Source organism: Candidatus Magnetaquiglobus sp. (assembly GCF_058402785.1).
This window is the reverse complement of the sequence record NZ_JBZVFG010000004.1, coordinates 1-57,671: the sequence shown is the minus strand read 5'-3', so window position 1 is coordinate 57,671 and position 57,671 is coordinate 1. Positions and strand designations below refer to the sequence as shown.

Here is a 57,671-nt window from a genome sequence, read left to right as displayed (position 1 = left end):
CTCTCCAGAGGTTCTGCGTGCCGGGGCAGGGGATCCGACCGTTTTTTCCAGTTGATCACGCCCCATCAACCGCCTGTCGCGACTCCACGAACGATCCCATGTTCAAATTTTTCGTTGTCCTGGCCATTTTCGGCGGCATCGTCTACTACACGATGCGCAAGCGCAACATCCAGATCTCCCTGAGTCCCAGCGGACAGGATGCCCTGTTGGGAACGGCCCGGCGCATCTGGCTGCTGGTGCTGAGGAAGATCGGCCTGGCGTGAGACCCGCCGCATGCCAGCCTGACCTTCGGGCCAACCGGAACTTAGTGCATGACGGAGGGGGAGGGGCGCCAGCCGGCAAGGGGGCTTTTCCGACATGCAGCCGGAGAGGGATTTCCCGACGTGCCGACCGGCACGGGGCATGCGTGGGGAAAGAAGCGGGAAGGGGATGGGTGGAACCGGAACCTCACTCCACGCAATAATAACGCGATGAGATCTCCACCATGGAACGCTCGAGCTTGGCCATGTCGCGCTCCTTGCGTTGGATTTCCGCCTGGAGGTGGGTGATCGACTCGCCGATGAAAGCGCGAATCGCCAGTCCGTGACCCTCCAGCGAGGTTTCGGCGAGACGAAGGGAGAAATCCCGCAGGGCGGCATGATAGCCGTTCAACTCTTCCTTGAGCCGTTCCACATCGGCCTGTTTCCCCTCCAACTGATCCAACAGACCCGCCCCCTTGCGGATGTTGCCCCGATTGAAATAATCGGCGCGTCGATCCATGAAGGTCTGTTGCGCGGCCCGGAACCGGGTGGTCAACTCTCCGGCCCAGCCCGGAGCGGTGCGTTCCAGGATCTCCCAGCGTTCACGCAGTTGACGAAACTCCTTGGCCCCCTTGCGCCACTCCGTGGACCAGGCCAACGCCTCGGCCCGCTCCACCAATCCCACCACCTCGGCAAGGGGAGGATCCTCTCCACCGCCATCGACCAGATCGGGGGCGATCATCAACCGACCACCTGGAAGGCGCGAATCGCTCCTTCACCCGTCTTCACATACCCCATGGGCTGGGTCTTGACCAGGCTTTGCACCAGGGCGAAAGTGGTTTCGGAAAGGACCACATCCCCGGCGGGAGCCACCTCCTGGACGCGCCTGGCCAGATCCACGCTCTCGCCGATCATGAGGATGCTCTTGTCGCGGGAGGAGAGGAGTTCCAAAGCGCCCAGAATCACCCGACCGGAGTGGATGCCGGTCTGGATGCGCAACTCCTTGTTGTCCGTGCGACGCTGGATCTCCGGCAGGGCGGCGTGAATGGCGCGCGCGCACTCGATCGCCTGCATGGCCCCCTTGTCCTGATTGCCGAAGGAGACGATCAGATGATCCTCCTGGATGCGGTCCACCACCGCCTCGCACCGCTCCAGCACATCCCCGAGGGCCGCGAAATGGTTGTTGAGCAGCGCGACCAGGGTCTTGGGATCGAAATTCTTGGACATGGCGCGAAAATCGGCGATTCCCACGGAAAGGATCGTACGGAATTGATCGTTGGCCAGGTTGGTCTGTCCGGTGGAGATCTGATCGGCAAAGTAGTAGCCGAGCTTGCGGTTCTGACGGGCCAGATGTTCCTCGGAGAGCACCCGTTCGATCTCGGCCATGAAACGGTCGGCCTGGAACGGCTTGGTGATGAAAGCCTGGATACCCAGTGACTTGACGCGCACTTCGTCCTGTTTGGCGTCACGGGCGGTGACGAAGATGATCGGCATCTTCTGCCAGGGGGTGGGATCCTGACGCACCTTCATGCAGAGATCCAGACCGTTCATGTGGGGCATGTCGTAGTCGGAGATCATCAGGTGGTAGCGTTTTTCGCGCAGCTTGGCCAAGGCCGCGACGCCGTGTTCCACGGAGTCGGCGGAAAGACCGTGGGAGCGCAGGGCGGTGAGCATCATGCCGCGAATCACCGCCGAGTCATCGACGATCAGGATCCGTTCGGGACGGGCGGCTTCATAGCGCACGCTCTTGATCAGCCGTTTGACGCGGGAGAGCATCTCGTGGACCAGCACCGGCTTGGTGAGGTAGTCGTCCGCGCCGGCGGCAAACCCGCGCGACACCGCCTCCGCGGAGTCCAGCGAGGTCATCAGCACGAAGGGGATATCCTCGGTGCGGGAGGCGCGGATGCTTTTGCAGAGGCTGATGCCGTCCATGACCGGCATTTCGACATCCGAGAGGATCAGGTCGATGCGCCCGTTGCGTTCGTCGATGATCTCGGTGGCTTCGCGACCATCCCAGGCCTCGACCACCTCGTAACCCTCCTCCTTGAGCGGCGGGACCACCGTGCGGTGCATCAGGTCGCTGTCGTCCACATAGAGGATCACCGGCTTGACCACCGAGAGGAGATTGGCGGTCTCCACCACGTCGGCGGAGGAGAAGGGCATGGTGAGGAAACGATCGGCCCGATGTTCGATCGCCTGCTCGCGCACCTTGGGGTTGGAGGAGAGAAAGACGATGCGCGTGGACGAAAGGGTGGGCTCCTTCTTGATCCGGTCGCACACCTCCAGGCCGTTGGCATGGGTGAGTTCGGTACGCAGAAAGATGATGTCCGGCGGATCATCGACCATGGCGGCGAAAAATTCGGCATTGCCCGATTGCAGCATGGTCACCGCGTAGCCATGGCTTTGCAGCGTGCTTTTGAGCATCTGGTTGACCGTGCCCGAGTCGGTCAGGAGGAGCACTTTTTTCGGCGAGATATCCATGGTGCGTGCTTGCCTTAGTGGGTTGCTTAGCGAATGCGCATGCCGGGGGTGGCCCCGGAGTCCGGGGAGAGCAGATAAAGTTCCTTGCCGCCCGGTCCGGCTGCCAGAACCATCCCCTCGGAGGTGCCGAAGCGCATCTTGCGGGGCTGGAGATTGGCGACCAGGACGGTCAATCGTCCGGGCAGGGTATCGGGAGGACAGGCTTCGCGAATGCCGGCGAAGACGGTTTTTTCGCCCAGTTCCCCCACGTCGAGGGTGAGGCGCAGCAGTTTGTCGGCCCCCTCGACCAGCGATGCGGCGAGGATCCGGGCCACGCGCAGATCGATCTTCCCAAAGGTTTCGATATCGATGGTCGCGCTCGCCGGGGTCGGGGAGGGGGGTGAAACCGGGGTCGGCGCGGCAGGCGCGGAGGGCGACGCGGTGGCCTTGGCATCGCCGTTCGGAGCGGCTGGAGCGATCTTTCCGGCCCTGGTCGCCGGCTTGGCGTTGGCCTGGGCGATGCTCTCGACGGGCGGGGCCACGTTCTGGATCAGTTGTTCGACCTTTTTGGGATCGACCCGCGCCATGAGATGGGAGAACTCACCGATGCGATGGGCCTGGAGGGGGTGCAGACGGGCATCCCAGGTAAAGGGCGGCAGACGCAGGAAATCGCGACACCGTTCCGCCAACTTCGGCAGCACCGGTTGCAGGTAGATCATCAGGATCCGGAAGAGTTCCAGGGCCACGGTGCAGGTGGCGTGCAACGCTTCGCTCTTGTCCGGATCCTTGGCCAGGGTCCAGGGTGCCATGGCCTCGACGTGACGGTTGGCCTCGTCGGCCAGTTGCATGATGGCGCGCATCGCCTTGGCGTAGTCGCGTCCGGCGTAGAAGGTGGCGATTTCATCTCCGGCGGCGACGAAACGGTCGCGCAGGCCGCCATCTTCCGGATAGCGCGCGCAAAGCTCGCCGTCGAACCGTTTCTGGATGAAGCCCGCCGAGCGGGAGGCGATGTTCACCACCTTGCCGACCAGATCGCTGTTGACCCGCAGGATGAAGTCGTCGAGGTTCAGGTCCAGGTCATCGACCCGAGCGGTGAGCTTGGCGGCGTAGTAGTAGCGCAGATACTCCGGATCGAGCAACTCCAGATACTGGCGGGCGGTGATGAAGGTGCCGCGCGATTTGGACATCTTTTGACCATTGACGGTCAGGAATCCATGCACGTAGACGGCATTGGGCACCCGGAATCCGGCTCCATGCAGGGTGGCCGGCCAGAAAAGGGTATGGAAATAGAGGATATCCTTGCCAATGAAATGGTAGACCTCCATCTGGTCGTCGCGACGCCAGATGGCGTCGAAATCGTGCCCCTCGCGCTTGCACCACTCCCAGGTGGAGGCCATGTAGCCGATGGGCGCATCCAGCCAGACGTAGAAATACTTGCCCGGCGCATCCGGGATCTCGAAGCCGAAATAAGGTCCGTCGCGGGAGATGTCCCAATCCTGGAGACCGGCTTCGAACCACTCGTCGAGTTTGTTGGCCATTTCCGTTTGCAGGGCGCCGGAGCGGATCCAGGATTTCAGGAACGACTCGAAGGCGGTGAGCCGAAAAAAGAAGTGCTCGGACTCCCGTTCCACCGGGGCATCGCCGCACAGGGCGCAGCGCGGCTCCTTGAGATCCAGCGGGGCGTGACTTCCGGAGCAGACCTCGCAGGCGTCGCCGTATTGGTCCTCGGCGCCGCAGGCCGGGCAGCGACCGCGGATGAAGCGATCCGGAAGGAACATCCCATCCCGTTCGCAATAGGCCTGTCGGACCTGACTGACACGGATGTTGCCTGCCTGACGATTGTTGCGATAGACCTCCTCGGAGAGCAGGCGGTTCTCTTCGCTGTTGGTGGTGTAATAGTTGTCGAATTCGATGTGAAAGCCATCGAAATCGCTTGAATGTTCGGCGTGGATGCGCGCGACCAGGGTTTCCGGGGTGATTCCTTCCTGGCGGGCTCGGATCATCACCGGCGTGCCATGGGTGTCATCCGCGCAGAAGTAGCGACATTCGTGGCCTTGCAGCTTCTGGAAGCGCACCCAGATGTCGGTTTGAATGGTTTCGACGAGATGCCCCAGATGGATCTGTCCATTGGCATACGGCAAGGCGCTGGTGACGAGAATGCGGCGCATGGTGGTCCCGGCTTGAAATTTGAATCCGAACAGCTTGATGCGACGGATATTCTATGCCGGTTCCCGGCGACCGGCAAGACTCGCGATGACCCTTTTGAATCATTTTGATTGCCAAAAAACGGCAAATCCGGCTATGGTTACGTAAACTGGTCGTCTTGGATTCGATAACCAAACAATCATTAATCCATATAACGTTATCCAGACAGATATTTTCATGCAATTCAAGTATTGATAATTTGATTATCGTTATCTATAATGCTTTCTACGATTGGATCGTCATTTAACATAATATTCCTTATGCGACATTTGCCATGAAACGATCCCTGGACGTGGAAAGCTATCTGCGCGGCGTGGCGCACGGCGAACGGTTTCGGGTCATCGATCTGCGCGGCGACTACCAGCACGCCCTCCCCGGCGCGATTCCCACCCGCTTCCATGCGGACATGTTCTATGAGGAGGCAGACTGGGTGCAGGACATGCTCGGCGTGCGCTTCGAGCCAGGCGTGCCGGTGGTGCTGGTGTGCGCCAGCGGCAGCGGCAGCCAGGAGGCGGTCGATCTGTTCATGCGCAAGAACCGGCGCACCCCCTATACGGTGGTTTCCCTGGAAGGCGGTATCCTGGCCTATGAAGCGCGCATCCGGCGCTGGACCGAGGGGTATCGGCGTCAGGAGCAGTTTCTGGCCGAGTTGACCGACATCACCACCCCCGCCAACCGTTTCCAGTTCCTGATCGCCAGCCTGTGGGAACGGCGCAAGCCCAAGGGGTGGCAACGGTTGTGGCATCCGTCGAGCTGGTTCTGAACCACCTTCGGCACACAAAATCCGGCTCAACCGCCCCCTTCGAGCCGGAAAAAGCGCATCTTCTCCACCAGATCCCCGGCATGCCGACTCATTTCGCCTGCCATGTCGTTCATCCGCTCCGACGACTCCGAGACCTGACGAATCATACGATCCAGCTCTCCGACAGCCCGTGACACCTCCTCGGCACTGCGGTTTTGCGCCTCGGAGGCTGTCGCGATCTCTTGCACCAATCCGGCGGTGCGCTGAATCTCCGGCACCAGTCGCGCGATGATCCCACCCGCATCCTCGGCCACCCGCACCGAATCGATCGACAACCGGTTGATCTCCCCTGCCGCCCCCTGGGAGCGCTCGGCCAGCTTGCGCACCTCGGCGGCCACCACCGCGAACCCCTTGCCATGCTCGCCGGCCCGCGCCGCCTCGATGGCCGCGTTCAAGGCCAGCAGATTGGTCTGCCGGGCGATCTCCTCGATGATGCCGATCCGGCTGGCAATCTCTTTCATGGCCGCCACCGCCTGGGCCACCGCCTTGCCGCCCGCCTCGGCATCCCGCGCGGCATGGGTGGCCATCTCGCCGGTGATGCGGGCACTGTCGGTATTGCGGGCGATGTTGCCGGACATCGACGCCATGGTCTGGCCGGTGGCGGCAATGCTCGTTGCCTGGGCCCGCGATCCCTCGGCCAACCGTTCGGACTCGCCGCGCACCACCTCGCTGCTCTCCACCACCGCGCCGGCAATCTGCCGAATCGTCCCCACCGTATCGCGCAGGTTGTCCACCATGCCCCGCATCGCCCCATAAATCCCCAATCCGGTGTTGCAGGCGGTAAACCGAACCGTCAGATCCCCCTGAGCCACCCTCTGGCTGATCAGGGTCACATCCTCCAGATCGGCCATGTCGCAGCCGAGTTGACGCAGGATCTGCCGGGTATACTTCACGCTCATGGTGTTGGCCACGATCAGAATCGCCACCAGTCCCACCACCATGGCATACAGGGTCTGGGTGGCCGCCTTCCGCAGAACATGCGCACGGTTTTGCAGCCGCTCGGCCACCACATCCTCCACCTGCTTGACCAGATCGATCTTCTGGGTGATCTGACCAAACCAGTAAGCCGGCTCGATGCCGAAACCACCCGTGCCGGCTTTCTCGAAGGCGATCTGCCGGATCCGATCCACCTCCTCCACCGCCTTGCCCTGGATCTTCTCCCGGTAGGTGGCCACATCCTCGGGCATGGCGTTGGCGAGAAAGACCTGCAGATGGCTCTCCTGTCCGCCGAGCAGTTGTCCGAACTTTTGCAGAATGCCCGGCGCGAAACCGTCACGGGCAAAGGTGTTGGTGAGTGTGGCCCGCTCCAGCCCCATGCGCTCCTTGGCCAACAGCAGATTCACATAGGCGATGGCGCGGTTGGCCATCTCCACGTCCGCGGCCAGGGTGTTCACCACTCCGACCACCTCGAGCAACGCCTGGATGGTCCCGGTGTAGTAGCCCAGGGCATCGATGGCCGGAATGGCCAACCCATCGACCTTGCCGCGCATCTCCTGGATGCCGCTCAGACGTTTCAGGGACTCGTCGAGCTTTTTGTTCAACCCCTCGCCATGCGCCTGTCGATCGAAATCCTTCAGGAATGCGCGCAAGTCGGCCTCGCGGGGGTCGGTGGAAGCCTGACGTTGCTTGGGGAGTTCGACCTTGAACTTCTCCCCCTTGCTGCCCAGAAAGCCCGAAGACATCCCCCGTTCCTTCTGAAGTTCGTGCACCAGGGAGCCGATGCGCACCGCCAGGGCGCCCAACGACTCCATGGCCGCCATGCGTCCGGCAAAATCATATTTTTCCCAAATGGTATTTCCGCCGACCATGACCAATCCCAGAATCGGCAGCAGCAGGATGATGATGAACTTGGTCCGCATTCGCATCTGCATCGTTTGGATCCCCCTCATGACACATCAACAAAAAACAAGAAAAACAGGCAATCCATGCAAGATTATCAAGAAGTCCGCGCACGATCAAGTTAATTTCACAAGAAAATCATCAATATCTGTTTGTTAATACAATAAAATTTCGTGTTTATCCGTTTCACTCCTCCTCCCCCCGACCTCCTCGATACCACCCAAACAAATCGTCACGACCCGGCCTTCGAACCGCGTCCAGCCCCATCGAAACCATGTGCAAATGGCCCAGGCTGGTATATACTCCAAACATTTGGGTGCATTCCAATCCACGCAGGGAGTGCCTCGAGTCCGACGCCAGTCTGGAGCGAACCATGAACATTGACCGGCCTATCGATCCGGTTCCCGACACACCGTTCACCGACAACCCGGTCCAGCACCCGTTCCCCCTCCCGTCCCTCCCCGCGGATCCGATCGACGCGGTGATGCCGGAGCCGATCCCCGGTCCCGTCGCATGACGACGATTCCGGTCTGACCCTCGGGGGGCCGCATCCCTTGTCCCGACTCTCCTGGATCCGGACGTTGACCGTGTTTGCCGCGACCCTGCTTTTCGCGCTGCACGCGCTGGGCCTTGTCCCCGTGCCGGTGCTGGAACGGTTGGAACAGGCGGGTTACGATCTGCGCGTGCGCATCAACCTGCCCAACAGCCACGACAGTCGCATCGTCATCGTGGATATCGACGAAAAAAGTCTGGCGCGTCTCGGTCGCTGGCCCTGGGGTCGGCATCACTTGGCGCAACTGACCGATACCCTGTTCGATCACTACCGCATTCTCACCCTCGGCTTCGACGTGCTGTTCACGGAGCGCGACGAAAGCTCGGGCCTGACGCAACTCGAGCGCCTGGCCGCCGGTCCGTTGCGCAATCAACCGGCCTTTCTCTTCGAACTCAACCGCCTGCGCCCCTCCCTGGAGCGAGACGAGCGGTTCGCCAAAAGCCTCGCGGGTCGTCCGGTGATCCTGGGGCACTATTTTCGCTCGGATGCGACGAGTTCCTCCAGCCAGGCCGGAACCCTCCCCGACCCGCTCATCACCCTCGAAGAACTGGGAGTGGGAGACCTGCCCCTGGTCAAACCCAGCGGTTACGGCGCCAACCTGGAGATCCTGCGCAAGACCGCCCAGGGGGGCGGTTTCCTGGACAACCCCCTGGTCGATGCCGATGGCGTGCATCGCGCCATACCCCTGATCCAGGAGTTCCAGGGCGGGTTGCATCAATCCCTCGCCCTGGGGGTGGTGCGCGCGATCCTGGGCGATCCCCCGGTCACGCTCGGTCTCCGGGCCACCACATTCGGCAACCGTCGGAACGATCCGCTCCTGGAGTGGATCGGTCTGGGTCCACACCACATCCCGGTCGATGGTCGGGGAGCGATCCTCATCCCCTTTCGCGCCGCACCCAACGGCTTCACCCATCTCTCCGCCCTCGACGTGCTGGAAAAAAGTCTTCCGGTCGAAAGCCTGAACGATGCCATCGTCCTGATCGGCTCCGCGATTCCAGGCATGATGGATCTGCATGCCACCCCGCTCCACCCCTTCCATCCGGGGGTCGAAATCCACGCCACCATCATCGGCGGCATCCTGGACGGAATGATCAAACGTCAACCCGAACCGTTCGCAAGCCTCCTCACGCTTGCCCAGATGCTGTTGATCGCCGGAATCTTTCTGTTTCTCATGCCCCGTCTCGCCCCATGGCGCGCGATTCAGGGCGCCGCGATCATCCTGGTCCTGCTCGCCTGGAGCAACGCCCTGCTCTGGCGGCGTGCCGATCTGGTCCTCCCGCTGGTCACCCCCCTGCTCTTCACGCTCCTGTTGCTGGTCCTGCATTTCGGATTCGCGCGCGGGGCGATTCGTGCCTGGGGGGGGCGTCCGAACCGGTTGCTCGCGGATCACTTGCCAGGCGCGCTGCTCGCCCGACTCGATTGGGCACGGGTCGAGTCCACCCTGCACGGGATGCAACGGGAGATCAGCGTCCTGTTCGTCAACATCCGCGATTTTCCTGCCCTGACCACCCACCTGACCTCACGGGAATTGAAACAGCTCCTCGACCCCTATCTGACCCGCATGACCCGCGCCATCCACGAACACCACGGCACCCTCGACCACTTCAGCGGGGATGTGGTGATGGGATTCTGGGGCGCGCCGGAGGAGAACCCACGCCATGCCCGCGAGGCCCTGCGCTGTGCCCTGGCCATGCAGAACGTCATGGATGAACTCAACGACGAACTCCGGGCCAAAGGGTTGCCGAGCCTGACCATCTCCATCGGCATTCATACCGGCGAGGCCCATGTGGGCGAACTGGCGAGCGGTTTCCGCTCGGTCTACGGCGCGGTCGGCGCCACGGTGGAACAGGCGCGACGTCTGGAACTGCTCGGCAAACGCTACGGCGTGACCGTGGTGGTCGGCGACGCGACCCGACGCGCCGTGCCGGAGGCGGTGTTTCGTGAACTGGATCGGATTCGTTCGCGGTTGGGGTCCACGACGCTGGAGATTCACGAACCGCTCGGGTTCGCCGATGATCTCTCCAGCGAACAGATCGATGCCCTGGAGGCGTACCACGAAGCGTTGCGGCTCTACCGGGCCGGAGACCGGGAGGAGGCACGCGCGCGGTTCCGTCTGCTCATGGAACGGGATCCGGAACGGTCGATTCACGAACTTTATCTGGCCCGGATCCACCATCTGCTCGCCCACCCGCCCCCCGCCGACTGGGATGGGATCTTTCCTCCGCGCTCATGACCGGAAATCTATCGCAAGAATGGAGAAAACAAGGCCCAGGCAACCTTCGAGGTGGTCGAGGCTTTTATCACGGATGCCACCCGGTTTGTCTTCAAAGCTGTGCCGATGAGGCCCGACATGGACGCGAGGCGCGTTCCAGGGTGATCGAACTCAAGGAAGAACTGGATGAGAGCGAACTGCCGATTCTGGTGGATCTGCTGATCTGGGATGACAGGACACGAATCGATGCGCGGTCGGATCGATTCGTGTCCTGTGGTGGTGCGAGGGGGAGACGGGCCAAGTTCGGTTGGGGAGAGCGGCTCGGCAGGCTCGAACGAAGCGGGCGGGGAGTCCGTGTGACATGGGGAGCCCCCGCCCGTGCGCAACCGATGAAAAAGATCAGGCCAGGGCGGCCAGAACCTGTGCGTAGTTGGGCTCTTCGACGATCTCCGGCACCTGCTGGGTGTAGACCACCTTCCCCGCCGCGTCGATGATCACCACGGCACGGGCCAGCAATCCGGCCAGGGGGCCATCCACCATGCGCACGCCATAGGCCTCGCCGAACCCCCGCGCGCGCATCTCGGAAACCGAATGGACTGCGGACAATCCCTCGGCGCCGCAGAACCGTTTGTGGGCAAAGGGGAGATCGAGGGAGACGCACAGCACCACGGTGTTGTCGAGGTTGGATGCCTCGGCGTTGAAGCGCCGCACCGACATGGCGCACACGGCGGTATCGACGCTCGGGAAGATGTTCAGGATCACCCGTTTGCCCGCGAAGGTGGCGAGCGTGACATCGGCGAGATCCGTGCCGGTGAGCGTGAAATCCGGGGCCTGGGCACCCACGGCGGGGAGTTGGCCACAGGTATGGATGGGATTGCCTTTGAAAGCGATTTGAGCCATGCGAATCGAACTCCTTGGTGAAAGGGTCAGGATGGGGGTGCCGCCCCTCCCCGGGGTCTCCCTTTGAGCGGCCTGGTTCCATGCTCTAAGTATAAGTTCCGCTCTCCGGGTGGTCAAGGTTTGGGCAAAACCGGTGAAATTTCCTGGAACTTTTTGTTCAGCGCATGGATCTGATGGGTGTGTACGGCAAAAAAGGCGCACCTTCGCCAGAGAACTGAAATCCTGTTTTCTTCTTTTTCAATCATTAAGGAGATGTTTCGCATGAAGGCCAACGTGGGCGGCTTGGACCGCATTTTACGGATTGTGATCGGCTTGGTTCTGCTGTCCCAGGTCTTTTTCGGCATGCACACCATTTGGGGATTGATCGGCATCATCCCCCTGGCGACCGGACTGTTGCAATTCTGCCCCTTCTATCCTTTGTTCGGCCTGAACACCTGTTCTTGCAAACAGTCGTAAGGCCAGATGCCCGGAGGGTTGTCTCCCCCAACCCTCCGGGTCCATCGACGCCGCCTGCCTCCCTTGTATCGCACCTCCCCGTCGTCTCTCTCCCCTGAGTGTTTCGGCCCGGCCCATGCCTGGCTTTCAGCCTTTTCCGTATGATCCATCCTGAAGGTTGTTCCTCCGGTTGCCTTCGCAATGTTTGCGAATTCGGGTTTGAGCGCTGTTCTTTGCCTGCCTTAGAATTAAGCATGCATCTCGCAATTGCACACCTTATTGATCAAATCATAATCAGATTCTAATGAATCGCGCATGAAGATCCCGCCAAAAATGTCGATTAATATATAAATATCAATAAAATATCAGGAATGGCCCGCATGTTGCCCTGAATAGGATCATCCGGTGCGCGTTTGCACCAATCGACATCACAAGGCTTTCCTGGGAGATTAGACATGAAATGGGTCACCGCAATCATCAAACCTTTCAAGCAGGATGACGTTCGCGAGGCTCTCACCGCCATTGGCATCACCGGCATGACCGTCACCGAGGTGCGGGGATTCGGACGACAGAAAGGACATACCGAACTTTACCGGGGAGCCGAATATCAGGTGGATTTCCTTCCGAAGATCAAAGTCGAAGTCGCCGTTGCGGACGATCGTCTCGATCAGGTGGTGGATGCGATCCGCGAATCGGCCAAGACGGGCAAGATCGGAGACGGCAAAATCTTCGTCATGCCCATAGAACAAGCGGTGCGCATCCGCACCGGCGAAACCGGATCCGACGTCCTTTAAGGACGCACGCGCCATTATTCAGAAGGAGCCATCACGATGAAACGCTTGAGTCTGTACGGCCTCATGGCCACCCTGCCCACCACGCTGCTCCTACCCTCCCTGGCCCTGGCCGAGGAGGCTGCTGCGGCAGTCATCGAAGCGCCCCCGCCGGTGCTCAGCTCGGGCGATACCGCCTGGATGCTCACCTCCACCGCTCTGGTGCTGTTCATGACCCTGCCGGGTCTGGCGCTCTTCTACGGCGGCATGGTGCGTGCCAAGAACACCTTGTCGATTTTCATGCAGTGTTTTGCCATCACCGCCCTGGTCACGGTGCTCTGGAGTCTGTACGGTTATTCGCTGGCCTTCACGGACGGCGGCGACAACAACGCCTGGATCGGCGGCCTGAGCAAAGCCTTCCTGGCCGGCATCAAGGTCGATTCCCTGACCAACACCATCCCGGAATCGGTCTTTCTCACCTTTCAGCTGACCTTTGCCATCATCACCCCGGCGCTGATCGTCGGCGCCTTCGCCGAACGGATGAAGTTCTCGTCGATGCTGATCTTCATGGCTGCCTGGGTGACGCTGGTCTACTTCCCGATCTGTCACTGGGTGTGGGGCGGCGGCTGGATGATGACCAAGGGGATCCTGGACTATGCGGGCGGCACGGTGGTCCATGTCAACGCGGGTATCGCCGGTCTGGTGACGGCACTGGTTCTCGGCAAACGTAAAGGCTTTCCGCATGTGGCCATGCCTCCCCACAGCCTGCCTTTGACCGTGACCGGCGCGGGCATGCTCTGGGTGGGTTGGTTCGGATTCAACGCCGGCAGCGCGGCGGCGGCCAATGGCGCGGCGGGCATGGCGATGGTGGTGACGCAACTGGCCACGGCCATGGCGGCCCTGACCTGGATGCTCATGGAGTGGATGTCGCATGGCAAACCGAGCGCCCTGGGTCTGACCACCGGCGCGGTGGCGGGTCTGGTGGCCATCACCCCGGCGTCGGGTTTCGTGGGTCCCATGGGCGCCCTGGCCCTGGGTGGCATCGCGGGTGTGGTCTGCTTCATCGGCGCCACGACCATCAAGCGGAAGATGGGTTATGACGACTCCCTGGATGCCTTTGGCGTGCATGGCATCGGGGGCATCGTCGGAGCGATCCTGACCGGCGTGTTCGCTTCCGCGGATCTGGGTGGCGTGGGTTATGCCAAGGATGTGGACATGGCCGCTCAGGTGTGGGTGCAGGTTGTGAGCGTGATTGCCACCGGATTGTATTGCGCGGTCATCTCCTACATCCTCTTGAAGATCATCGACGGCCTGATGGGTCTGCGGGTGGATGAGGAGTCGGAGAGCACGGGTCTGGACATCGCCCTGCATGGCGAGCGTGGTTACAACTACTGATCCTTGGAATCAAGACCTTTTGATGAACAAACCTGCCGGGGGCGGACAACGCCCCCGGCCATGCTTTGATGAAAAATGGCAACACCCCTTCATGGTCAAAAAAACATTCATCCAAACCCAATCCTGACCGATACGATCGTCGTGTCACCTTAACTCAACCGAAGCAGAACTCGGAGTCGAAACAATCATGAAAATCTTCGGAAACATCTTGAAATGGGCCGGCCTCATGGGTTGCGCGGTCATCCTCGCCACCCCGACCACCTCGATCGCCGCGGATGCGGCCCCCGCGGCCCCGACCTCTCCCCACACCGTCACGGCCAACGTGGGCGTGGTCAGCAACTACCTGTTCCGGGGTTTGACCCAGACCTGGGACAAACCGGCGGTGCAGGGTGGCCTCGACTACTCCCACGCCTCGGGGCTGTATGCCGGAACCTGGATCTCGAACGTCAGCGACAAGTTCTTCGCGGACGGCTGGGCTGAAATCGACCTGTATGGCGGCTACAACGGCAAGATCAACGACGACTGGACCTGGACCGTGGGTGCGATCGGGTATCTCTATCCGAGCGCCAACTTCAAGGATGCCACCCCGTCTGGCACCTATCCGGACTCCCAGTCCTACAACACCCTGGAGTTGAACGCCGGCCTCGGCTACAAGTGGGTCTCGGCCAAGGTTTCGCTCGCCGTGACCGACTACTTCGGCGCCAACAAAAAGACCTTCTACAGCGACAATTCCAAGGGGACCACCTATTGGGATCTGACCGCCAACGTGCCGCTGCCGGAGTCGATCTTCACCAAGGACGTCACCATGCCTCTGCATGTGGGCTATACCAACTACACCAACAAGTTGGCCGCCGCCAATGCCGCGGGCGCCACCAATCCGGATTACGCCGATTACAAGGTCGGTCTCACCAAAGCCTTCGACGGCGGGATCAGCGTAAGCGCCGCCTACATCTATGCCGACAACACCCGCATGTACGACAAGGTGGCCTCGGTGAAGGGTGGCACCGAACTGCATGATCTGGGTGGAAGCAACTTTGTGGTCAGTCTCCTCAAGACCTTCTGATCCACCCGTCCTTCACACGCCCAACCGGGACACGCGCTTTCGTCGCGTGTCCCGGTTCCCGTCTCCGACATGCCCACCCCACCCAAACTCCTCCTGATCACCGACACACCGCTCCCCTCCGATCTCGACCGGATCATCGCCCGAGCCTTGACCGGCGGCATTTTCGATCTGTTGATCCGCGACAAAGGCACGAGCGACGCGCACCTCGAACCCCTGGCGCGATCCCTTCTGACAACCCTCCATGCCGCCGGCGGTCGACTGCTGCTGCACGAACGACCCGAAATGGCGCTCCGCATCGATGCCGACGGCCTTCATCTCTCCGAACACGGCATGGAAACCGCCCAGGCTCGACGACTTCTCGGTGCGAACAGACTGCTGGGTCGCTCCTGTCATTCCGTGGCCCGCGCCCAAAAACACTTGCTCGCAGGCGGTGATTATGTCACCCTGTCGCCTGTTTTCGTAACTCTGTCCCATCCCGACGCCACCCCGTTGGGTCTGGAACGTTTCGCGACCATGCGGGACGCCATACCCGGCCCGGTGCTCGCCCTTGGAGGAATCGAGGAAAAAAATGCCCATGCCGTCTGGCAGGCCGGAGCATCCGGAATCGCGCTCATCCGCGGTGTGTTCCAGGCCCGGGATCCGGCGGATGCCGTACGAAAACTCCTGATCATGGGTCAATCAGGCGCATCGATCGCCCCTTAGCTTCTCCTGAACACTCGTGGTTGGATCACTATTTTCCCATTATGCGAACTTTTCCTTCCGGCATTGGATGGAATATGCTATATTTTCAAACTGACCGGATTTGTGCCGGCCTCGCGGTTGCCCCGAAACAGAATGAAGGAGAAAGATCGTGTTCCATTTCAGTCTGGACTCCGCCCGCTCCGTCGGGACGCTCTCCCTCTCCGGAGACTTGACCATTCGCAACGCGGCAGAATTCAAGGAGGCCGTGGCCAATGCCATGGATCAGTCCAAACAGCTGGAACTGAACCTCAGCGAGGTGGAACGTTTGGATCTGACCACCTTGCAGATTCTTTGCGCGGCACATCGCACCTTGTTGAAAAAAGGAAGAATCTTGTCGATTAGCGGTTCGATTCCCGCCATCTTCCGCGAAACCGTGCAACTGGCCGGTTTCGCGGAGTGCGCGGGAGAAAAAGAGACCAGTGGCCTTTGGAAGGGAGTAACGAACTGATGGCAAAAACGATCATGACGGTGGATGACTCGTCCAGCGTGCGGCAGATGGTGGGCATGACCCTCAAGGGTGCCGGCTATACCGTGGTGGAGGCCGTGGATGGCGTGGACGGTCTGGCCAAGGCGAAGGCGAGCAATCTGGATATGATCATCACCGATCTGAACATGCCCAACATGGACGGCATCGCGTTGATCACCAATCTGCGTACTCTGCCGGCCTACAAATTCACGCCGATCGTCATGTTGACGACCGAATCCCAGGCGACCCGCAAGCAGGAGGGGAAAACCGCCGGCGCCACGGGTTGGATCGTCAAGCCGTTCAAGCCGGAACAGCTGTTGGAAGTGGTCAAGAAGGTCTTGGGCTGATCCACGCTCCCTGGGGATCCGGTCTGGATCCCCAGGGAGGGCGGATGGTCCGTGGAGGAGTTTTCCCATTTGCAAGTCCAGCAGGGAATCCGGAGCCATGAACGTGGAAATCGACACCAGCGCCTTCACCGAAGAGGCCTACGAACTGCTCTCCGAACTGGAGGATTCGCTTCTGGAATTGGAAGCCTCTCCAGCGGAACAGGAGCTGATCAGCCGGGTCTTTCGGGCCATGCACACCATCAAGGGCTCGGGCGCGATGTTCGGTTTCGATGCCGTGGCCGAATTCACCCACGAGGTGGAAACGGTCTTCGACATGGCGCGCAACGGCACGATCCCGGTCACCAAGCCGTTGATCGACCTCACGCTGGCGGCGCGAGACCAGATCCGCGCCATGCTCGACGCGGCTGCCGGCGGCGAACCGGCGGATCAGGCCAATGCCAACAAGATCATTGCCGGTCTGCGCGCCCTGACCCCGGACAAAAAATCCGCCGGCGCAGCGCCCGCCTCGTCTGGTGGCGCACCCGGCAAGGGCCCGGCCCCCGCGCCTGCGGCCAACGAATCCAACATCTTCCGTGTCCGTTTCGTGCCCAACACCGACATCTTCGGCACCGGCACCAATCCGCTGTTGCTTTTGAACGAATTGCGCGATCTGGGCGATTGCCGGGTGGTGGCGATCACCGACAAGATCCCGGAGTTCGAGGATCTGGATCCGGAGACCTGCTACACGGGTTGGGAAATTTTCCTCACCGCACAGATCGCCGAGAATGCCATTCGGGATGTCTTCATCTTCGTCGAGGATGAGTGCGAGCTGAACATCCGTCTGATCGACCGTGACCAGGCGATGCGCGACCAGCAGGAGGGCAAAAAGCTCGGCCAGATCCTTCTGGAGCGCGGCGACATCAACCCCAAGGAGTTGGAAACCGCCCTGCTGCCCCTGGGGGATCGACTGGTTCAGGCCGGCGTCATCTCCCACGACAAGGTCAAGGCCGCCCTGACCGAGCAACAGGTGGTCCAGGAGAAGCAGGACAAGAAAAAAACCGCCGAAGCCGCCACCAGCGTGCGTGTTCCCTCCGACAAACTCGACAACCTGGTCGATCTGGTCGGCGAGTTGGTGACCATGCAGGCGCGTCTCACCCAAACGGCCAACAACATCGGCGATCACACCTTGCAACTGATCGCCGAGGAGGTGGAGCGACTCACCGCGGAGCTGCGTGACAACACCATGAGCATCCGCATGCTGACCATCGACACCACGTTCAACAAATTCAAGCGGTTGGTGCGTGATCTCTCCACCGAACTGGGCAAAGAGATCGAACTGATCACCTCGGGTGGCGAAACCGAACTCGACAAGACGGTGATCGATCAGTTGAACGATCCTCTGGTCCACATCATCCGCAACAGCATCGACCATGGCGTCGAGGCCCCGGATGTGCGTCGGGCGCGCGGCAAGAATCCGGTCGGCAAGATCACCCTGGCCGCGATCCACTCCGGTGCCAGCGTGCTGATCCGGGTCGAGGATGACGGTGCCGGACTCGATGCGACCAAGCTGCGCGCCAAGGGGATCGAAAAGGGGCTCATCTCGGCGGACGACGAATTGACCGAGAAGGAGGCGTTCCTGCTGATTTTTGCCGCTGGATTCTCCACGGCGGCCAAAATCACCAACGTTTCGGGTCGCGGCGTGGGCATGGACGTGGTGCGTCGTTCCATCGAGGGGCTGCGCGGTTCGATCGATGTGGCCAGCGTGCTCGGCAAGGGCACCACCATCACCCTGAAACTCCCGCTCACCCTGGCCATCATCGAAGGGTTGCTGGTGATGGTGGAAGATGAGTATTTCGTGCTGCCTCTGGCTGCGGTCGAGGAGTGTGTCGAGCTTTCGCGCGAAGACGTGAAGAAAGCCCATGGCCGGCATGTGATCAACGTGCGTGGCGAGATCATCCCCTACATCCGCATTCGCGACCGGTTCGAGATCTCCGGAACCGCGCCCGAAATCGAACAGATCGTCATCGCCGAGGTGGATGAAAAGCGGATCGGTTTCGTGGTGGACAAGGTGGTCGGACAGCATCAAACGGTCATCAAGACCCTTGGCAAGAATTTCCAGCACTCCGAGGAGTTCTCCGGGGCCACGATTCTGGGCAATGGCGGCGTGGCGTTGATTCTGGATCTCAACAAGATGGTCCGTTACGTCGAGGAGGAGGAGATCCGCGAGTTGGATGCCGCGTAAGCGCACCCCACCCGTTCTCTTGATCAATCGAGCGGCTTGAGTTTGCCTGGTTGCCCGCCGATGTTGATCCAAACGTGCGCCGAGGACGGTTTGTGCCCCAAACCACTTCGACGGAACGTTCCCACGTACCTTGCGGGGACGGTGATCGCATCTTTATTTGTCCCTCGCGACTCTCCAAGCGATCGAAACGGTAACCGGCATGATGGGGGGAGAACCCCCTCACCCCCCGTACCTCGGACCTCTCCCTTCGGGAGTTCCCTGGTAACCGGCATGATGGGGGGAGAACCCCCTCACCCCCTGTACCAGAGACCTCCCTTCGGGAGTTCCCTGGTAGACAGCCTCGTGGAATCGGCATGATCAGACTGCAAGACATCCGCTTGCACACCAAGCTCACGGGGTTGTTGCTGCTTTGTGGGCTGATTCCCCTCTCGATCCTCTGGTGGCTGCGCGATCATCAAACCGAACAAAGCCGTCTGACCCAGACCTCGACCCGCCTGGAGGCGGTGCGTCAGATGGCCGCGTCCGAAATCAAGCGTCATCTGGCCGAACGACGCGCCGACCTGGAGATCCTGACTCAACTGGTCGCCGAGGGGGAACAGCAGGCCCGAGGCGCTCTCGAAGCCCTGCGCGATCTCAAGCGGGAGCGGATCGAATCCCATCTGGCCAACCAACTCCACGATCTGACCCAACTGGCCACCAATCCGGATTTCGTCAAACGGGTCGCGGCCATCGACTGGCTGTTCCGGCAGGGGGGGCGCAAGAGCGACGACAAACATTGGCGCGAAACGGTGGAGGGGTTCGTCCCCTGGATGCAAGGGCGTCAGACCAACCAAGGGGTGGAGGATCTCTATTTCATCTCCCCGCTCGGAGATGTGGTCTACACCCTGCAACACCGCGCGGACCTGGGTTCCAGTATTCTGCAAAAACCGTTGAAGGATAGCCCCCTGGCCGTGGCGCATCGTCAGGCCATGGAAGGGGTGGCGGTGCAGGACACCCTTCCCGGCGCGCCCGCGGATCACGCCGCCTCTTTGATTCTCGGGGTGCCGGTGAAAAAGGATGGCGTGGTGATCGGCTCCCTGCTCATGCGTGTGGCGCGCAATTCCCTGGCCCGTCTGGCCCAGGCCGGCGTGGATGGCCAGACGGGTGGACAGCTGCTCCTGATCGACGGCGACGGGGTGCCCTTCGAGGCGACGGGAACCAGCGGCAAGGCCATGCCTGTCGCGGAAACGGTCAAGAAGGCCCTCTCCGATGGTCAGGAGGGTTCCGGTCTTCTCACCGGCGCCGATGGTCCGTCCCGGCTTGGGGCCTGGGCGCCGTTGCGGGTGAAGGGGTTGCGTTGGGGGATCCTCGCGACCAGGGATACCCGCCAGATCTTCAATCCCGAAGCCGGAGGGAAGCGTCTCGGACTGCAAAAATTCAGCGAAACCGCGGGTTACTTCGATCTGTTCCTGATCCATCCCGAGGGAGAGATCTTCTACAGCGTCGCCCGACAAGCCGATTTCGGCACCAACCTGATCACCGGACCCTACGCCGCCACCAATCTGGGCCAGTTGATCCGCCGGGTGGTCAAGAGCCGTCAGGCCGGTCTCTCGGATCTGCTCCCCTACCCGCCCAGCGACAACCAGCCGGCCTTCTTCATGGCCCAACCGGTGCTCGACAAGGAGCGGATCGTGCTGATCGCCGCCTTGCAGTTGGCACCGGACGCCATCACCGCCCTGCTGCATCCCCTGGTGCAATCGACCCCGTATCGCCTGCTCCTGGTTGGCCCGGACCAGAAATTGCGTTCGGACGCCTTCACCGATCCGGCCAATCCCACCGCGGCCACGGCTTTCATCGGTTCTCCCGCCACGGCGCTTGCCTCCGCCGAGGCGATCCAAAGCGGACTGGCGGGAGAGACGGTCACCCTGGAAACCCGTCGTGCCGATGGCAAGCGGGTTCTGGCCGCGATCGCCCCGTTGCCGCTCGACGGCTTCACCTGGACGATGATCGTCGAGGCGGAGTGGGACGATCCATCAACCGGCCAGGGCCATGGATGGATTCTGCTGGCCGGGATCCTGCTGGTGCTGGTTCTGACCCTGCTCGGCTATCGTTTCCTGCGACGCACGCTCTTCATTCCCCTCGAGGAGACCGCGTTTGCCTTGAACCGCATGGCCTCGGGTCATTTCACCCCCCCGGAGACCTTCGCACGTCAGGACGAATTCGGCGCCTTGACCCGCTCCCTGGCCACCCTCTCCCAGGAGGTGACCCTGGCCGGACAGCGCATTCATCAGGCTGCCGATCCTCTTTCGATCCGCATCCGCCGGCTCGCCTCCCAGGCCATGCTCATCTCCCGAGAGTCGGCGGTAGGTTCGGAGAGTCTCGCCGAGGTGCGTACGGCCATTCTCGAGGGGGCGCGTCAGACCGCCGAGGAGAACGCCCGGCTGATCGACGATCGGAATCGCCTGGTCGAGACGTATGATCGTCTGTTGCGCGGATCCGAGCGGTTGGCGGTGGTCACCGCCCGCGCGGTCACCGAGGGCAAGCAGTGGGTGCATGAGGATGCCAGCACGTTGCATGCGCTCCAGGAGCGTACCTTGCGTTTGCGTGCCGGTCTGGTGGAACTGACCAGACGGGCCCAATCCAGCCACAAGAACGGCGAGGAGTCGGGCAGGCACGGCAAGCATGGCAAGCACGACCGGGAAGAGTCCCGGCCCGGCAAGCACGACCGGGAAGAGTCCCGGCCCGGCGAATCGTTCCAGCGGCTCGTGAGCGAGTTGCAGTCCGAGATTTCGGAGATGGATCGGCAGATCGTCGAACGGCTCGAGGCTGCCAACCACTCCGTGGCCTCTTTGGATGCGCTCATGCCCGTGGTGCCCATGCCCCAACCGGCGGAGTTGACACCCATGGTGGCACTGGAGCACAATCCAGACAGAATTGTCGTCACCCTGGACAAGTTGGACGACCAGCTCAAAAAAAATCAAGGGATCGCGCGGGAGATCATTCTGGCCGCCAAGGGGGTGTTTGACATCACCACCGGTCCCTTGAAACAGGCGACCTCCTATTTCGCGCCGACCGATCCTGTCGCGAGTGCGGGTACGAATGCGTCTGAAACCGTGATTTCATCGCGGGGCCATGAGACTTTGGATGTCGCCTCGCGTTTGTCATTGGATGCCACCTCCGCGTCGGATGCGCGTGATGGCTCCGGATCTTCCCCTCCTGCCTGATCGAGAGATACGCATGAACGGCAAGAATACGACCACCTCGACCCAATATCTCACCTTCACCCTTGGTGCCGAGGTTTTCGCGGTGGACATCGCCAAGATCCGCGAGGTGTTGGAATACTCTTCGGTCACCAAGGTACCACGGACGCCGGATTTCATGTGCGGGGTGATCAACCTGCGCGGCAGCGTGGTACCGGTGGTGGACATGCGGTTGAAGTTCAACATGGGTCAGAGTGAAAAATCGGTCAACACCTGCATCATCATTCTGGAGATCGCCCAGGATGACGGTGTGGTGGTGATGGGGGCTCTGGTGGATTCGGTGCGTGAGGTGATGGAGTTGGAGCCGGATCAGGTCGAGCCGCCGCCGAAGATCGGCATGCGGTTGCGTGCGGAGTTTTTAAAGGGGATGGGCAAGCAGGATGGCCGATTCATCATGATTCTGGACATCGACAAGATCTTCTCGATTGAGGAGTTGTCGGCAGTACAGAGCGCGGCGGCCTGATCTGTGGTGGCGGTCGGACCCCGTTCAGTCTGCAAAACCGGCGGGGTCCAGGGGCCAATGGCCCCTGGTGGGGTTCGGGGCAAATCCTTTAGGCTTTGATTTTGACTCTTAATTTTTATCTTGAATTTTCTTGAATCTTTGCTTTTCGCGCGCTGATTCACGAACGGTTTGCGTCATCAAGAAGGGCTTGTTCCCGTTCCCCTGCCCTACTCCACGACGATGTTGGGGAACCGACTCTCCCCAAACCCCATGCGGGCCACCTTGGCCGCCACCTTCTCCGCGATCTCCCGATACTTGAGCGCCTGGGGACTCTCCGGAGCCGCCACCACGATCGGCGTGCCGACATCCATCTTCTCACGGATGACGATATCCAACGGAATATCGCCCAGAAACTCCGTGCCCATGGCCTCCGCCTCGGCACGCGCACCGCCATGATCGAAAATATCCGCCCGATGCCCACATTGCGGACAGAGATAATACGACATATTCTCGACCACCCCAAGCACCGGGACATCCACCTTCAAAAACATGTTCACCCCACGACGCACATCGGCCAAGGCCACGGCCTGGGGCGTGGAAACGATCACCACGCCGGTGATCGGCACCTTCTGGGCCAAAGTCAGTTGCGCATCCCCGGTTCCCGGAGGAAGATCCACCACCAGATAATCCAACTCGCCCCAATCGACATCCCGCAACATCTGCTCCACCGCCATGCCCACCATCGGACCACGCCACACCACCGGCTGAGCCTCGTCCATGAAAAACCCCATGGACATCGCCTCCAAACCATGCGCACGCAACGGAGACATCTTGCGCCCCTCGCCCGGTTCCGGCTTTTCGCTCACATCCAGCATGCGCGGCAAGGAGGGGCCATAAATGTCCGCGTCGAGGATGCCGACCGACGCCCCGCTCGCAGCCAGGGCCAGGGCCAGGTTGACCGCCGTGGTGGACTTGCCCACCCCACCCTTGCCCGAGGCCACGGCAATCACGTTGCGCACGCCAGGGATCAGATCGGTGTTCTCCTTCTTCTGGGCATGACGCACCTGGGCGGTCATGGTCACCTCGACCGACTCGACCCCCGGCAGGGCGGCGACGACATCGTGTGCCTGTTTTTGCAGCACCCCCTTGACCGGACAGGCCGGCGTGGTCAGCTCAACCTTGAAGGAGACCTGTCCTCCCTGGATCACGATATCCTTCACGAAACCCAGACTGACGATATTGCGCTTCAAATCCGGATCCATGACCTGTTTCAAGGCATCCAGAATTTGTTCTGCTTGAATATGTGGCATTCCGATCCTCCCGATCGTGTTGAATTGACAAGCCCTTGTTACCGCTACAAAAAGGTATCATTTTGCCCCCCTTTCACCAATCCGTCAAGCGATGTCGCGGGACTTCTTGATGTTGGGGAAGAATTTTTTCCATTGTCTGGTATTCAAATAAGTAGTATCTAATATTCCGCTTCATCCTGCCACGCAATCGGATCTTGACGTTGAGGGGCGTCGAAATCCGCCAGACCAAGCAACTGCCACGAAGAGGTGCGCTCGCCATGACAGACTACATCATGATTCTGGTCAGCACGATCCTGGTCAACAACTTCGTCTTGAGTAAATTCCTGGGGATCTGCCCGTTTCTGGGCGTCTCCAAAAAGGTCGAAACCGCCGTGGGGATGGCCTATGCCGTGGTGTTCGTCATCACCCTGTCGTCGATCATCACCTGGCTGACCCAGCGCTACATCCTCGATCCCCTGGGACTCGACTACCTGCGCACCCTCTCTTTCATCCTGGTGATCGCCGCCCTGGTGCAACTGACCGAAATGATCGTCCACAAAACCAGCCCGGCCCTCTACGACTCGCTGGGCATCTTCCTGCCGCTCATCAGCACCAACTGCGTGGTGCTCGGCGTGACGATCATCAATATCCAGAAGGAACTCAATTTTCTTCAGGCGACCATCAACGGCTTCGGAGCCGCCGCCGGTTTTGGCCTGATCCTGGTGCTGTTCGCCGGCATGCGCGAACGGATCGATCTGTCGGACGTGCCGGCCCTGTTCAAGGGAGCGCCGATCGCCCTGGTCAACGCCGGTCTGTTGTCGCTGGCCTTCATGGGCTTCGCGGGCATGGTCAAGTGACCCCCCTTTCTTGAAATGCGGCGCTCATCCAGCAAGGAACGTCTCACTGCGAGTAGGAGTAAACCATGATCGAAGCGGTTTTGAGCATGGGCGGCATGGCCCTCGTCGCCGGATTGGGCCTCGGATACGCGGCCATCAAGTTCCATGTCGAGGTGGATCCCCTGGTCTCCAATCTGGAGTCCGCCCTGCCCTCCACCAACTGCGGCAACTGCGGTTATCCCGGCTGTCACGCCTACGCCGAGGCCCTGGCCGGCGAGGAACCGGTCTCCATCGGTCTGTGCAGCCCCGGCGGCACCAAGGCCATGGAATCCATCGCCGCCATCCTGGGGGTGGAACCGGTGGCCATGGAAGAGCATGGACCCCGTACCGCCTATATCCACGAGGAGAAGTGCATCGGCTGCACGGCCTGCATCAAGGCCTGTCCGGTGGATGCCATCGTCGGCGCCAACAAGCAGTCCCACACCGTGATCACCGAAATTTGCACCGACTGCGAGGCCTGCGTCGAACCCTGTCCGGTCGATTGCATCGAAATGGTGCCGATTCAAACCACCCTCCAGAATTGGCAATGGGTCAAACCAAACCCGTATCAGACGCTTCACTGATGGACCATCCCTGCCACCATCCGGTCGGCAACGTTTCCAGAGGGACTCTCAAAAGAAGATGCCCGGGAAAGATGGATCCCAACATCATGCAAGCTCGAGACACGCGAGGCGTCACCATGGGGCTCGTACAACGCACATTGAAGAATTTTTACGCCAGAGTGCATCCCACCGAGATCAACCATCTCGTCAGGCACGGCCCCCTTGAGCAGGTCCCGAGGTCCGCTCGGTTGTTGATTGCTCCGCGGCAGCACTCCGGGATGCCCCGCGAACCGTGTGTCGCACCGAAACAAGAGATTCGTCCGTCTGCCGGTACACGCAAAAAGGCGGCTGCCGCGAAATCCGCGGATGAAACCGCCAACCCCGCCACCGTGGAGAGTGTCGCATGACCAAGAGCAGCTTCAAGATCTCCTCCTCGCCTTTCGTGCATGGGGGATTGTCCATTTCCGAGGTGATGAAAAGCGTGATCTGGGCTCTGCTGCCCGCCGCGGCCATGGGTGTCATGGTGTTCGGCTGGTCGGCCCTGTTCGTCATGCTGATCACCGTTGCCGCCTGCGTGGTTTCGGAACGGCTCTTCAACGCCATCCGGGGACGCCCCTCCACCGTGGGCGATCAATCCGCGCTGCTCACCGGCCTGCTGCTCGCCATGAGCATGCCGCCCAACTCCCCCTGGTGGCTCTGCCTGGTGGGCGGCGTCTTCGCGATCGTTCTGGGCAAACAACTCTACGGCGGCATGGGTTACAACATGTTCAACCCGGCCATGATCGCCCGCGTTTTCCTGCTCATCTCCTTCCCGGTGCAGATGACCTCCTGGCCGGCTCCAACCCCGTTGACCGGCGATCACGCCCTCTCCCTCTCCCAGGGACTGGCAATGATCATCTCCGCCCCGTTCAACACCCCGGAGATGCTGGACGCCCTCTCCACCGCCACCCCGCTTGGTCAATACCACACCGAAATCGGCATGGGGAAAACCGTGCGCGAGGCCCTGGGCGGCGCCTTCGGCTTCGACATCCTGGCCGCCATGGGCGGCATGATCAAGGGCTCCCTGGGCGAAACCTCGGCGGTTCTTCTCACCCTGGGCGGCATCTACCTGCTGCGCAAAAAGATCATCACCTGGCACATTCCGATGTCCATGATTCTTGGCTGCATCGTACCCGCAGCGATCTTCTGGCTCATCGACCACACCAAATATCCGGATCCTTTGTTCCATCTGGTCACCGGTGGTCTGATCATCGCCGCCTTCTTCATGGCAACGGATTACGTCACCTCGCCGGTCACCCCCAAGGGACAGATCATCTTCGGGGTCGGCTGCGGACTTCTGACCTTCCTGATCCGCACCTGGGGGAGCTATCCGGAAGGGGTGTCGTTCGCCATCGTCATCATGAACGCCACAGTGCCCCTCATCGATCAATATACCAGGCCGTTGACCTACGGCAAAAAGAAACAGACCCTCTAGGAGACCGCCAATGCCGCATTTTCTCAAGATGGGTATCACGCTCATGATCGTGGGTCTGATCGCCACGGCGATCCTGGCTGGCGTCGAGGATGTCACCCGCGCGCCGATCGCTCACACCCAACGGCAGGAACTGCTCAACGCCCTGGCCCAGGTGCTGCCCAAGGGATTCGACAACGCGCCGGAGAAGGATTTCATCCAACTCGGTGACAAACGCATCAACCGCAAAGCCAAACCAGTGCCGTTCTACCGCGCCCGCAAGAATGGCGCGAATCATGGCGTGGCCTTCATGATCACCGCCCCGGATGGCTACTCCGGCAACATCGATATCCTGATGGGCGTCGATGCCACGGGGACCGTCACCGGCATCAACATCGTCTCCCACGCCGAAACGCCAGGACTGGGGGACAAGATCTTCAAAAACAACTGGCTCGGCGCCTTCATCGGCAAAAATCTCAAAAACGCCAGATGGGGTGTCAAAAAGGATGGCGGCGAGTTCGATCAGTTCGCCGGGGCCACCATCACCCCGCGCGCCATCGTGAACGCCATCAAGCGCGGTCTGGATTATTACGCGGAAAATCAGGACACGATCTTCAAAACCCCTGCCGAGGAGTCCGCCAAATGAGCGTATCCGAGACCAAGGAAATCATCGTCAACGGCTTCTGGAAAAACAACGGCGTCTTCGTCCAGATGCTCGGCATGTGCCCGACCCTGGGCGTGACCACCTCGGCGGAAAACGGCATCGGCATGGGACTGGCCACCACCGCCGTGCTGGTGGGCTCCAACATGGTGGTATCGATGGTGCGCAAGGTGGTTCCCAACGATGTGCGCATCCCGGCCTTCATCATCATCATCGCCTCGTTCGTCACCATCGTCGATCTGGCCATGAACGCCTTCGTGCATGATCTGCACAAGGTGCTGGGACTCTTCATCCCGCTGATCGTGGTCAACTGCATCATCCTGGGACGGGCCGAGGCCTTCGCCTCCAAAAACTCGGTCATCGGCTCGATTTTAGACGGGATCTTCACCGGCCTGGGCTTCACCTTTGCTCTGTTCCTGCTTGGCAGCGTGCGAGAACTGCTCGGTTCCGGTCAATGGCTCGGTCAACAGATCATGCCCCTCGACTACCAACCGGCACTGGGTTTCATTCTTCCGCCGGGCGCCTTCATTGCCCTGGGATTCATCCTGGTGTGGCAAAAATGGATCGATCAGCGCGCCACGGCCAAAAAGTGATCCGTCGGACTCTGTGCTCCACGCTCCAACCGGGAATGGATTTGGCCATTCCCGGTTGCATTTTGCGGATTTCTACTTGCCGATAACGGCCAGGTTTGCTATCATTTTTCATGATGGGGGGAGAACACCCGCTCACCCCCCGTACCGTGGAGTTTCCTTCGGGAGTTCCACGGTAGCTGTTATCTGGTGAACTTTGTAACAATCCGTAACCTTTCAATCCGATTCGGAATGCCAGGCACAACATGAACGTCTTGATCGTGGATGACATCCCGGAAAATCGCTCGCTTCTGGCCGACATTCTCAAACCGTTCGCCCACTGCGATGTGGCGACCAACGGACAAGAGGCCGTGGAGATCTTCGAGGCCGAACTGGTGGACGGTACCCCCTATGATCTGGTGCTGCTCGACATCATGATGCCGATCATGGATGGCCAGGAGGCACTCAAGAAAATGCGGGCCCTGGAGCGGGAGTATCATGTCTCGGATGACACCCGCGCCGCGATCATCATGGTCACCGCGGTCGATGCCATGTCCGAGATCACCGAAGCCTTCGATGTGGGCGGCTGCTCCGATTACCTCAACAAGCCGATCACCCGTGGCAAACTGCTGGTGAAACTCGGAGAGCTGAATCTGATTCCCAAGGATTGGTGGAAGGCTGATTGACCGGAGAGGGTGGCAATCGGTTGGTGCGCGTCGCGCTCCTCGACCGATTGCCTGTATGGGCGGAATGATCAAGGGGTGAGCGACATGGGTCTCACCCCATTTTTTTGGACATATCGATTACTTTTGTTAAAATTTCAGCCGTTCAACACCCTCTGTCACGCTTGAAATGGTCCTCTTTTTTCGACAGGCTTACACCAACCCGGTCTTCTGCACGAAATTCTTGGCACCGACCGTGACCGCCTTGGCCAGGGAGGCCTGATGGGAGCTTTTGCGCAGGAGCATCTCCTCCTGGCGGTTGCTCAAGAAGGCCATTTCCACCAGAACCGAGGGGATCTCCTGGGTTTTGAGGACCGCGAAGCGGGCCTGTTTGATGGTCTTGAAGTGCAGAGAGAGACTCGGGGTGCTGGCGATGGCCGAAAGCAGGGTATTGCCGAGCATCAGGGATTTCTGGTTGGCGGGAACCGGATTGCGGCGTCCCCGCTCGGAAAGACAGTAAACCGAGGCCCCACGCGCCGAGGGGATATGGAAGGCATCGGCATGCAGGCTGATGAAGAGATCGGCCTTGTGGTTGCGGGCGATGGCGCAGCGACGGCTCAATCCCACGAAACGGTCTTCGTTGCGGGTGAGGAAGGCCTTGTAACCAGGGGTGGCATTGATCTCGCGGGCCACCTGCCGGGCGACCGACAGGGCCACATCCTTCTCCTTGACGCCACCCGCGCCGATGGCGCCCGGATCGATCCCCCCATGTCCCGGATCGAGCACGATGACGATATCCCGCTTGCCCTTGCGTGCCACCAGAGGTCTTTCGAGCCGGTTCGGTTGCGCCGTGCCGGCATCCGCCTCATCCCGGGTATCGGTGGCGGTGAACTCGACCACCAGACGGGGACGCCCGCCCTCCTTGTCCTTGAGCAGAAAAGCCCGGCTGCTGGCATCGTCCTGCAACTCGAAGACGGCGCGCATGGTGCCGTTGCCCAGGGAGTCGGTCCGCACCTTACGCACGATCGGATCGGTGAAGGAGAGCAGATTCAGATCCGAGGAGAGTTCGGTATCCTGGAGGTCGAGCACCACCCGATCCGGATCCCGCAGCGTGGCCAGGGAGTGTTTGATCTCCTGATTCAGGGAGAAGATGATGCGGGTGCGGTTGGGGGCGGTGGAGAATCGCACATCGGTGATGCGCGGTCTGGACATGGCCGCATGCACCATCGATCCAGGGAGGAGCAGTCCGCCCATGGAGAGAGCCAAAGCCTTGAGAACAAATCGTCTGTCCAACATGATCCGGTCTCCTTCGTGTGCCTTTTTCAAGACGCGGGGCAAGCGTTGGGAGCTTGACCCTGCTTTCGCATGGTTTTGTTGCCAAATGTGACAATAATTTAACGTAAATTTTATTAAGTTCTTTAATTTCAGCTAATTAATCAAACCTTATTCCGGAATAACCCGTAACGATTGCGAGGTTGCCGGTACTTTAGCAAGTGGCATGCCGGCATTTTCCCGTTTGGCATTCCACCGTGAGATCATCCTGGAAATACCGATTCCGCTTATGGTTTCTGGCTCCGCGTGTCGTTCTTGCGGAGAATGGCGCGCATCCTGGCGAAAGATTATCGGATGGTGGAACCATGACGGCGTTGGCGTGACGGCCTTCCTGGCATGTCAAAAGCGCCAAGAGCTTCTTTTTGATCGGATTATCGAATGGATAAGCCGAGTCGATCGGCTGGATTTCGCCAATCGCGCGTGCTAGAATGGGGCTTTGTCCATGCTTTCCCGTCGATCCGGGCGCCATGACCGCATGACCCGGAACGCGTGAATCGATCCGACCCGGCGTTGGACAGGTTGGCAAGCACGCTTCCAGCCATCCACGCCCGAACCACGCCTGCCACGAGGAGTGCGCGCTTCCGATGAGACCATCCCGATTCGTCACGCGCCTGGTGGGTGCATCCAGGTGGGTCGCCATCCCGTTGCTTCTGGGCGGCTGTTCCGATGCGCTGGTGCCAGATCCCGGGTTGGGGGCCAACCCGACCCTCCTTGCCACCATGACACAGGGTACCCCCTGCTATTTTCGGGGGACGGTCCACCATTGCGACGATTTGAACGATGCCGATGGCGATGGGGTGAAAGATGGCAAGGATCGTTGTCCGGCCACCCCGAAGGGGGTGCCGGTCGATGCGGAGGGGTGTTCCCTGGACAGCGACGGCGACGGGGTGACGGATGACCTGGACCGTTGTCCACAAACCCCCAAGCGGGTCGAGGTCGATGAAAAGGGGTGTCCCCCCGATCGGGACGGGGATGGAGTGCCCGATGATCGGGATCAATGTCCCGACACCCCGAGCGGTGCCAAGGTCAACGAGACGGGCTGCTGGGTGCTGGAAAATCTCCGTTTCGCCACCAACCGTCATGCGATCGCCGCCGCCGACCACCCTCTGCTCGACGGGGTGGGGCGGGTCATGAAGGAGAACCCGACCCTGCGGGTGGAGATTCAGGGACATACCGATCGCATCGGCTCCGCCCAATCCAACGAACGCCTCTCCATGCGCCGCGCCGAGGCGGTGCGGGATCATCTGGTCGGACGCGGGATCGAGGTCGGGCGGTTGCAGGTGATCGGGCTGGGATTCGAACAACCGATCGCCTCCAACGATACCGAGGAGGGACGCGCCAAGAATCGGCGCGTGGTGTTGCGGCCCCTGCCGTAAGCGGACAGGCAAGAGCCGTTCTCAATTCAATGCATGCAAACCGGAGAAGAACATGTTGAAAGTGAATGAATATTTTGGTGGCACGGTCAAGTCGATCGCCTTCCAGACCGCCACCCTGCCGGCCACGGTCGGCGTGATGGTGCCCGGCGAATATGAGTTCGGCACCAGTCAACTCGAAACCATGACCGTGGTCAGCGGCGCGTTGACCGTGATGCTGCCCGGTGAGTCGGAGTGGCGCATCTTTGAGCCGTTCGAGAGCTTCGTCGTGCCGGCCAACGCCCAATTCCAACTGAAGGTGGCGGTGGATACGGCCTATTTATGCACCTATGGGGCGTGATGGCCAAACAACTCGGTGGGACATCACCAGATTCTTTCCTACCACTTGCAATAGCCACTTTGCACGACTGGCGCATCTGGAAGCCATGACCTGAAGTACGGCAGAGCGTGAGCCTCGCCATCAAACCGCACCAGGTTTGGAATGTGTCGTTTTTACCGTCGAAAAAAAAGAGCGCGTCTGGGAGATTCCGCTCCCAGGGGTTTGCTTTTGACTTTGGCGCGCTCTTTACAAAGAAGCAGTTTTCGCCTTTTTTGCGAAAAAAGCGCCGCGCGCAGCCTTCGCGAGCGTCGTTTCCGGTTTTTGGAAACGACGCTCGCATCTTGCACGGCAGCCTTGACTCCCCCGCAAAAAGTCCCTTCACCCGGCACTCATGATGGGAATTGCTAAACAAGATCATCCTCTTGCCCAGCCTGTTTCTTGCCAGAAACGGCTTTTTGCGGGGGACTCAGCCTTGCGGAAAACCACGCATTCCGTGATGGTTGCGGTTTAAAAGAGCTTTTTGAACCACGAGGCGGTGCGCTCGCCGGAGGGGGTGGCGCAGATGGTGGACTCCCAGGCCGGGACCGGCTCGGGCTTGAAACGGGTGAAGACCTTCCAGGGGAGAATCCCTCCACCACCACCGCAGCCACAACCGGCGCGACGCGGATGGAACACCTTGATGATGCGCGGATCCTCCAGGCTCTGCACATAGACCATGGTGGTCCAAACGCCACGCTCCTCGCGCAAGATCTCGGCAACCAGATCTTGCAGGTGCGAACTTGCCGCCATGCCGTCGATGGGCTGCTCCGGAAAGGGCTCGCGCGGTTCGAGAACGTACCAGCCGTCGTGTCGGGCGACCGCCTCCCCGAGAACCGTGAGATCGGCCAGCCGAATCATCCCGTCAAAACGACCCTCCAGGCGCCGGTAAAAAGGAAGTTCCACGTTCTCGCCGCTCAAGACCGCCATCTCCACACCCATTGCAACCGGCACTCCCATCCCGCCCGAATGATCTTGAAAAAAAACCATGTTAAACCGCACCCATCACGGGCTGCGTAATTTTCCGCAAGGCCGCGCGCGGCGCCTTTTTCGCAAAGACGCGAAAAAGGCTTCTTTTGAAGAGCGCGCTCAAGTCAAAAGCACCGTCCCAAGGGCTTTGCCTTTGGATCCCACCAGGGGGATCATCTCCCTGGACTCTGATCAGGCGGGCGGCGACCCACGCCGAATCAGGCACGCATCACGAACCGATCGCAGCACTCATCCAGAATGCCTCGCAACCGGGAGAGACGCGGTTCATCCACCCCGCCTTCCATTTCGTTCAACCCTTCCTTTTGCAAACGGGTCAGCAGGCTCTGATAGGCCACGGGAACCCCCTTGATCAGATCCAACTGGATGCGCATCCAATCCGCGGTTTCGAACATGTGTGATCTCCTCTCCAACCATCGCCTCAAACGTACCTGATGGGGGGAGAATCTCCTCACCCCCGACCATGAAGCTCCTGACAGGGGTTCCACGGCAGACCATGACACTTCAAACCAAGCAATAAACAGACCATGCCGCCCTGACATCCGCCTGGTGAGCGACACACCCGCCGTGCCCCCTCACACCCCGCCCCCCCAACGCTCCTCATGCGGAAAAGCATGGCAACCGCCTGGCATTGCCGCTAGAATTCCCCCATGACCACCCAACCGCTTCACCCCACCCGCTGTCACGCCTCATGAACACCACGCTCCGCACCGGCACGCTGCTCGGCCTCCTCGGATCCGCCTGGCTCCGGGGACCTTTTCAAAACCTGCGGCACCATCTGGCACGCCTGGGACGCCTGCCCCGACACCGGGCATTCGCCCGCGTGGCCTGGCACGATCACCTCCGCCATCTCACCGGCAGCGTCCAACCCGTGGACGGTGCCTGCCGGCAACGGGCCCACGCCACCGCCGAATGGCTGATCCGCGCCTGGGAGGCCACGCCCGATGATGGGATCTCCGAGGGGTATTTCCCCTGCGACCCGAAGGAATACCCACTTTCCATCCCTGGCCGGCGTCCCTCTCGTCCGGAAAGCAGCTCTGCCGTTCCGCTTCCAAGCCCTGGCTGGCGCCCCTCCTGTCCGGAGAGCACCGGTGCCGTCCTGGCCTCGCTCCTCGACTACGCGCTCCGCTTTTCCGATGCCGTGATGCGCGAACGGGTGCTGGCCATGGCCCTCTGGGCGGCGGATCTTCAATTGCCCTCCGGCGCGATACAGACCACGCCGGATCCCTCCCAATCGATGCCGCTCACCACCGGCCAGGTGTTGCACGGGTTTGCCTCACTGCTCGAACACGAACCCGATCCGCGCATCGAACAGGCCGCGCGCCGCGCCGCCGACTTTCTGGTGACCCGCCTGAAGGTCGAGGAGCAGTCGCCCCCGTCGCTCCGGACACTCCAGGCCAACCAGGTGCTCATGGCCTGGGGGTTGTATCGGTTCGGCATGCAAAACGGGATTCCCGGTTACCGGGATGCGGCGCTGCGACTGGCCCGGAACACCCTGGCCCTGCAACAGGACAATGGCTGGTTCGCGCGCAACGATCCCGCGCGGCAGATGGCTCCCCGGACCCTTGCCATCGCCCAGACGCTGCAAGGGTTGCTCGAAACCGGCATCGCCGGCAACGACACCACCCTCATCGACGCGGCACGGCGCGGCACGCTGCCGATGGTGCGTCTCATCCGACCCGATGGATTCCTGCCGGGCCGGTGGCGTGCCGACTGGTCTCCCGCCGCGTCCGCCGCCTGTCTGACCGGCAGCGCCCAGCTCTCGGTGGTCTGTTTCCGGCTCCATCAGACCTTGGGCGATGCCACCTTTCTGGAGGCGGGTCACCGGCTGGTGGATTTTCTCAAGGGGGTCCAGGTGCTCGATGGCTTCGACTCGCCGATGCGCGGCGCGCTGGCCGGATCGTTCCCGCTTTTTTTCGGTCCCTTTCAATCCGCCGGGTTTCCCAGTTCGGCCAGCCAGAATCTGCTCGATGCGCTGCTGCTCCAGGACCGGATTACCGAGGCATGCGGATCAGTTATTTCATGACGCATTGCCCACCCGCTTTTGCGCGCCGTCCACCCGGTTTCAAACGGGTCTGATCCCCCTGTCAATGCGGTTCGAATCCGTGCCCGCCCCGATACGACCGGCCACCCAGAAGATCAGACACACCCCGGCCCAGAAGGCCGGCCACAGGTGACCGTATCCGGACCAGAAGCTCCCACCGGGACCGGCGAAAAGGGTGACCACCAGAGCGCCTTGTTGGTTGGAAGGGATCCGTCCCAGCTCCCGTCCCAGGGGATCGATGACCGCCGAAATGCCGGAGTTGGCCACCCGGATCATCGGCAGACGGTTTTCCACCGCGCGCATGCGCGCCATGGCCAGATGTTGCGGCTTGGCCGACTCGCCGAACCAACCGTCGTTGGTGAGATTGATCAACCATCGGGCCCCTTGCGCCGCCAGATGGCGCACCTCGTCCGGAAAGATCACCTCGTAGCAGATCAGAGGACCGATATCCCCCATCTCCCAGCGCAACAGCTCCGGACCGGGACCAGGGGTGAAATCCTTGCTGCCGTGGGTGAGTTTATGCACCGAATCCGGCACCAGGGACCGAAACGGAATGTACTCCCCGAACGGCACCAGATGGTGTTTGTCGTAGCGGTAGTCGAAATCCCCCATCTCTTCCGAGCCGATGATGACCATGCTGTTGAAAAACCGCAGGGTACGCTCATCCGTGCGATCATACATCGGCGCGCCGGTGAGGATCGGTGCGTCGATGCCGCGACTGACATCCACGATCCTGGCCAGCTCCCTGGGGGATGCCTGGAGAAAGAAGGCGGCGGCGGTCTCGGGCCAGACCACCAGATCGACCGGCTGATCCAACCCGGCGGTCAAATCGAGGTAGCGTCCCAGCCACTCCTTCTGTCGTTCGGGCACCCATTTGAGATCCTGGGCGATGTTGCCCTGCACCAGGGCGACGCGCAATCCCCGCGCCGCTTCGGGCACCGTTTCGGCATCGACCAGGCTTTGCCAGCGCCACGCCCCATACCCGTAACCGGCGGCACACACCCCGATGGCCAACAAAAGCACCGCGCCGACCCGGGCCGGCCTTTGCCAGCTCTCCGGACGGGAGATCCAGGCGACCGCGGCGGCCAGGAACAGGGTCAACGCCGAAAGCAGATAGACCCCGCCCAGATCCGCCAGTTGCAACAGGATCGGTATCGCATCCCAGGTCTGGCCGAGGGGATTCCAGAAAAAACCGCTGAACAGGTGGGCCCGCGACCATTCGGTCACCACCCACAAGGCCGGCGCGACGGCGAGGATGAACAACGGACGGGCGTTGAGCCTGGCGAACAGCGCGCCAAACAGGGCGGGATAGAGGGCGAGCACCGCGGCCAGCAGCACGATCACCAACAGGGCTGCCGGCGAGGGGATTTTTCCGTAGACGTGCAGGCTGGTCCAGAGCCAGTCGAGTCCCACCAGGAAGTGGCCCAACCCGAACAAGAATCCGAGCCACGCTCCCCGTTTGGAAGCGGTGTTTTCCAGCAGGCGCAGCCAGATGGCCACGCCCAGCACGGCCCAAAGCGGATTCGGACCGGGCGGCACTCCCCACATCGCCAGCATGCCGGCCAGGAAAGCCAGCAGAGCGTTCCGCGTCGAGCGGAGTTGCAACCGGGCGATCGCCCGGTCAAGCAGGGTATCAGATTTCATACGGGTTGGCGATACCCAGGCCAGCCAGGATCGCCACCTCGCGCGCCTCCTGACGCTCGGCCTCGGCCTCGGAACGTTCGTGGTCGTAACCGAGCAGATGCAGCGCCCCATGCACCACCAGATGGACCAGACGGTCCCCAGGCGCCAACCCCGCCTCTCCGGCCTCTCGCAGCGTGGTCTCGAAGGGGATCACCACATCCCCCAGCAACACCGCGCCACTCTCCGGATCCGGGAACGCCTCCCCCTCCTCCATGGCGAACGACAGCACGTTGGCCGGACGGTCCAGCCCGCGAAACTCCTGATTGATGCGCCGGGACTCCGCGTCATCGGTCAGCAGCACCCCGACCTCGATCTCCTCGCCCACGCGTCCTTCCGCCTCCAGGGTGGCATGCACCGCACGGGCGACCCGCTCCTCATCCTCCGCGGACCACAGGGGGGACGACAGGTTTACCAGAACCGTGGCCGACATGATGACGCGCTCCTTCCGTGCGTTTCTTGATTTGATCCGGATACTCGATCCGGCGATGGTAGAACCCGAGGGTCAACACCCGGGTAAAGGCATCTTCGATGCGGGAGATCTCCCGCAGGGTGAGCCGACACTCCTGCAACTGCCCGTCGGCGATCTTGGAGGCGACGATGCGCGCCACCAGGGATTGAATCTGCGCCGGCGAGGGGGTTTTCAGGGTACGCGAGGCCGCCTCCACCGAGTCGGCCAGCATCAGAATTCCCCCCTCCTTGGAGTGCGGCCTGGGACCGGGATAGCGAAAATCGGCATCGTCGATCTTCTCTCCGCGCTTGGCCGCCTGATTGACCGCGCGGTTGTGAAAATATTGCAACAACGTGGTGCCGTGATGGGTGGTCACCGCTTCCAGGATCGGTCCGCCGAGTTTGTACTCGCGCACCATCTCCACCCCATCCTTCACATGCCCCTGAATCACCCGCACCGACATGGACGGAGAGAGGTGATCATGGCGGTTCTCGCCGGATTGATTCTCCACGAAGTAGTGGGGCTTGTTCATTTTGCCGACATCGTGATACAGCGCCATGACCCGAGCCAGGAGCGGATTGGCGTTGATGCTCTCGGCGGCGGCCTCGGCAAGATTGCCCATCATCACCGAATGGTGGTAGGTGCCCGGACTGCGCAGGGAGAGGCTCTTGAGCAGCGGATGGTCCCCGCTGGCCAACTCCAGCAACCGGGAGTCGGTGGTGATATCGAAGAGGTATTCGAACAGCGGGATCAGGGCCAGTCCCCACAATCCGATCAGCATGCCGCTGGTCAGGGCGACGGCGCCTCCGGCCAGCCAGTCCAGGGAGGGCATGCGATCCGAAAGCAGCTCCACCGCCGGAACGGCCAACGCCTGGGTCAGGCCGATCCAGAAGCCGGAGATCAACACGTCGTAGCGTTTGCGACAGACCCGCAGCGTGGCCCCACCCGCCAGGGAACCGACCATGAAGTAAAGAAAGATCGGCAACCCTCCATCCGATTCCATGGCCGACAGAAACGACAGAATCGCCCCGAGCAGCATCGCGCCGCCCGGAATCCCGGCCCGCGCGCCGATGGTGAGGGAGGCCATGGCCGACCCGAGCGCGGTGATGGGCAGGTAGTTGGCCAGTCGCGCCGGCAGGCCGAAAAAATCGGTCAACCCCTGCCCCATGGTGAAGATAAGGCTCGAAAGCAGCGAGGTGATCAGCAGGATGGTGCCGAGGATGTAGAGGGTTTTGCGATCGCGCGGGAAGTCCGCGGAGGTCGTGACGAGAAAGCGGCGTCCGAGCCACATGAGGAGAATCAACGCCATGGCCAGCCCCATGAGGTTGAGGGCCATCTTGCCGGTCCAGCGGGTCTGGTTGAGGGACTCGATCTTCAAACGGGCGGCATCGGTGACCTCGGCCCCCTCCTGGATCACCAGTTGGCCGCGTCGTACCCGATAGAAAACGGGATCGACCCCGGCGGCGGCCAGTTCGCGACGGGTGCGGGTTTCGGCCAGATTGAGCACCAGCGTGGGTCGCATGTTGACGCTGATCTGTTCCATGATCCACTTGCGCATCACACCCGGCAAATGGGTGAAACGGTCCTCGCCGGACTTCTCGAGCATGCGTCGCATGCCGACCAGATCCATCAGGCCGGCGGCGCCGCTCCCCGAGGTTCGGATCTCCTCATCCCCCATGGAGTGGATCACGAACGGGTTGTGGGCCAGGTCGTTGAGCACCTCGGGACCACTCACCACGCGGATCTGGGCATGTTCGGTCAGCCAGGCGCCGATCTCGTTGGAGAGGCCGATCAGATCCTTGGTGGCCACCAGCGCCGAGAAGGCCTGTTCGTCGATCACCTCCTCGATGCGCTCGGAAAAGGTATCGCGCAGTTTGTCCCAATCCAACCGCGACACCGCCGCGCCGCGCGACTCGTCGAGCCATTTCAGATGCTCGCCGATGCGCCGTGCCACGGTCTCCATCACGCCCGGATCCCAGTCGTAGACCGGCACCGCCGCAGCCGCCGCCTCCTGACGCCGTTTTTTGGTGGTTACCGCGTCTTCGACCAGAATATCGCGATCCGCCTTGATGTCGCGGGTGGCGATGTCGCCCACTTCCGGCAGATAGAGAGGCCGCAACACCACCGGTGAAAAAATCACCGTGAGCATGGCAACCACTACAAGAAACAGGGTCAGATCCAACAGCGTCGTCCAGGAAGGCAACATCGGGCGATCCGTCGGACGACCCCGCGAACGCTCCCCCAATTTCACCCGTTCCGTTCCCATCGCACCCTCGCAACCCACCCGCTCATGCCAACCGGCCCGCCGCCATCCCTTCCCGGGTCGCCGCCTCTTCATAGGCCTGCACGATCCGTTTCACCAGGGGGTGGCGTACCACATCCCGGTGGGTAAACCAGACAAAGGAGATCCCCTCCACCCGTTTGAGCACCTCCAGAGCGTGCGCGAGTCCGGAACGACGGTTGGAAGGCAGATCGACCTGCGTCACATCGCCCGACACCACCACCCGCGACCCCTCTCCCAAACGGGTCAAGAACATCTTCATCTGTTCGATGGTGGTGTTCTGCGCCTCATCCAGAATGATGGTCGCCTCGGCCAGGGTACGTCCGCGCATGTAGGCCAAGGGTGCGATCTCCAACTGGTTGCGTCCGAGCATCCGTTCCACCTTCTCGTACCCGAGCATGTCGTACAACGCATCATACAGGGGGCGCAGATAAGGATCCACCTTGTCCTGCAAATCCCCCGGCAGAAACCCGAGATGCTCCCCGGCCTCCACCGCCGGTCGGGTGAGGACGATGCGCGCCACCCGCCCCTCGATAAAATCCAGCACCGCCGCGGCCACCGCCAGATAGGTCTTGCCCGTGCCCGCCGGACCGATGGCGAACACCAGGGGACGCCGGGCCAGCTCGCGGATGTAATCGGCCTGACGCGGGGTGCGCGGACGGATCTCCCGCAAGGGGGTCTTGAGGACCGCGGCCTCGTCCAGGGGATCGGGTCCATCTTCCGGACGCTCCAGGGCCAGAATCCCGGCCTCGACCCGCGCCTCGTCCACCCGTTGTCCCATCTCGAGCGCGCCGTAAAGCACGGTCAGCAGACCGCGCGCCCGCTCCAACATCTCCGGCGCTCCCATCAGCGTCACCCGGTTGCCGACCGGATAGCAAGCGATGCCGAGCCGCGCCTCCAGACGGTGCAGATGGGCATCGAAGGCCCCGAACAACAGGGCGGTCAGCCGATTGTCCGGAAAGGTGAGGGTGAGCCCTTCTCCCCCGTCCACCGGTTCGACGCCCACCCCGCCCGGCATGATGCCCTCATGCGTCACCGAACGATCGTGGCGGGTGGGATGATTCGGGGAAGAACGATCCCCATCATCTCCATTTACGGCTGTGAGGGTGGGATTCTGAAATGAATTCGTCTCGCCGGACGAAAAGGAGGATGCGGACATTCAGATCAACTGTCCTCGCAGGGAGTTGGCCAACCCGTCGGTGACGCGCACGCGCACGATCTGGCCGATCCACTCCGGGGTGCCGGGGAAGTTGACGGTCCGGTTGTGGCCGGTGCGACCGGTCAACTCCCCGCCATCGCGCTTGGAGATCCCCTCCACCAGCACCGACTCCTCGCACCCGACGCGGGCGAGATTTTTCGCCAACTGGGAGGCGCCGAGCACCTCCTGGAGCCGGGCCAGACGCTCCTGGGCGACCGGCAGAGGAACGTGATCGCCCATGCCTGCGGCCACGGTGCCGGGACGGGCCGAAAAGATGAACGAATAGGCGTGATCAAAGGCCACCTGGCGGGCCAGATCGAGGGTTGCCAGAAAATCGTCCTCGCTCTCCCCTGGGAAACCGACGATGAAATCCGATGCCAGGGCGATATCCGGCAGGGCGCGACGCAGTTTGTCGATCCAGGTCAGATACCCGGCGGCGGTGTGTCCGCGCTCCATCAACCCGAGGATTCGATCCGAACCGCTCTGGATCGGCAGATGCAGATAGGGGCAGAGACTTTCGACCTCGGCGAAGATCTCCACCAGATCGTCGTTCATGTCCGCCGGATGGGAGGTGACGAAGCGGATCCGCGCCACGCCGGGAATGAGCGCCACGCGCCGGATCAGGAGCGCCAGATCGTGGATGATTCCGTCGCGGGCCAGGGCGCGGTAGGCGTTGACGTTCTGGCCCAGGAGATGGATCTCTTTCGCGCCGCCGGCCACCAGGGCGGTCACCTCCTCGCAGATCGCCTCCACCGGACGACTCCACTCCCGACCACGGGTGAACGGCACCACGCAGTAGGTGCAGAAGCGGTCGCACCCCTCCTGAACCACCACCGAGGCGATGGCGCCCGGCGAGAGGATGGCCGGCAAGGCATCGAATTTGGTATCCACCGACTCCTGGTAATCCCCCACCCGTCCGCCCTGTTTCTCCAGGCGGTCGAGCATCTCCGGGAGGCGGTGGTAGTTCTGGGGGCCGAAGACCAGGCGCACGAAGGGAGCCCGTTTGAAGACATTATCCCCTTCGGCCTGGCCGACGCAGCCGCCGACCGCGAAAATCGCGTCGCGCGAGACCACGGTTTTGCGCAACCGTCCGAGTTCGGAGAAGAGCTTTTCGGCGGCCTTTTCGCGAATGTGACAGGTGTTGAGAATGATCAGGTCGGCTTCGTCGGGTGCGTCGATGGTGGCATAGCCCAGGGAGTCGTGCAGCAGTTGGGCCATGCGGGTCGCGTCATGGACGTTCATCTGGCAGCCGTAGTTCTTGATGAACAGCTTTTTCAAGCCGGCCCCCGTCCCAACCGGGCCATCATGCGCCGTCGCAACTCCGGAATCACCCCCGCCGGGGTGAAGCGGGTCACGTCGCCGCCCATGCCGGCGATCTCGCGCACCAGTCGCGAGGAGAGGAACATGGTCTCCTCGCCGGAGACCAGAAAGACCGTCTCCACGTCCGGACTCAGTTGCCGGTTCATGCAGGCCATCTGGAACTCGTATTCGAAGTCGGCCACGGCGCGCAAGCCGCGCAGCACGAAATGGGCGTTGAGATGGCGCACGAAATCGACCAGCAGGCCATCCATGCGACACACCTCGACACCGGGGATGCCGGCCACCGCTTCCTGGATGAAGCCGATCCGTTCGTCGCCGGTGAAGAGCGCGTTTTTCTCGCTGTTGACCGCCACGGCCACCACCAGGCGATCGACAAGCCGCGCCCCGCGCCGGATGATGTCCAGATGACCGAATGTCACGGGATCGAAGCTTCCCGGATAGACTGCGATTCTGTTCATGACCTCCCTGTTTCCGCGACCTCGCCGCGCCACCGCCAAAAAGAGACCTGGGACTCTCCCTGACGACGATTGTGCATCGGACGCCACGCGGGAGCAACCCCTTTTGCCACGGCCCGTGTTTCGTGTTCGGCGACGGCCACGGCATCGGGGGCCAAAAGGGTGGCGTTGGCGACCATCGCCAGGGTCGGCGCCAGGAGTCCGGAATGGTAGGGGGGATCCATGAAAACCAGATCGAATCCGGGCCAGTCGGCGCGGCGGGACAGCGCCGCACGGCGGATCGACTCGACGATCCCGGTGCCGGGCAGTGTGTCGCGCAGCACCTCGGCACGTGTTTCCAGACCGAGGGAGAGCAGGTTTTTCCGGATCAGGGCAACGACCGCCTCGTCCCGCTCCACGAACAGCGCCCCGCGCGCCCCCCGGCTCAACGCCTCGATGCCCAGCGTCCCCCCACCGGCGAACAGATCCAGCACCCAGGCCCCCTCCACCCTGGTCCCGAGCATGGAAAAAAGGGTCTCGCGCATCCGCGCCGTGGTCGGACGCACCCGATCATCCTCGGGCAGAGTCAACAGACGCCCCCGCAACGACCCGCCGGTGATCTTCAGCACGTTTCGGACTCCAGAAAGGCGACCACCCGCGACCAATCCCCCAACCGTTCGGACTCCTCGACGGGCAGATGGGGGAAGCGTGCCCGACAGGCGCGGGCGAACAGTCCCATGCCCTCCCCCATCGGCTGGCCATCGGCGTCGTGTACCGGCACCCCATGCACCCCACAGGAGGGGGAGCGGGCCTTGCAGATGAATCCCGACACCCTGGCATCGGCATAGAGTTCCAACCGTTCTTCGGACCAGGCGATCAGGCGTCGGGTGTGGTCGAGGCGGGATTCGAGGGTACGGAGCGAGGGCTGGTCGGAATCCCCCTCCAGGCGCATCGGCTCGCGAGGCACCCCCAGACCGGATTCGTTCTCCGGACAGAAGGGCATGAGGATCGCGCCGGAGGCGATCAGGGGTTCGATCAGGGGCCAGGCCTTATGCCCCCCGTCGTAGCGCACCGGCAGACCGAGAAGACAAGCGCTGATGGCGATACGCCGCCTGCGCACGACCGGCACGCGGCTTTTCAACAGGTCACCAGAGCATTGTTGAGTTCGTCGAGGAAAGCGGCGAGTTGCTCGATCAGGCGATCCTTGGTCCGTTCGCGTTCGACAAGCGGGGCATGCTGTCGCTCGCGCAGTTCGCCCTCGAGTTCGTCGTCCACGGAGAGTTGCGGGTCGCGACCGGTGATTTCGACCACCTTGGCATGCATCAGATCGACCCGTCGGGTCAGATGGCGGATGATCTGGTCCTTGATCTTGATGCGCAGCAGGGCGTCGGCGACGTTCATCAATGCCGGGTCGAAACGCAGCGCCAGGGCGGTTGCCGCTCGGATGGCATCGGGCAGACCAACGTCGAAGAGATGGGGAATGGCCGGGACCTCCGGCGCGTCGTGTTCCGGCGGATGGACGATGACGTTGGAGGTGCGGGGGCGATCGGTGAGAAAGGCCACTTCACCGAAGAAGTCGCCGGGAGCCAGGGAGGCCACCGGGATGCGGGCACCCTCCTTCACCACGCTGGCCTCTCCGGCGAGCAACAGAAAAAGACTGCGCTCCTCGGAACTGCCCTCCTGGATCAGGCATTCGCCCAGTTCATAGGCGACCAGGTGGGTATGACGCCCGGCCAGCATCAGGCGTTCCCGATCGTCGAAAGGGTCGAAAAAGTCGATCTGCTGAAAAATCGCCAACAAGCTGCCTGTGTTCAGATCCGATAACGCACGCATCCGCCCCCGCCTCGCACCCCATGAACAGGTCCCGCCACGCGAACAAGCCTGTGGGGTCAAGCCCCCACCCCGAACCATGAAATCCACAGATGGGATTGCATGACCAATCGGGTCGGAGTCATGTTAACACATTCCAGGCAAGAGAACAGGCAAAATCTGCCGCATGGGTCCCGTTCGACCGCAAGCGATCCACTGCCTCACGCTTTTGGAGCGCGTGCAACCGGGGTCGCCCGTGCCGAGGCTCGGGCGATCCTCCATGGCTCAATCCAGGGGATGACCGACTTTCGAAACGCCGGATGAAAGGTACGACTCACGCGGCGCGACCGGTCATGCCCAAGATGAGCACCCTGTTGACGTCGGGCGCGGGAGTTTTATAATCCCCTGGTCCGACTGCGATCCATTCAAGCGTGGTCATGGACTGCTTGTCCCTTCACGGAGATATCACGGATTCTCGCCCAATCCCTGATAAATCCAGAAGGAGTCATGCGGCGTGCCGTGCCGGCATCGGGAGGATCCGTCGGGCTGGGGCGCCGAGAAGGGAGACCCGTCTCGAACGCTATCCAGCCCCGGAATCCGGACAAACCACCATGACCTGTTTTGGATCGGCCATGATTCCCTTTTCGGCACGAAACCGATTGAGGATAAGTGTTGCAATGATCGAGCCAACACTCATGTAACAAATCATGACACATTGTGTCCGATTTGGCAAGGATTCAGGCGATTTTTATTGCAAAACGATCTCATTCATAGGATGTATAAAAATCGTGCTTCTTGTGTACAGGGCGACAATCCACTCTGGATTGCGCTCTCAACGCATCATCATACCGGATCGCCATGAAAGTTGAACTGATCGATCGTACTGAACTGTATAAAGGTTTTTTCAAATTGTTGCGTCTGATTTTGCGTTACCAGCGTTTCGACGGACGCATGAGTTCGGAGGCTTCCCTGGAGATCCTGGAGCGTGGGGATGCGGCTGCCGTGCTTTTGTATGATCCCGAGGCAGACGCACTCGGCTTGATCCGGCAATTTCGCCCTGGTCCTTTTTTGCGCGGCGAGTCCGGTTGGTGCACGGAGATCGTGGCTGGTTCTTGCGGTGCCCAGAGCGATCACGGCGCGGTCGCCATGCGGGAAACGTTGGAGGAGACTGGTTGGACCCCGTATGATCTGCGCCTGATTCGCTCCTTTTATTTGAGTCCGAGTGGCAGCAGCGAGCGGATTCATCTGTATTGCGGGCTTTTCGACTCCACCTGTCCACGGGAGGCGGGCGGGGGCCTGGAGCATGAGAATGAAGATATTTTGCCTGTCGTCGTGCCGTATGCCACGGCCTTGACATGGTTTGAGGGGCAGGTTTTCAACTCGGCGATTGCCGTTCTGGCCATGCAGTGGTTGATTGCCAACCGTGAGGCCTTGCGTCGGGGTGCATGAGGGCTATATTGCATGGCGGAGCGGTTGGGTTCATTCTGTAGAATCGGGCGCGTTCCGACTGGACTGGCGCTGCGCACGGCAGTCCAAAGCAAACCCCTGAAACAAGAAAACATCCAGACGACCGGTTTGTTTATTAACAGTAAAAACCACACTTTCCAAAGAGTCCCGAATCCGATCCCACCCCTTGACCGCACATCACCGACCACCACCATGCCCATCGCCCTGCTCCTTCATCTCCTGGCCGCGACCCTCTGGGTCGGCGGCATGTTCTTCGCCCTCTGGATCGTCCGCCCCGCCGCGCTTTCCCTGGAACTTCCGGCCCGAGTCGGACTCTGGTCCCGCATCCTCACCCGATTCATGACCGTGGTCTGGATCTGCGTCCTGCTCCTGCCACTCACCGGCTATTGGATGATCTTCCAGGGGTTCGGCGGCATGGCCAACGTCGCTCCCCACATCCACATCATGGAGGGAACCGGCTGGACCATGATCGCCATCTTCGGGGTCATCTTTTTCCGCGACTTCCGCGCCATGCGCCGCATGGAAAAAGAATGCCTCTTCCCCGAGGCCGGCCTCTACATCGAACGATTGCGCAAACGGGTGCTCATCAACCTGATCCTCGGCCTGATCACCATCACCGTCGCCGGAGCGGGCCGCTACTGGTGAATCACCCGCTCCAATCCATCACGCTGCTCGTCACCCGCGCACGTTTCGACCCGCCCACGCCGGACGACTGGCAGAATATCCCGAACAGCCGCCTCACCCCCCCCTGGCGGCTGAAACTCTTTTTCCTCCACCAGGCGGTCCACCTGCTCGATCGCCCTCTCTGGCACGCCTGGCTCGAAGCCGGTCACGAGGTCTCCTTCTGCGCCCACGATCACCAAACCCTGCACGGTCCACCTCCCCTACACGGCATCCAGCCCGCCGGACTGGCCACCCTCGGACGCTGGGTCCGGGAGAGCAGTCTGACCCTCTCCATCCCCAACCTGACCTGGCCACGCCAACCCGGCACCCCTGGCCTCAAGAAAATCGCCATCCTCCTGAATGACCACGAAACCGATCACCGACAATCCCTGCGACTGGCCGCCGGACTGGCCGGCTGCGACCACCCGATCACCCTGTTCCAGACCACCCCATCCCCCACCATCCCGCCAGACGCAACCCCGTATCACCAGGCCCTGCTCGCCCTCGGCGCCCAATTCCGACCACTTTCATCAAGCGACTTCATCCAAAGCAATCACCAAATCATCCTGACTCTTTAAAAAGGCTGTTTGGTGATGCCATGAATGGCCTCACCAAACCTGGCACGAATCAAAAAAACCGAAATGCGTTACAATCTTTTACAATATAAACGACGCTTCACTAACAAGAAAATTTATCGGCAATTAATTTTTCCTTGCTTTTGCGGTAAACTCCCCCCTATCTTCGACCGATCTCTATACAAGAGGGGAAGTCATCCTCACCCCCCGCACCATGAAGATCTTGGAGAAAATCATGGTGGTAAGCGCGAACTTACAAAGGAAGGAGGCCGACATGAATCAAAACGCTCAACCATTGGTAAGCAGTCGAGGCCTGATCATCCTGGGTGCCATGCTCATCATGGGCTTCACCGTCCATGGCATCCTGGACAACCCTGGCGAGTTGATCCGCAACGACCTGCAATTCGGACCCGTCATCGCCGCCAGTCGCATCATCGTCCCCCTGTTCATCACCCTGGGGTTCATCCATCTGCTGGCAAACATCACCAAATGCAAGGCCTGTGGCAAGATCCGCTTCTGGAGAAACCGTTCCACCTCCTAAAGAGCCCCTCGGACCAGGGCGCGATTCGATGCTGACCGTGGGACGCCCTTTGCGGGCGTTCCACGGTCTGGGGGGCAGGGCGACATCCCCCATTCCGTCCATTTTCTCGGATCGCGCCCCCTCCGACCCCATCCCGAAGATCCCCACGAACGCCCTCCATGTACGTCACCCCCGCACAAAAAAAAGCGCTCCAGACCATTCAGGAACGACGCGCCGTCAAACTGCATCTGGGCACGCTCGCCTCGCTCAAGTCTCGGGGATGGATTCAGCTGGCCCTCAACGACGCCCCCATGGCCATGGCGATCAGCTATGACCTGACCCGACTCGGCCAGCAGGCACTCGACCCCCATGCCACCTCCAAGGCCGCCAACCAAAAAGCCACCAGCCCCATTGGTCTGGAGGCGGAAACCTGCGAGGAGTGCGGCGGTTCCGGTCGTTTGCTGGTCCTCGACGAGCAGGGCTTGTCCGACCCCTGCCCCTGGTGTCAAGGCAGCGGTCGGATCTCCAGCATGCTCCCGACCAACACCTGGCGCGATCTCGCCTGATCCGCCCTCCCGCGAGACACGCCCCCCCTGTCGGACTACCAACGGTTCGAACTGGCACGAAAAACGCTTGTCCGTGTTCGGCCATACCAGTATTCTGACAGAAAAGACCACCGATGGCAGCTGACTTGGCACGACGGGGAGCACCCCCTCACACCCGACCGTGGATCGCCCAAAGCGATACCACGCAGGATCGGTTCGCGGAGATGACGCATGGAAGAAGAGAAGAGTGGTGATGAAGGCGTCGAACGCTCCGAGGGCTCCCCATCCAAAAAGGGTGGCGGAGGATCCGGTGGCGGCAACAAGGCCAAAATGATCTCGGTGGTGGTCGGCGTGGTGGTGCTGCTGGTGGCGATGATCCAGTTCACGCGCATGTCACAACGACAGATGCGCGTCCTGGAACTGGAGATCATGCTGGAACAGGATCGCGCCCAGGAGGCATTCCGGGAAAAAGCCAAACAGAAACGCTACGATACCCGCGAAAACAACCGTCAGGCCGAGATGCTGGAGTCGCAGTTCAAACCCATGAATCAGACCGGGCATCCGCGCGCCCCCTGACCCGCCTCACCCCTCCTGATCCGAGCCGGTCCCAAGCACCCAATCCCGTTCCCCGGCCTCACCGGTGGATTTGCCGATCCACGCCGCCCGCTCGCTCGCCACCTGCAAATCGAATTGCATGCCGGGGGCAATCCAGACCTGCCGCATCCCCTGGGCGTCAATGCATCCACGCACGCTCACGCCATGGGTGGGCGAATCCGGACGCGTATCCTGGATGGTGACGCGCAGCACCCCCTCGGTCACCCGCCACAACCAACCCGTTCGCGACGCATCCGGCATGGACAGACTCTGGCCGATCACGGCCCGGTATTGGCTCTCGTGGACAAAATCCACCGCCACGCCCACTCCGGCCTGAAAATCGCGCTGATTGAAACTCTCGAAGAAAAATCCCCGCGCATCGCCAAAAATCTGGGGATCGATCCACGCCACGCCGGGCAGTTCGGTCGTCGTCACTCGGATCGGCATGTCGGCAACTCTAACGCAACAGATTCAACAGATACTGGCCGTACCCGCTCTTGGCCAGCGGTTCGGCCAGAAGACGCAGTTCGTCGGGCCGGATCCAGCGGTTGAACAGGGCGATCTCCTCCGGACAGGCGACCATCAGCCCCTGACGATTCTGCAAGGTAGCGATGAAGCTGGCCGCGTCCAACAGGCTGTCATGGGTGCCGGTATCCAACCAGGCGTAGCCCCGTCCCAGGATCTCCACGGACAGCTCACCCTGCTCCAGATAGCGCCGGTTGACATCGGTGATCTCGAGTTCGCCGCGCGCCGAGGGGCGGATCGAAGCGGCGATGTCGCACACCTGTTCGTCGTAAAAATAGAGTCCGGTCACCGCATGATGGCTTTTGGGCTGTTTGGGCTTCTCCTCGATGCTGATCGCCCGCCCCTCCGCGTCGAACGTCACCACGCCGTAGCGCTCCGGATCCTGGACCCGATAGGCGAACACCGACGCCCCATGCGTGCGCCCATGGGCATGCCGCAACTGCTTGACCAGATCGTGACCGTAGAAGATGTTGTCGCCAAGGACCAATGCGCTCGGCTGACCGTCCACGAACGCACGACCGATGATGAATGCCTGGGCCAGGCCATCCGGCGAGGGTTGCACCGCATACCGAATGGTCATCCCCCACTGCGAGCCATCCCCCAGCAACTCCTCGAAACGAGGGGTATCCTGGGGCGTGGAGATGACCAGCACCTCGCGGATTCCCGCCAGCATCAGGGTGCTCAGGGGGTAATAGATCATCGGCTTGTCGTAGATGGGCATCAACTGCTTGGAGATCGCGCGCGTCACCGGATAGAGCCGGGTTCCCGAACCTCCGGCCAGGATGATCCCCTTGCGTCGCACCTCGTCGGAATGTCTCTTGCCCATGTTTTGGTTCACCCGCCATCTAAACCGCACCCATCACGGGATGCGTGGTTCCATGATCAAGGGTCCAGCATCTGTGTCACGCATCAATCTTTCAATAACAGATGGATGGGAGAGTTGTTAAGTTAACGCAAGGCACTACCGAGAAGCACGAATCGATCTTTTCGATTCGTGCAGGTTTGGTGATTCCATGCATGGAATCACCAAACCGCCTCTAAAAGATCGATTTCCGGCGCCCAACCCAGGCATCCCCTCCAAACCACCGGCTCACATTAACGATGGGGTCGGATCATTTCAATGGATATTGTGTTTTACCCGCAAACAAAATACTCTGATTGACATGCTCTGGATTCACCCCACCGAATCCGACCCAACACTTGCATGATGGGGAGAACCCCTCACCCCCCTACCGTTTCACTCCCCAAGAGTCAAGCGGGAAAATGCCATACCAACCTGTAACGACCTGGAGAAAACCATTATGTGTGAGCACCTCTGTTCCCGTCGCGACATGCTCGCGGGCATGGCCGTTGGTTTGGGCGCCCTCTCCCTGCCCCAACTCGCCTTGGCCGGCGGCAAGGGCCCGGGCATGAGCCCGGAGGAGGCCCTGAAACTCCTCAAGGAAGGACACGCCCGTTTCCTGGCCGGCAAGGCGGAACGTCCCAATCTCACCCCGGCGCGCATTGCCGAGACCTTCTCCAAGGGACAGGCGCCCTTCGTGACGATCATCTCCTGTTCCGACTCCCGCGTGCCGGTGGAGCATATCTTCGATCGCGGCATCGGGGATCTGTTCGTGATTCGCGTGGCGGGCAACGTGGCCGACACCGATGAGATCGGCACCGCCGAATACGGTGCCGGCCATCTGCACACACCGTTGATCCTGGTGCTGGGCCACACCAAGTGCGGCGCGGTCACGGCGGTGGTCGAAGGGGCCAAGGTGGATGGCAGCATCCCGAAACTGGTGGACAACATCATTCCCGCCGCCGAGCGTGCCAAGGCCAAGGGACTCAAGGGCGAGGAACTGATTCAGGATGCGATCCGCGAAAACGTCAGCCAGTCGATCCAGGATCTTTTGGCCAACAGCCAGGAACTTTCCCATCTGCGCCACGAAGGCAAGGTGAAAATGGTGGGCGCGGTCTATCACATCGACAACGGCACCCTGGAGTGGCTCTCCTGAGCGTCAACATTCCCAAGGCCCCTGCCCCGTTGCCCGAAAGGACAACGGGGCAACCTCACCCCATGCCGTAACCACGCATCATCACGCCGGATCGCATGCCGTAACCACGCATCATCACGCCGGATCGCCGGAGCCCTTGGCCAAACCCCGACGCCATTCCTCCAAACGCCCCATCACCCCCTCCACCGCCTGCCCCGGCCCTTCCAGGGCCAACACCAGCGCACCTTCGCAATCATCCACCCCGCCGCGTGCCACCGGTGTCGCCTTCACCAACCCTTCAGACAGGATCGACACCGCTTCGACTTCGGTGATGACCGTGGCCGATCCGGCCAGAATCGGCATGTAGCCGACCGGCGTCCCCATGACGCGGCTGGTGCGACCCTGACCGGTCAATCGGCAGACCGCCGCCACGGAGGGGATGAGTTTGGACAACGAGACCGGGACGATCAACTGCCCGCCACGCGCCATGAGAATCGCCATGGCCGCGCCGATGGTACCCCCGGTGGGCGAGGCCATGAGCACCGCGACGTTCCCCGCCGGATCGATGGCGTTGGCCCCCTTGATGTAGATGTCACCGGCTTCGAACCTCTCCAGAAGCGGCGCCGGCCAACCGCGTGACACCTGGCCGTTTTCGAACAGGAACGGTCCCGGTCCGCGCCCCTCCCTGGGGGTTTCGCCCAACAAACCATCCCGGATCCAGCCGACCGCGAAGGCATCGCGGCCCGGATCGGCGCCGGTCAGGGCCGTCACCACATGGCGTGTGGTGCTCCCGCCGACAATCACCATGCGCCCTTGCGTCAGCCGGGCGCGCACCTCGGACAGGCTGGCCACCGCCTGACCGATCCAGGCCCGACATTCGCCGGGTCGCATCACCGCGATGGCGGTCTCTCGTGTATCGTTATGCATGCTGGCCTCGCACATTCCTCGGGTCGTCATCCCATGCCGATGCCCTCCAAAAGGTCACCGGGGACCTTCGGACACCAACAACGCCTCACTATAAGCATGGGAATCCTACAGGTAAAGAGACCGCCGTGACCTGGACGATCGCAGGCGCGCGCCAACAGGAGCGTGGGGACTGATCGAAAACGGCAGGCACCAGACAGGCCCCCAAAAAAACTCCCAAACACGGAGTTCCGGGGGCAATCGGATTCTCGGAGGCTGTTTGGTGATTCCCTCCATGGAATCACCAAACACGCACGATTCAAGAGCTTCGAACCGTGCCTGGACAAATGGCCGCACGATTTGGCAGACCGTCCATGGCCTGCGTCGGCTGTTTGGCCTTTGACAAACAACCTCTCACACCCGTTCGATCCGCTCGATCCCCTCGAAGGCGATCTGACTGCCATCCCACAAGGTGATCACCCCCGAGGCATCCCCGGAGTCGAACTCGATCGCACCGCCGGTGACCACGTGGTAATCGGCATGGGTCTCCAGGGTCCAATCCCCGACATTGGCCAGATGGGTGCTCGGTGCGGCATTGACCCCCTCCAGACGCACGGCATCGGTCCAGCCAGCGCCAATTCCGCCCTGCACCGACTCGCTGCCCCCGCCGGCCCGCAGGATGAAGATGTCGTTGCCATCCCCACCGGTCATCACATCGTTGCCCGCGCCACCATCAAGGATGTCGTTGCCGGCCCCGCCAGCGAGAATATCGTTGCCATCCCCGCCGGTCAGGGTGTCGTGGCCATCCCCACCCTGGAGATTGTCGTTGCCGGCGCCGCCGGCCAGGGTGTCGTCCCCGGTTCCGCCCTGCAACAGATCGTTGCCATCCCCACCCTGGAGATTGTCGTTGCCGGCATCGCCCTGCAACCAGTCGTTGCCCGCGCCGCCGGTCAGGGTGTCGTTGCCATCCCCGCCCTGCAACACATCGTTGCCATCCCCACCGTTCAGGGTGTCGTTGCCGGCCAGACCCGACTGCCAGTCATTGCCCGTGGTACCGGTCAGCGTGTCGGCATTGGTGGTTCCGGAGACCATCTTTTTGGTGACGATGGCATCGATGGATTGCAGTTCACTGGTGGCCCCATCCGATCCCATCACCTGGAAGCTGACCGTGTGGTTGCCATCCTTGGTGGCCGTCAGGCTCACCGATTCGAGCAGCGATTCATAAGTGGCCAGGGACTCCTTGCCGCTCATGGTCCAGGTGGTCACCGAGCCACTGGTGGAGCTGGCCAGCTGAATGTTCAGGCCGGAGATCTGCCAAACGTTCGTCGAAACCGGAATCAAGGTGTAACCGGACAGCGAAAGCCCATCACCGGACTGGATGCCGTTGATGGTCATCACCGCGCCGAACAGGTGGGTGCTGTCGATGTCGGTGATGGTGATGTCCGGGGCGACCTTGAAGGTCACGCCGCCGCTCGACGGCAGGGCCCCGAAGCTGTTCGGCGAGTTGATCGCCAGGGATGAGGCGTCGTCCACCGCATTGACCTGAACGCTTAACGTATCGACCACATCGACGGATACCGCGCCGGTGTAGGGATCGATCGAATGGACCGCCACGCCGAGATTCAATGTGCCGTTGAAGTTGGCGGGCGGCGTGATGGTCAGACCGGTCAGATCTCCTTCGGCCAGGCTCCAGGTGCCATCGCCGTTGTCGGTGCCATGAGAGAGCGTCGCGCCGGTGGGAACCCCGGAGATGGTGATCGCGAGCGATTCCGAGCCATCGATGTCCGTGGTTCTGGCTGCGATGCTCAGGGCGATGCCGGACTCCTCGTTGCCGGTGGCATCGAGAACCGTGATCACCGGTTCGTCGGCGACCGAGGCGAACGAAACGTTGAACTGCGCCGACACCTGGGCCAAATCGAAGTTGTCGTTTTCCAGGGTGAAGGCGGTCGCGGTCAGGTTGAGCCCTCCGGACCAGTCCACCGGCATGGCCAGACTCAGATGGGTCAGCTCACCCGGCGTGAAGGTCCAGGAGCCATCCCCGTTGTCCGTGCCAACCACCAGACCGGTGGTGCTGTCGAAGAAAACACCGTTCCCAACACCGGAAATCACCAGCGACAGGCTCTCCGAGCCGTCCACATCGGTCAACGCCGCCACCAGACCGGTCATCGGCAACACCATGTCCTCGGTGCCGGTCAGATCCGCCACCTGCAACTGGGCGGTATCGGCCACGGCGTTCACATCCACCTGGACATTGGCCGAAAAGAGCACCTCACTCCCGCCGATCTCGCCACCCGCGATGCTGAACGTGAGGGTGAAGTCCTGATGCGCGTTCGGCGGCGGGGTCACGGTGAGTCCCGGCACATCCCAGGCGATCGGATCGCCCTGTTCGTTGGTGGCGGTCACGGCAAGGTTGGCCTGAGGAATGACCCAGGTTCCCGCCTGCGCACCGGCGGAACCGATGCTCAGGAGCGCGCCCGCCGGCAGACCCGACACCAGCAACGCGCCGGCGGAGAGCTGCTCCGAACCGTCGGAGTCCGGCAGGCTGATCGACATACCCATTTGAATGGCCGAATCCTCGTCGCCACTGACGTTGGAAACCTGGATCACCGGTCCATCGCTCACAGCGTCGATATGCACGGCCACGCTCTTGGTCTCGATGAGCTTGTCGCCACCATTGAGTTCCGTGGAGATCGCCTTGAGCTGGAAGGTGAGATCACCGCTGAAATTCTCCGGCGGGGTCAGGGTCATCTGACCGATGGTGTCGGCGGTGAAGACCAGATCGCCGGTCAAAGGATGGATCAGACCTCCACCGATGGTCACCCCCTCGGGCAGGGAGTCCGGATCGATCACGAAGGACATGGTTTCCGAGCCATCGGCATCGATCAGCGCCGCCGAGAGATTCAGCGCCATGCTGGTATCCTCGACCCCGTTGCCCGCCCCCTGGGTCAGGATGATCCCTTCGGCATGAACATCCGCATCACCACCCCCGCCACCACCCCCGCCGCCGTTGCCGGTGTAATCGACATGGAAGGTGCGTGCCGCGTCGGTATTCACATCGCCGTCGTTCTCGCTGGTCACCACGGTCACGGTCAAATCGAACGAACCGCTCGTCGAACTGCCGGGCGTGCGAATCGCCAGACCGCTCATGTCGTCCGACTGCACGATCCAAGAACCGTCCCCGGCATTGATGCCGGCCATCTCCCAGCCACCCGAACCGTTCGGCTTCATCAACACCACGCCGTCCGGCACCCCGGAAAGCACGTAGGAAGCGCTCTCCGAGCCATCGGTATCGATCATGTCGAAGTTGATCGACAACGGAATCGGTTCGGCGGCGGCACCCGAGACATCCCCGACCAACAAATTCTCCACCCCGTCGGCCACGCCGACCAGATCGATATTCACCGTGCGGGTAGTGGTTTCGTTCACCGCGCCATCGGTAACGGTCACCGAGACCTGCACGTCGAAATCGACGTTGGAGTTCTCGGTCATGCCAACCAGTTTCAATCCGCTGGTCTGGTTGGGATCGATCTGGTAAACACCCTGGGCATCCGGACCCGAGAGAATCCCGGCACCGGTCAGGGTAATGCCCGCCGGCAGACCGGAGACCGAAACCGCCGTGATGTTCTCCGAACCATCGCGATCGGTGGTGGCGATGCCCAGATTCAACGGCACGCCGCCCACCGTATCCTCCAGACCGCCCCCATGAAGATTCAATGAAGGCGCATCCGGATCCGGGGTCACGGTGACGGTCATGGTGCGATCGGCCACCCACTTGTCGCCATCGTTCTCCGTGGTGACGATGCGCACATCCAGATTGAAACTGCCCGAAAAATCCCCCTTGGGAAGGATGCGCAGCTCATCCAGATGGTTCGAATCCACCGCCCAGCGTCCCCCGCCGACATAGGAGAGTCCGCCCGAGGCGCTATCCGGCAACCAAAGCCGCGATCCTTCCGGCAGATGACCGATCACCACCGAGAGTTTCTCCGAACCATCCACATCCGAAAGGGTCACCCCGGAGAGATCCAACAGCACCGAACCGTTCGGAACCCCGCCTCCGACCACCGCATCCTCGATGCCGCTGGCACTCAGCACGTTCGGGATGTGGGCGGCATCGGCATCGCCGATCACCCGCACGGTCTGGTTGATCACCGTGGTGGCCTCATCCTGATTGGCGGCCTCGATCGACCGCGCGGTGACCTGCAAACTGAAGTCGGCATTGGAGTCGTGCGGCGGCGTGATGGTCAGGCCGGTCAACTGTGCCGGGGTCAAGGTCCAGGTGCCATCGCCGTTGTCGGTGCCCGCCGAAAGGGTCGCGCCGTTGGGTACATTGGCAATGGTGATCACCAGACTCTCCGATCCGTCGGTATCCGAGAGCGCTGCGGAAAGATTCAATGCGATCGGCTTGTCCTCGGTCCCCATGGCCGTGCCACGGGTCAGAATCGGCGCATCGGCCACCGCGTCCACGGCCACGGTGAGGTTGGCGGTCAACGAGGTGTTGCTGTTGTCGTTGTCGAGCACCTTGGCGGTCACGGAGAGGGAGATATCCCCGTCGCTGTCATGCGGCGGCTTGATCTCCAGACCGTTCAGATTCCAGGCGATCGCCTTGCCTCCGGCATTGGTCGCGGTGGTGGTCAACAGCGATTGCGGCACCGACCAGGTGGTCGTCCCGCCGCTGGTCGAACCCTGGATCGACACGCCTCCCACCCGCAAACTGGCACCCTGAGCATCCGGATCGTTGGAGGTGATCAACACGTCACCCATCAACTTTTCGGAGCCATCGGTATCGTTCAAGGCGATGCTGGCGTTCATCGGGATCCATTGATCCTCGTCGCCCCCCGCCGAACTCAACACGATGGTCGGCGAGTCGGCGATCGCCTTCACCGTCACCGCGCTGGAGGTCGAAGAGATCTTGGTGTTGCCGTTGGCGGCCTCGACGGTGGTCGTGGAGACCGTGAGCGGGATATCCGTGTCGGAATTGGACGGCAATGTGGTGTTGAGTTTCAGGTTGTTGATGTGCCACGACGTTGGAACGCCGTTGGTGTAGGCCGTAGGCGACAGGGCAGCCTGGGCAATGGTGAATTTGCCTCCTCCCAGATCCTGAACCCAGTTGCCCGGATCACCGGTGATGCTCAATGTCGAGCCGGCGGGCAGCTTGGTGGCGTCGAACTGCAAGGTGACCACGCCCGAAAGGCTTTCCGAGCCATCCTTGTCCGACAGGCTGATATCCACATCCAGATCGAACGGTCCGACCTGATCTTCGTTCACGGTGGCGCCGGTGGTGCCGGAGAAGCTCACGCCATCGGCCACCGCACCCAGATTGACCCCAAAGGTGACGGTCTGAATCGCAGAGGTGTCATCCACGGTGGTGCCGTTCTCCGCGTAATCCTTGGTAAAGGCATTCGCGGTGATCTGCACGTTGCCATCGTAATTGCTCGGCCCCTGGAAACGCACGTTGCCGCTGGCGACATCGGTGCCGGAAACGGTATACCCGCCCTGTGCATCCTTGGTCACATTGGTCCAGGTGGTGCCCACCTTGACCTGCACGGCTCCCATGGTCTTGTCGAAGGTCAGACGGTAGTTGATCTTCTCCGAGCCGTCGGCATCGATCAGGGCAGAACTCAACTGCGGGGCGTTGACGCCGGAATTGAAGTAAACATAGCTGTCCTCCGAACCGATACCCGCCACGCCGGTCAGGTTCTGCACGCCGTCGGCGACACCGGTCAGATCGATGTCGAGGATGCCCGTGGTCAGTTGGGTATCTGCCCCATCCGTGGTCGTGACTTGGACCCCCAGTTGGAAATCGACGTTGGAGTTGGCCGCGCCGGTCACGGTCAAACCCGGTACATTCCAAGAGACCGGATGACCATCCTGAGAGCTTGCCACCTGCAACGCACTCTGGGGAATCACCCAGGTCTGACCCGATCCCGCCGCGCCGATGTTGAAGCTCGTGCCCGCCGGCACACCCGTCAACACGATATCCCCGGTCACGGTCTCGGAACCATCGAGATCCTGCAACGAGAAGGACAGGTTGACCGGAATCGCCGTATCCTCGGATCCGGTCACCTGAGGAAGGTTGAGGGTGACCAGATCCGCATCCGGATTGACCGTCACCGTGAATGAATCCATGACCGAGGCGGTATCCCCTCCGTTGGCCTCGGTGGCGGTGGCGGTGATGGTCAGGGTGAAATCCACATCGCTGTTGGCCGGGGGCGTGATCGAAAGGCCGGTCAACTGATTCGGC

General features: G+C 61.5%; 52 protein-coding genes and 1 pseudogene (1 of these 53 running past the window's edge). 31 read left to right on the top strand and 22 right to left on the bottom strand.

Annotated features, from left to right (window positions below):
• A protein-coding gene (locus ACV4UY_RS02550) for an L-threonylcarbamoyladenylate synthase (protein WP_491606092.1) crosses the window boundary here: on the top strand, positions 1 to 55 show its end. It extends 566 nt beyond the left edge of the window; the window shows 55 of its 621 coding nt (coding positions 567–621); the start codon falls outside the window, past its left edge; it ends in the stop codon at positions 53 to 55.
• A 43-nt stretch (positions 56 to 98) separates the two neighbouring features.
• Positions 99 to 263 (top strand): hypothetical protein, encoded by a 165-nt coding sequence (locus ACV4UY_RS02545; protein WP_491606091.1) that lies wholly within the window; start codon positions 99 to 101, stop codon positions 261 to 263.
• Between the two features lie 184 nt (positions 264 to 447).
• On the opposite strand, the gene ACV4UY_RS02540 is transcribed toward ACV4UY_RS02545, so the two are convergent.
• The 3 genes from ACV4UY_RS02540 to metG are packed head-to-tail and all read right to left on the bottom strand — an operon-like array spanning position 448 to position 4,867.
• Positions 448 to 981 carry a hypothetical protein gene (locus tag ACV4UY_RS02540; RefSeq protein WP_491606090.1) on the bottom strand — a complete coding sequence of 178 codons (534 nt, stop codon included), beginning with the start codon at positions 979 to 981 and terminating at the stop codon, positions 448 to 450.
• Positions 981 to 2,720 carry a response regulator gene (locus tag ACV4UY_RS02535; protein WP_491606089.1) on the bottom strand — a complete coding sequence of 580 codons (1,740 nt, stop codon included), beginning with the start codon at positions 2,718 to 2,720 and terminating at the stop codon, positions 981 to 983. The genes ACV4UY_RS02540 and ACV4UY_RS02535 overlap by 1 nt, the downstream gene beginning before the upstream one ends.
• A gap of 26 nt (positions 2,721 to 2,746) precedes the next feature.
• A complete protein-coding gene (metG, locus tag ACV4UY_RS02530) occupies positions 2,747 to 4,867 on the bottom strand; it encodes a methionine--tRNA ligase (RefSeq protein ID WP_491606088.1) in 2,121 nt (706 codons plus the stop codon).
• Between the two features lie 311 nt (positions 4,868 to 5,178).
• On the opposite strand from metG, the gene ACV4UY_RS02525 reads away from it, so the two are divergent.
• Complete coding sequence (locus tag ACV4UY_RS02525) at positions 5,179 to 5,667, top strand: rhodanese-like domain-containing protein (RefSeq protein WP_491606087.1); 489 nt, start codon at positions 5,179 to 5,181, stop codon at positions 5,665 to 5,667.
• A 29-nt stretch (positions 5,668 to 5,696) separates the two neighbouring features.
• Here the strand turns inward: ACV4UY_RS02525 and ACV4UY_RS02520 are convergent.
• Positions 5,697 to 7,577 (bottom strand): annotated as a pseudogene (locus ACV4UY_RS02520) (methyl-accepting chemotaxis protein); the annotation flags it as partial.
• Between the two features lie 341 nt (positions 7,578 to 7,918).
• On the opposite strand from ACV4UY_RS02520, the gene ACV4UY_RS02515 reads away from it, so the two are divergent.
• Entirely contained in the window at positions 7,919 to 8,062 is a 144-nt protein-coding gene (locus ACV4UY_RS02515) for a hypothetical protein (RefSeq protein ID WP_491606086.1), read from the top strand.
• Positions 8,063 to 8,132: 70 nt separating this feature from the next.
• Positions 8,133 to 10,331, top strand: a complete 2,199-nt coding sequence (locus tag ACV4UY_RS02510; protein WP_491606143.1) for a CHASE2 domain-containing protein — start codon at positions 8,133 to 8,135, stop codon at positions 10,329 to 10,331.
• Positions 10,332 to 10,709: 378 nt separating this feature from the next.
• On the opposite strand, the gene tpx is transcribed toward ACV4UY_RS02510, so the two are convergent.
• The gene (gene tpx, locus ACV4UY_RS02505) at positions 10,710 to 11,210 is read right to left on the bottom strand and encodes a thiol peroxidase (RefSeq protein WP_491606085.1); all 501 of its coding nucleotides are present in this window, start codon (positions 11,208 to 11,210) and stop codon (positions 10,710 to 10,712) included.
• A 261-nt stretch (positions 11,211 to 11,471) separates the two neighbouring features.
• Here tpx and ACV4UY_RS02500 point away from each other — a divergent pair, with 261 nt between their 5' ends.
• The 10 genes from ACV4UY_RS02500 to ACV4UY_RS02455 all read left to right on the top strand — a co-directional run bounded on the left by ACV4UY_RS02500 (position 11,472) and on the right by ACV4UY_RS02455 (position 22,350).
• Positions 11,472 to 11,666 (top strand): YgaP family membrane protein, encoded by a 195-nt coding sequence (locus ACV4UY_RS02500; protein ID WP_491606084.1) that lies wholly within the window; start codon positions 11,472 to 11,474, stop codon positions 11,664 to 11,666.
• A gap of 434 nt (positions 11,667 to 12,100) precedes the next feature.
• On the top strand, positions 12,101 to 12,439 hold the full coding sequence (locus tag ACV4UY_RS02495; RefSeq protein ID WP_491606083.1) for a P-II family nitrogen regulator: 339 nt from the start codon (positions 12,101 to 12,103) through the stop codon (positions 12,437 to 12,439).
• 30 nt (positions 12,440 to 12,469) lie between these two features.
• Complete coding sequence (locus tag ACV4UY_RS02490) at positions 12,470 to 13,810, top strand: ammonium transporter (RefSeq protein WP_491606142.1); 1,341 nt, start codon at positions 12,470 to 12,472, stop codon at positions 13,808 to 13,810.
• A gap of 187 nt (positions 13,811 to 13,997) precedes the next feature.
• Entirely contained in the window at positions 13,998 to 14,873 is an 876-nt protein-coding gene (locus ACV4UY_RS02485) for a TorF family putative porin (protein ID WP_491606082.1), read from the top strand.
• Between the two features lie 69 nt (positions 14,874 to 14,942).
• Positions 14,943 to 15,575, top strand: coding sequence for a thiamine phosphate synthase (locus ACV4UY_RS02480; protein WP_491606081.1), 633 nt, complete (start codon positions 14,943 to 14,945; stop codon positions 15,573 to 15,575).
• Positions 15,576 to 15,723: 148 nt separating this feature from the next.
• Complete coding sequence (locus ACV4UY_RS02475; protein WP_491606080.1) at positions 15,724 to 16,062, top strand: STAS domain-containing protein; 339 nt, start codon at positions 15,724 to 15,726, stop codon at positions 16,060 to 16,062.
• Positions 16,062 to 16,427, top strand: coding sequence for a response regulator (locus tag ACV4UY_RS02470; protein WP_420904893.1), 366 nt, complete (start codon positions 16,062 to 16,064; stop codon positions 16,425 to 16,427). The genes ACV4UY_RS02475 and ACV4UY_RS02470 overlap by 1 nt, the downstream gene beginning before the upstream one ends.
• A 97-nt stretch (positions 16,428 to 16,524) precedes the next feature.
• Positions 16,525 to 18,648 carry a chemotaxis protein CheA gene (locus tag ACV4UY_RS02465; RefSeq protein WP_491606079.1) on the top strand — a complete coding sequence of 708 codons (2,124 nt, stop codon included), beginning with the start codon at positions 16,525 to 16,527 and terminating at the stop codon, positions 18,646 to 18,648.
• Positions 18,649 to 19,001: 353 nt separating this feature from the next.
• Positions 19,002 to 21,851, top strand: a complete 2,850-nt coding sequence (locus tag ACV4UY_RS02460) for a PDC sensor domain-containing protein (protein WP_491606078.1) — start codon at positions 19,002 to 19,004, stop codon at positions 21,849 to 21,851.
• 13 nt (positions 21,852 to 21,864) lie between these two features.
• Positions 21,865 to 22,350 (top strand): chemotaxis protein CheW, encoded by a 486-nt coding sequence (locus ACV4UY_RS02455; RefSeq protein WP_420904896.1) that lies wholly within the window; start codon positions 21,865 to 21,867, stop codon positions 22,348 to 22,350.
• Positions 22,351 to 22,556: 206 nt separating this feature from the next.
• Here the strand turns inward: ACV4UY_RS02455 and apbC are convergent, their stop codons facing one another.
• Complete coding sequence (apbC, locus tag ACV4UY_RS02450) at positions 22,557 to 23,639, bottom strand: iron-sulfur cluster carrier protein ApbC (protein ID WP_491606077.1); 1,083 nt, start codon at positions 23,637 to 23,639, stop codon at positions 22,557 to 22,559.
• 257 nt (positions 23,640 to 23,896) lie between these two features.
• Between apbC and rsxA the strand changes: the two genes are divergently transcribed.
• The 6 genes from rsxA (at position 23,897) to ACV4UY_RS02420 (ending at position 28,422) form a co-directional block, all read left to right on the top strand.
• A complete protein-coding gene (rsxA, locus tag ACV4UY_RS02445) occupies positions 23,897 to 24,475 on the top strand; it encodes an electron transport complex subunit RsxA (protein ID WP_491606076.1) in 579 nt (192 codons plus the stop codon).
• Positions 24,476 to 24,540: 65 nt separating this feature from the next.
• Positions 24,541 to 25,077, top strand: coding sequence for an electron transport complex subunit RsxB (gene rsxB / locus ACV4UY_RS02440; protein ID WP_491606075.1), 537 nt, complete (start codon positions 24,541 to 24,543; stop codon positions 25,075 to 25,077).
• A gap of 382 nt (positions 25,078 to 25,459) precedes the next feature.
• Entirely contained in the window at positions 25,460 to 26,530 is a 1,071-nt protein-coding gene (locus tag ACV4UY_RS02435) for an RnfABCDGE type electron transport complex subunit D (RefSeq protein WP_491606074.1), read from the top strand.
• Between the two features lie 10 nt (positions 26,531 to 26,540).
• A complete protein-coding gene (gene rsxG / locus ACV4UY_RS02430; protein ID WP_491606073.1) occupies positions 26,541 to 27,152 on the top strand; it encodes an electron transport complex subunit RsxG in 612 nt (203 codons plus the stop codon).
• Complete coding sequence (locus ACV4UY_RS02425) at positions 27,149 to 27,760, top strand: RnfABCDGE type electron transport complex subunit E (protein WP_491606072.1); 612 nt, start codon at positions 27,149 to 27,151, stop codon at positions 27,758 to 27,760. The genes rsxG and ACV4UY_RS02425 overlap by 4 nt, the downstream gene beginning before the upstream one ends.
• A gap of 242 nt (positions 27,761 to 28,002) precedes the next feature.
• Positions 28,003 to 28,422, top strand: a complete 420-nt coding sequence (locus ACV4UY_RS02420; protein WP_491606071.1) for a response regulator — start codon at positions 28,003 to 28,005, stop codon at positions 28,420 to 28,422.
• 189 nt (positions 28,423 to 28,611) lie between these two features.
• On the opposite strand, the gene ACV4UY_RS02415 is transcribed toward ACV4UY_RS02420, so the two are convergent.
• Complete coding sequence (locus ACV4UY_RS02415) at positions 28,612 to 29,694, bottom strand: N-acetylmuramoyl-L-alanine amidase (RefSeq protein ID WP_491606070.1); 1,083 nt, start codon at positions 29,692 to 29,694, stop codon at positions 28,612 to 28,614.
• Between the two features lie 620 nt (positions 29,695 to 30,314).
• Between ACV4UY_RS02415 and ACV4UY_RS02410 the strand changes: the two genes are divergently transcribed.
• Both ACV4UY_RS02410 and ppnP read left to right on the top strand, forming a co-directional pair.
• Entirely contained in the window at positions 30,315 to 31,106 is a 792-nt protein-coding gene (locus ACV4UY_RS02410; RefSeq protein ID WP_491606069.1) for an OmpA family protein, read from the top strand.
• Between the two features lie 52 nt (positions 31,107 to 31,158).
• Complete coding sequence (gene ppnP / locus ACV4UY_RS02405; RefSeq protein WP_491606068.1) at positions 31,159 to 31,443, top strand: pyrimidine/purine nucleoside phosphorylase; 285 nt, start codon at positions 31,159 to 31,161, stop codon at positions 31,441 to 31,443.
• 486 nt (positions 31,444 to 31,929) lie between these two features.
• On the opposite strand, the gene ACV4UY_RS02400 is transcribed toward ppnP, so the two are convergent.
• Both ACV4UY_RS02400 and ACV4UY_RS02395 read right to left on the bottom strand, forming a co-directional pair.
• On the bottom strand, positions 31,930 to 32,400 hold the full coding sequence (locus tag ACV4UY_RS02400) for a hypothetical protein (RefSeq protein ID WP_491606067.1): 471 nt from the start codon (positions 32,398 to 32,400) through the stop codon (positions 31,930 to 31,932).
• A gap of 245 nt (positions 32,401 to 32,645) precedes the next feature.
• On the bottom strand, positions 32,646 to 32,840 hold the full coding sequence (locus tag ACV4UY_RS02395) for a hypothetical protein (protein ID WP_491606066.1): 195 nt from the start codon (positions 32,838 to 32,840) through the stop codon (positions 32,646 to 32,648).
• Between the two features lie 296 nt (positions 32,841 to 33,136).
• Here ACV4UY_RS02395 and ACV4UY_RS02390 point away from each other — a divergent pair, with 296 nt between their 5' ends.
• Entirely contained in the window at positions 33,137 to 34,471 is a 1,335-nt protein-coding gene (locus ACV4UY_RS02390) for a hypothetical protein (protein WP_491606065.1), read from the top strand.
• 39 nt (positions 34,472 to 34,510) lie between these two features.
• Here ACV4UY_RS02390 and lnt read toward each other — a convergent pair whose 3' ends face one another.
• The 9 genes from lnt to ACV4UY_RS02345 form a co-directional block, all read right to left on the bottom strand.
• Positions 34,511 to 36,133, bottom strand: coding sequence for an apolipoprotein N-acyltransferase (lnt, locus tag ACV4UY_RS02385; protein WP_491606064.1), 1,623 nt, complete (start codon positions 36,131 to 36,133; stop codon positions 34,511 to 34,513).
• Positions 36,123 to 36,602: an rRNA maturation RNase YbeY gene (ybeY, locus tag ACV4UY_RS02380; protein WP_491606063.1), complete on the bottom strand. Its 480-nt coding sequence runs from the start codon at positions 36,600 to 36,602 to the stop codon at positions 36,123 to 36,125. Before ybeY ends, lnt begins: the two co-directional genes overlap by 11 nt.
• On the bottom strand, positions 36,547 to 38,826 hold the full coding sequence (locus ACV4UY_RS02375) for an HD family phosphohydrolase (RefSeq protein WP_491606062.1): 2,280 nt from the start codon (positions 38,824 to 38,826) through the stop codon (positions 36,547 to 36,549). Before ACV4UY_RS02375 ends, ybeY begins: the two co-directional genes overlap by 56 nt.
• Positions 38,827 to 38,908: 82 nt before the next feature.
• Positions 38,909 to 39,937: a PhoH family protein gene (locus ACV4UY_RS02370; protein ID WP_491606061.1), complete on the bottom strand. Its 1,029-nt coding sequence runs from the start codon at positions 39,935 to 39,937 to the stop codon at positions 38,909 to 38,911.
• A 123-nt stretch (positions 39,938 to 40,060) separates the two neighbouring features.
• On the bottom strand, positions 40,061 to 41,377 hold the full coding sequence (miaB, locus tag ACV4UY_RS02365; protein ID WP_491606060.1) for a tRNA (N6-isopentenyl adenosine(37)-C2)-methylthiotransferase MiaB: 1,317 nt from the start codon (positions 41,375 to 41,377) through the stop codon (positions 40,061 to 40,063).
• The gene (gene coaD / locus ACV4UY_RS02360; protein ID WP_491606059.1) at positions 41,374 to 41,877 is read right to left on the bottom strand and encodes a pantetheine-phosphate adenylyltransferase; all 504 of its coding nucleotides are present in this window, start codon (positions 41,875 to 41,877) and stop codon (positions 41,374 to 41,376) included. The genes miaB and coaD overlap by 4 nt, the downstream gene beginning before the upstream one ends.
• Complete coding sequence (rsmD, locus tag ACV4UY_RS02355) at positions 41,874 to 42,482, bottom strand: 16S rRNA (guanine(966)-N(2))-methyltransferase RsmD (protein WP_491606058.1); 609 nt, start codon at positions 42,480 to 42,482, stop codon at positions 41,874 to 41,876. The genes coaD and rsmD overlap by 4 nt, the downstream gene beginning before the upstream one ends.
• A complete protein-coding gene (locus tag ACV4UY_RS02350) occupies positions 42,476 to 42,973 on the bottom strand; it encodes a 2-thiouracil desulfurase family protein (protein ID WP_491606057.1) in 498 nt (165 codons plus the stop codon). The genes rsmD and ACV4UY_RS02350 overlap by 7 nt, the downstream gene beginning before the upstream one ends.
• A gap of 17 nt (positions 42,974 to 42,990) precedes the next feature.
• Positions 42,991 to 43,686, bottom strand: a complete 696-nt coding sequence (locus ACV4UY_RS02345) for a cyclic nucleotide-binding domain-containing protein (protein ID WP_491606056.1) — start codon at positions 43,684 to 43,686, stop codon at positions 42,991 to 42,993.
• 834 nt (positions 43,687 to 44,520) lie between these two features.
• Between ACV4UY_RS02345 and ACV4UY_RS02340 the strand changes: the two genes are divergently transcribed.
• The 6 genes from ACV4UY_RS02340 to ACV4UY_RS02315 all read left to right on the top strand — a co-directional run bounded on the left by ACV4UY_RS02340 (position 44,521) and on the right by ACV4UY_RS02315 (position 48,008).
• Positions 44,521 to 45,111, top strand: coding sequence for an NUDIX domain-containing protein (locus ACV4UY_RS02340; protein ID WP_491606055.1), 591 nt, complete (start codon positions 44,521 to 44,523; stop codon positions 45,109 to 45,111).
• 210 nt (positions 45,112 to 45,321) lie between these two features.
• Positions 45,322 to 45,774 carry a CopD family protein gene (locus tag ACV4UY_RS02335; protein ID WP_491606054.1) on the top strand — a complete coding sequence of 151 codons (453 nt, stop codon included), beginning with the start codon at positions 45,322 to 45,324 and terminating at the stop codon, positions 45,772 to 45,774.
• Entirely contained in the window at positions 45,771 to 46,370 is a 600-nt protein-coding gene (locus tag ACV4UY_RS02330; RefSeq protein ID WP_491606053.1) for a hypothetical protein, read from the top strand. The genes ACV4UY_RS02335 and ACV4UY_RS02330 overlap by 4 nt, the downstream gene beginning before the upstream one ends.
• Positions 46,371 to 46,641: 271 nt before the next feature.
• A complete protein-coding gene (locus ACV4UY_RS02325) occupies positions 46,642 to 46,908 on the top strand; it encodes a hypothetical protein (RefSeq protein WP_491606052.1) in 267 nt (88 codons plus the stop codon).
• 158 nt (positions 46,909 to 47,066) lie between these two features.
• A complete protein-coding gene (locus ACV4UY_RS02320) occupies positions 47,067 to 47,453 on the top strand; it encodes a hypothetical protein (protein ID WP_491606051.1) in 387 nt (128 codons plus the stop codon).
• A gap of 210 nt (positions 47,454 to 47,663) precedes the next feature.
• Positions 47,664 to 48,008 carry a hypothetical protein gene (locus ACV4UY_RS02315; RefSeq protein WP_491606050.1) on the top strand — a complete coding sequence of 115 codons (345 nt, stop codon included), beginning with the start codon at positions 47,664 to 47,666 and terminating at the stop codon, positions 48,006 to 48,008.
• A 6-nt stretch (positions 48,009 to 48,014) separates the two neighbouring features.
• On the opposite strand, the gene ACV4UY_RS02310 is transcribed toward ACV4UY_RS02315, so the two are convergent.
• Entirely contained in the window at positions 48,015 to 48,473 is a 459-nt protein-coding gene (locus ACV4UY_RS02310) for a dTDP-4-dehydrorhamnose 3,5-epimerase family protein (RefSeq protein ID WP_491606049.1), read from the bottom strand.
• Positions 48,474 to 48,483: 10 nt separating this feature from the next.
• On the bottom strand, positions 48,484 to 49,353 hold the full coding sequence (rfbA, locus tag ACV4UY_RS02305; protein ID WP_491606141.1) for a glucose-1-phosphate thymidylyltransferase RfbA: 870 nt from the start codon (positions 49,351 to 49,353) through the stop codon (positions 48,484 to 48,486).
• Between the two features lie 499 nt (positions 49,354 to 49,852).
• Here rfbA and ACV4UY_RS02300 point away from each other — a divergent pair, with 499 nt between their 5' ends.
• Positions 49,853 to 50,548 carry a carbonic anhydrase gene (locus ACV4UY_RS02300; RefSeq protein WP_491606048.1) on the top strand — a complete coding sequence of 232 codons (696 nt, stop codon included), beginning with the start codon at positions 49,853 to 49,855 and terminating at the stop codon, positions 50,546 to 50,548.
• A 114-nt stretch (positions 50,549 to 50,662) separates the two neighbouring features.
• On the opposite strand, the gene ACV4UY_RS02295 is transcribed toward ACV4UY_RS02300, so the two are convergent.
• Positions 50,663 to 51,454: a hypothetical protein gene (locus tag ACV4UY_RS02295; protein WP_491606047.1), complete on the bottom strand. Its 792-nt coding sequence runs from the start codon at positions 51,452 to 51,454 to the stop codon at positions 50,663 to 50,665.
• 390 nt (positions 51,455 to 51,844) lie between these two features.
• Complete coding sequence (locus ACV4UY_RS02290; protein ID WP_491606046.1) at positions 51,845 to 57,661, bottom strand: hypothetical protein; 5,817 nt, start codon at positions 57,659 to 57,661, stop codon at positions 51,845 to 51,847.
• Positions 57,662 to 57,671: the final 10 nt, after the last annotated feature.

Excerpts from the sequence above, each read along its gene's own strand:
- ACV4UY_RS02485 (WP_491606082.1), top strand. The coding sequence starts at position 13,998 with ATGAAAATCTTCGGAAACATCTTGAAATGGGCCGGCCTCATGGGTTGC.
- ACV4UY_RS02465 (WP_491606079.1), top strand. The coding sequence starts at position 16,525 with ATGAACGTGGAAATCGACACCAGCGCCTTCACCGAAGAGGCCTACGAA.
- ACV4UY_RS02310 (WP_491606049.1), bottom strand. The coding sequence starts at position 48,473 with ATGCCGATCCGAGTGACGACGACCGAACTGCCCGGCGTGGCGTGGATC.
- ACV4UY_RS02460 (WP_491606078.1), top strand. The coding sequence starts at position 19,002 with ATGATCAGACTGCAAGACATCCGCTTGCACACCAAGCTCACGGGGTTG.
- rsxB (WP_491606075.1), top strand. The coding sequence starts at position 24,541 with ATGATCGAAGCGGTTTTGAGCATGGGCGGCATGGCCCTCGTCGCCGGA.
- ACV4UY_RS02300 (WP_491606048.1), top strand. The coding sequence starts at position 49,853 with ATGTGTGAGCACCTCTGTTCCCGTCGCGACATGCTCGCGGGCATGGCC.
- metG (WP_491606088.1), bottom strand. The coding sequence starts at position 4,867 with ATGCGCCGCATTCTCGTCACCAGCGCCTTGCCGTATGCCAATGGACAG.
- rsxA (WP_491606076.1), top strand. The coding sequence starts at position 23,897 with ATGACAGACTACATCATGATTCTGGTCAGCACGATCCTGGTCAACAAC.
- ACV4UY_RS02435 (WP_491606074.1), top strand. The coding sequence starts at position 25,460 with ATGACCAAGAGCAGCTTCAAGATCTCCTCCTCGCCTTTCGTGCATGGG.
- rsxG (WP_491606073.1), top strand. The coding sequence starts at position 26,541 with ATGCCGCATTTTCTCAAGATGGGTATCACGCTCATGATCGTGGGTCTG.
- ppnP (WP_491606068.1), top strand. The coding sequence starts at position 31,159 with ATGTTGAAAGTGAATGAATATTTTGGTGGCACGGTCAAGTCGATCGCC.
- ACV4UY_RS02320 (WP_491606051.1), top strand. The coding sequence starts at position 47,067 with ATGTACGTCACCCCCGCACAAAAAAAAGCGCTCCAGACCATTCAGGAA.
- ACV4UY_RS02420 (WP_491606071.1), top strand. The coding sequence starts at position 28,003 with ATGAACGTCTTGATCGTGGATGACATCCCGGAAAATCGCTCGCTTCTG.
- lnt (WP_491606064.1), bottom strand. The coding sequence starts at position 36,133 with ATGAAATCTGATACCCTGCTTGACCGGGCGATCGCCCGGTTGCAACTC.
- ACV4UY_RS02480 (WP_491606081.1), top strand. The coding sequence starts at position 14,943 with ATGCCCACCCCACCCAAACTCCTCCTGATCACCGACACACCGCTCCCC.
- ACV4UY_RS02325 (WP_491606052.1), top strand. The coding sequence starts at position 46,642 with ATGAATCAAAACGCTCAACCATTGGTAAGCAGTCGAGGCCTGATCATC.
- ACV4UY_RS02390 (WP_491606065.1), top strand. The coding sequence starts at position 33,137 with ATGAACACCACGCTCCGCACCGGCACGCTGCTCGGCCTCCTCGGATCC.
- tpx (WP_491606085.1), bottom strand. The coding sequence starts at position 11,210 with ATGGCTCAAATCGCTTTCAAAGGCAATCCCATCCATACCTGTGGCCAA.
- ACV4UY_RS02410 (WP_491606069.1), top strand. The coding sequence starts at position 30,315 with ATGAGACCATCCCGATTCGTCACGCGCCTGGTGGGTGCATCCAGGTGG.
- ACV4UY_RS02400 (WP_491606067.1), bottom strand. The coding sequence starts at position 32,400 with ATGGGTGTGGAGATGGCGGTCTTGAGCGGCGAGAACGTGGAACTTCCT.
- coaD (WP_491606059.1), bottom strand. The coding sequence starts at position 41,877 with ATGAACAGAATCGCAGTCTATCCGGGAAGCTTCGATCCCGTGACATTC.
- ACV4UY_RS02535 (WP_491606089.1), bottom strand. The coding sequence starts at position 2,720 with ATGGATATCTCGCCGAAAAAAGTGCTCCTCCTGACCGACTCGGGCACG.
- ACV4UY_RS02470 (WP_420904893.1), top strand. The coding sequence starts at position 16,062 with ATGGCAAAAACGATCATGACGGTGGATGACTCGTCCAGCGTGCGGCAG.
- ACV4UY_RS02525 (WP_491606087.1), top strand. The coding sequence starts at position 5,179 with ATGAAACGATCCCTGGACGTGGAAAGCTATCTGCGCGGCGTGGCGCAC.
- ACV4UY_RS02540 (WP_491606090.1), bottom strand. The coding sequence starts at position 981 with ATGATCGCCCCCGATCTGGTCGATGGCGGTGGAGAGGATCCTCCCCTT.
- apbC (WP_491606077.1), bottom strand. The coding sequence starts at position 23,639 with ATGCCACATATTCAAGCAGAACAAATTCTGGATGCCTTGAAACAGGTC.
- ACV4UY_RS02295 (WP_491606047.1), bottom strand. The coding sequence starts at position 51,454 with ATGCATAACGATACACGAGAGACCGCCATCGCGGTGATGCGACCCGGC.
- ACV4UY_RS02395 (WP_491606066.1), bottom strand. The coding sequence starts at position 32,840 with ATGTTCGAAACCGCGGATTGGATGCGCATCCAGTTGGATCTGATCAAG.
- ACV4UY_RS02455 (WP_420904896.1), top strand. The coding sequence starts at position 21,865 with ATGAACGGCAAGAATACGACCACCTCGACCCAATATCTCACCTTCACC.
- ACV4UY_RS02515 (WP_491606086.1), top strand. The coding sequence starts at position 7,919 with ATGAACATTGACCGGCCTATCGATCCGGTTCCCGACACACCGTTCACC.
- ybeY (WP_491606063.1), bottom strand. The coding sequence starts at position 36,602 with ATGTCGGCCACGGTTCTGGTAAACCTGTCGTCCCCCCTGTGGTCCGCG.
- ACV4UY_RS02495 (WP_491606083.1), top strand. The coding sequence starts at position 12,101 with ATGAAATGGGTCACCGCAATCATCAAACCTTTCAAGCAGGATGACGTT.
- ACV4UY_RS02315 (WP_491606050.1), top strand. The coding sequence starts at position 47,664 with ATGGAAGAAGAGAAGAGTGGTGATGAAGGCGTCGAACGCTCCGAGGGC.
- ACV4UY_RS02340 (WP_491606055.1), top strand. The coding sequence starts at position 44,521 with ATGAAAGTTGAACTGATCGATCGTACTGAACTGTATAAAGGTTTTTTC.
- ACV4UY_RS02345 (WP_491606056.1), bottom strand. The coding sequence starts at position 43,686 with ATGCGTGCGTTATCGGATCTGAACACAGGCAGCTTGTTGGCGATTTTT.
- ACV4UY_RS02545 (WP_491606091.1), top strand. The coding sequence starts at position 99 with ATGTTCAAATTTTTCGTTGTCCTGGCCATTTTCGGCGGCATCGTCTAC.
- ACV4UY_RS02335 (WP_491606054.1), top strand. The coding sequence starts at position 45,322 with ATGCCCATCGCCCTGCTCCTTCATCTCCTGGCCGCGACCCTCTGGGTC.
- ACV4UY_RS02415 (WP_491606070.1), bottom strand. The coding sequence starts at position 29,694 with ATGTTGGACAGACGATTTGTTCTCAAGGCTTTGGCTCTCTCCATGGGC.
- ACV4UY_RS02500 (WP_491606084.1), top strand. The coding sequence starts at position 11,472 with ATGAAGGCCAACGTGGGCGGCTTGGACCGCATTTTACGGATTGTGATC.
- ACV4UY_RS02375 (WP_491606062.1), bottom strand. The coding sequence starts at position 38,826 with ATGTTGCCTTCCTGGACGACGCTGTTGGATCTGACCCTGTTTCTTGTA.
- ACV4UY_RS02425 (WP_491606072.1), top strand. The coding sequence starts at position 27,149 with ATGAGCGTATCCGAGACCAAGGAAATCATCGTCAACGGCTTCTGGAAA.